Annotated in this window: 42 protein-coding genes and 1 riboswitch (2 of these 43 running past the window's edge); of the genes, 23 read left to right on the top strand and 19 right to left on the bottom strand. The window is 74.0% G+C overall.

The annotated features are described in order from the left end of the window. From C4U44_RS22340 to C4U44_RS22325, 4 genes are all read left to right on the top strand, one after another. Positions 1-1,374 carry the 3' portion of a thiamine pyrophosphate-binding protein gene (locus tag C4U44_RS22340; RefSeq protein WP_103887735.1) on the top strand. 369 nt of this gene lie to the left of the window's left edge, so the window shows 1,374 of its 1,743 coding nt (coding positions 370-1,743); its start codon lies beyond the left edge, outside the window; it ends in the stop codon at positions 1,372-1,374. Between the two features lie 13 nt (positions 1,375-1,387). Continuing rightward, positions 1,388-2,674: a formyl-CoA transferase gene (frc, locus tag C4U44_RS22335; RefSeq protein ID WP_103887734.1), complete on the top strand. Its 1,287-nt coding sequence runs from the start codon at positions 1,388-1,390 to the stop codon at positions 2,672-2,674. 1 nt (position 2,675) lies between these two features. Beyond that, positions 2,676-4,835: an acetate--CoA ligase family protein gene (locus C4U44_RS22330; RefSeq protein ID WP_103887733.1), complete on the top strand. Its 2,160-nt coding sequence runs from the start codon at positions 2,676-2,678 to the stop codon at positions 4,833-4,835. Between the two features lie 135 nt (positions 4,836-4,970). Continuing rightward, positions 4,971-6,359, top strand: coding sequence for an OFA family MFS transporter (locus C4U44_RS22325; RefSeq protein ID WP_103887732.1), 1,389 nt, complete (start codon positions 4,971-4,973; stop codon positions 6,357-6,359). Between the two features lie 96 nt (positions 6,360-6,455). Here C4U44_RS22325 and C4U44_RS22320 read toward each other — a convergent pair whose 3' ends face one another. Both C4U44_RS22320 and C4U44_RS22315 read right to left on the bottom strand, forming a co-directional pair. Next, on the bottom strand, positions 6,456-7,154 hold the full coding sequence (locus C4U44_RS22320) for a GntR family transcriptional regulator (protein ID WP_103887731.1): 699 nt from the start codon (positions 7,152-7,154) through the stop codon (positions 6,456-6,458). Positions 7,155-7,347: 193 nt separating this feature from the next. Continuing rightward, positions 7,348-8,709, bottom strand: a complete 1,362-nt coding sequence (locus tag C4U44_RS22315) for a molybdopterin molybdotransferase MoeA (RefSeq protein WP_103887730.1) — start codon at positions 8,707-8,709, stop codon at positions 7,348-7,350. A gap of 216 nt (positions 8,710-8,925) precedes the next feature. On the opposite strand from C4U44_RS22315, the gene C4U44_RS22310 reads away from it, so the two are divergent. From C4U44_RS22310 to fdhD, 5 genes are read left to right on the top strand one after another with little or no spacing between them, the layout of a single operon-like run. Then, positions 8,926-9,906, top strand: coding sequence for a 2-dehydropantoate 2-reductase (locus C4U44_RS22310; protein ID WP_103887729.1), 981 nt, complete (start codon positions 8,926-8,928; stop codon positions 9,904-9,906). Then, positions 9,903-11,861 (top strand): molybdopterin oxidoreductase family protein, encoded by a 1,959-nt coding sequence (locus tag C4U44_RS22305; protein ID WP_265737337.1) that lies wholly within the window; start codon positions 9,903-9,905, stop codon positions 11,859-11,861. Before C4U44_RS22310 ends, C4U44_RS22305 begins: the two co-directional genes overlap by 4 nt. Positions 11,862-11,867: 6 nt before the next feature. Further along, entirely contained in the window at positions 11,868-13,841 is a 1,974-nt protein-coding gene (locus C4U44_RS22300; protein ID WP_103887728.1) for an NAD(P)H-dependent oxidoreductase subunit E, read from the top strand. Then, positions 13,838-14,701 (top strand): 2Fe-2S iron-sulfur cluster-binding protein, encoded by an 864-nt coding sequence (locus C4U44_RS22295; RefSeq protein WP_103887727.1) that lies wholly within the window; start codon positions 13,838-13,840, stop codon positions 14,699-14,701. The genes C4U44_RS22300 and C4U44_RS22295 overlap by 4 nt, the downstream gene beginning before the upstream one ends. 6 nt (positions 14,702-14,707) lie before the next feature. Further along, complete coding sequence (fdhD, locus tag C4U44_RS22290; protein ID WP_103887726.1) at positions 14,708-15,556, top strand: formate dehydrogenase accessory sulfurtransferase FdhD; 849 nt, start codon at positions 14,708-14,710, stop codon at positions 15,554-15,556. 166 nt (positions 15,557-15,722) lie between these two features. Here the strand turns inward: fdhD and C4U44_RS22285 are convergent, their stop codons facing one another. From C4U44_RS22285 to C4U44_RS22255, 7 genes are all read right to left on the bottom strand, one after another. Then, entirely contained in the window at positions 15,723-17,984 is a 2,262-nt protein-coding gene (locus tag C4U44_RS22285) for an RICIN domain-containing protein (protein ID WP_407642873.1), read from the bottom strand. Positions 17,985-18,100: 116 nt separating this feature from the next. Next, complete coding sequence (locus tag C4U44_RS22280; protein ID WP_103887725.1) at positions 18,101-18,937, bottom strand: undecaprenyl-diphosphate phosphatase; 837 nt, start codon at positions 18,935-18,937, stop codon at positions 18,101-18,103. 178 nt (positions 18,938-19,115) lie between these two features. Further along, positions 19,116-20,693 carry a glycosyl hydrolase family 18 protein gene (locus C4U44_RS22275; RefSeq protein WP_103887724.1) on the bottom strand — a complete coding sequence of 526 codons (1,578 nt, stop codon included), beginning with the start codon at positions 20,691-20,693 and terminating at the stop codon, positions 19,116-19,118. Positions 20,694-20,922: 229 nt separating this feature from the next. Beyond that, positions 20,923-22,305 (bottom strand): S53 family peptidase, encoded by a 1,383-nt coding sequence (locus tag C4U44_RS22270; protein WP_103887723.1) that lies wholly within the window; start codon positions 22,303-22,305, stop codon positions 20,923-20,925. Between the two features lie 256 nt (positions 22,306-22,561). Continuing rightward, on the bottom strand, positions 22,562-23,473 hold the full coding sequence (locus C4U44_RS22265) for an ABC transporter permease (RefSeq protein ID WP_103887722.1): 912 nt from the start codon (positions 23,471-23,473) through the stop codon (positions 22,562-22,564). Then, positions 23,470-26,253, bottom strand: a complete 2,784-nt coding sequence (locus C4U44_RS22260) for an alpha/beta fold hydrolase (protein WP_103887721.1) — start codon at positions 26,251-26,253, stop codon at positions 23,470-23,472. The genes C4U44_RS22265 and C4U44_RS22260 overlap by 4 nt, the downstream gene beginning before the upstream one ends. 77 nt (positions 26,254-26,330) lie before the next feature. Next, positions 26,331-28,544 (bottom strand): HelD family protein, encoded by a 2,214-nt coding sequence (locus C4U44_RS22255; RefSeq protein ID WP_103887720.1) that lies wholly within the window; start codon positions 28,542-28,544, stop codon positions 26,331-26,333. Positions 28,545-28,749: 205 nt separating this feature from the next. Here C4U44_RS22255 and C4U44_RS22250 point away from each other — a divergent pair, with 205 nt between their 5' ends. Next, positions 28,750-29,412 (top strand): hypothetical protein, encoded by a 663-nt coding sequence (locus tag C4U44_RS22250; RefSeq protein ID WP_103887719.1) that lies wholly within the window; start codon positions 28,750-28,752, stop codon positions 29,410-29,412. 38 nt (positions 29,413-29,450) lie between these two features. Here C4U44_RS22250 and C4U44_RS22245 read toward each other — a convergent pair whose 3' ends face one another. Then, positions 29,451-30,506: an aldo/keto reductase gene (locus C4U44_RS22245; RefSeq protein ID WP_103887718.1), complete on the bottom strand. Its 1,056-nt coding sequence runs from the start codon at positions 30,504-30,506 to the stop codon at positions 29,451-29,453. A gap of 178 nt (positions 30,507-30,684) precedes the next feature. Between C4U44_RS22245 and C4U44_RS22240 the strand changes: the two genes are divergently transcribed. From C4U44_RS22240 to C4U44_RS22230, 3 genes are all read left to right on the top strand, one after another. Then, on the top strand, positions 30,685-31,326 hold the full coding sequence (locus tag C4U44_RS22240) for a TetR/AcrR family transcriptional regulator (RefSeq protein WP_103887717.1): 642 nt from the start codon (positions 30,685-30,687) through the stop codon (positions 31,324-31,326). A 127-nt stretch (positions 31,327-31,453) separates the two neighbouring features. Further along, positions 31,454-32,455, top strand: coding sequence for an aldo/keto reductase family protein (locus tag C4U44_RS22235; protein WP_103887716.1), 1,002 nt, complete (start codon positions 31,454-31,456; stop codon positions 32,453-32,455). A gap of 253 nt (positions 32,456-32,708) precedes the next feature. Beyond that, positions 32,709-33,431 carry a phosphatase PAP2 family protein gene (locus C4U44_RS22230; RefSeq protein WP_103887715.1) on the top strand — a complete coding sequence of 241 codons (723 nt, stop codon included), beginning with the start codon at positions 32,709-32,711 and terminating at the stop codon, positions 33,429-33,431. Here C4U44_RS22230 and C4U44_RS22225 read toward each other — a convergent pair. Beyond that, positions 33,421-34,728: a transglycosylase family protein gene (locus C4U44_RS22225; protein ID WP_103887714.1), complete on the bottom strand. Its 1,308-nt coding sequence runs from the start codon at positions 34,726-34,728 to the stop codon at positions 33,421-33,423. The two genes, C4U44_RS22230 and C4U44_RS22225, sit on opposite strands and share 11 nt — an antisense overlap. 162 nt (positions 34,729-34,890) lie before the next feature. On the opposite strand from C4U44_RS22225, the gene C4U44_RS22220 reads away from it, so the two are divergent. The 5 genes from C4U44_RS22220 (at position 34,891) to C4U44_RS22200 (ending at position 44,396) form a co-directional block, all read left to right on the top strand. Further along, entirely contained in the window at positions 34,891-35,883 is a 993-nt protein-coding gene (locus tag C4U44_RS22220) for an LLM class flavin-dependent oxidoreductase (RefSeq protein WP_200823349.1), read from the top strand. A gap of 196 nt (positions 35,884-36,079) precedes the next feature. Then, a complete protein-coding gene (locus C4U44_RS22215; RefSeq protein ID WP_103887712.1) occupies positions 36,080-37,384 on the top strand; it encodes a D-alanyl-D-alanine carboxypeptidase family protein in 1,305 nt (434 codons plus the stop codon). 113 nt (positions 37,385-37,497) lie between these two features. Then, a complete protein-coding gene (locus C4U44_RS22210; protein WP_103887711.1) occupies positions 37,498-39,603 on the top strand; it encodes a restriction endonuclease in 2,106 nt (701 codons plus the stop codon). 348 nt (positions 39,604-39,951) lie between these two features. Further along, complete coding sequence (gene rho, locus C4U44_RS22205) at positions 39,952-41,100, top strand: transcription termination factor Rho (RefSeq protein ID WP_103887710.1); 1,149 nt, start codon at positions 39,952-39,954, stop codon at positions 41,098-41,100. A gap of 455 nt (positions 41,101-41,555) precedes the next feature. Next, complete coding sequence (locus C4U44_RS22200; protein WP_200823348.1) at positions 41,556-44,396, top strand: helix-turn-helix transcriptional regulator; 2,841 nt, start codon at positions 41,556-41,558, stop codon at positions 44,394-44,396. Between the two features lie 120 nt (positions 44,397-44,516). Here the strand turns inward: C4U44_RS22200 and C4U44_RS22195 are convergent, their stop codons facing one another. The 3 genes from C4U44_RS22195 to C4U44_RS22185 all read right to left on the bottom strand — a co-directional run bounded on the left by C4U44_RS22195 (position 44,517) and on the right by C4U44_RS22185 (position 47,697). Next, positions 44,517-45,296, bottom strand: a complete 780-nt coding sequence (locus tag C4U44_RS22195; protein ID WP_103887708.1) for a M23 family metallopeptidase — start codon at positions 45,294-45,296, stop codon at positions 44,517-44,519. A 5-nt stretch (positions 45,297-45,301) separates the two neighbouring features. Then, positions 45,302-45,484: riboswitch (cyclic di-AMP (ydaO/yuaA leader) on the bottom strand. Between the two features lie 359 nt (positions 45,485-45,843). Beyond that, entirely contained in the window at positions 45,844-46,860 is a 1,017-nt protein-coding gene (locus C4U44_RS22190) for a GNAT family N-acetyltransferase (RefSeq protein ID WP_103887707.1), read from the bottom strand. A gap of 210 nt (positions 46,861-47,070) precedes the next feature. Next, positions 47,071-47,697, bottom strand: a complete 627-nt coding sequence (locus C4U44_RS22185) for a nucleoside/nucleotide kinase family protein (protein ID WP_103887706.1) — start codon at positions 47,695-47,697, stop codon at positions 47,071-47,073. A 316-nt stretch (positions 47,698-48,013) separates the two neighbouring features. Between C4U44_RS22185 and C4U44_RS22180 the strand changes: the two genes are divergently transcribed. Further along, the gene (locus C4U44_RS22180; RefSeq protein ID WP_103887705.1) at positions 48,014-48,208 is read left to right on the top strand and encodes a hypothetical protein; all 195 of its coding nucleotides are present in this window, start codon (positions 48,014-48,016) and stop codon (positions 48,206-48,208) included. Positions 48,209-48,409: 201 nt separating this feature from the next. Continuing rightward, positions 48,410-50,068: a hypothetical protein gene (locus C4U44_RS22175; protein WP_103887704.1), complete on the top strand. Its 1,659-nt coding sequence runs from the start codon at positions 48,410-48,412 to the stop codon at positions 50,066-50,068. Between the two features lie 91 nt (positions 50,069-50,159). Here C4U44_RS22175 and C4U44_RS22170 read toward each other — a convergent pair whose 3' ends face one another. Both C4U44_RS22170 and yczR read right to left on the bottom strand, forming a co-directional pair. Then, positions 50,160-51,431 (bottom strand): nucleotide disphospho-sugar-binding domain-containing protein, encoded by a 1,272-nt coding sequence (locus C4U44_RS22170; RefSeq protein ID WP_103887703.1) that lies wholly within the window; start codon positions 51,429-51,431, stop codon positions 50,160-50,162. Positions 51,432-51,555: 124 nt separating this feature from the next. Continuing rightward, the gene (gene yczR, locus C4U44_RS22165) at positions 51,556-53,073 is read right to left on the bottom strand and encodes a MocR-like transcription factor YczR (RefSeq protein WP_103887702.1); all 1,518 of its coding nucleotides are present in this window, start codon (positions 53,071-53,073) and stop codon (positions 51,556-51,558) included. Between the two features lie 96 nt (positions 53,074-53,169). Between yczR and yczE the strand changes: the two genes are divergently transcribed. Together yczE and C4U44_RS22155 are read left to right on the top strand one after the other, a co-directional pair. Beyond that, positions 53,170-53,868 (top strand): membrane protein YczE, encoded by a 699-nt coding sequence (yczE, locus tag C4U44_RS22160; protein WP_235032252.1) that lies wholly within the window; start codon positions 53,170-53,172, stop codon positions 53,866-53,868. Between the two features lie 256 nt (positions 53,869-54,124). Continuing rightward, on the top strand, positions 54,125-54,499 hold the full coding sequence (locus tag C4U44_RS22155) for an RNA polymerase-binding protein RbpA (RefSeq protein ID WP_031517570.1): 375 nt from the start codon (positions 54,125-54,127) through the stop codon (positions 54,497-54,499). A 261-nt stretch (positions 54,500-54,760) separates the two neighbouring features. On the opposite strand, the gene fxsA is transcribed toward C4U44_RS22155, so the two are convergent. Next, positions 54,761-55,318, bottom strand: a complete 558-nt coding sequence (gene fxsA / locus C4U44_RS22150; RefSeq protein WP_103887701.1) for an FxsA family membrane protein — start codon at positions 55,316-55,318, stop codon at positions 54,761-54,763. A 90-nt stretch (positions 55,319-55,408) separates the two neighbouring features. Here fxsA and C4U44_RS22145 point away from each other — a divergent pair, with 90 nt between their 5' ends. Further along, entirely contained in the window at positions 55,409-56,239 is an 831-nt protein-coding gene (locus C4U44_RS22145; RefSeq protein WP_235032251.1) for a DUF1345 domain-containing protein, read from the top strand. A gap of 30 nt (positions 56,240-56,269) precedes the next feature. On the opposite strand, the gene C4U44_RS22140 is transcribed toward C4U44_RS22145, so the two are convergent. Together C4U44_RS22140 and lnt are read right to left on the bottom strand one after the other, a co-directional pair. Next, on the bottom strand, positions 56,270-57,040 hold the full coding sequence (locus C4U44_RS22140) for a polyprenol monophosphomannose synthase (RefSeq protein WP_103887699.1): 771 nt from the start codon (positions 57,038-57,040) through the stop codon (positions 56,270-56,272). Then, on the bottom strand, positions 57,037-57,671 hold the 3' end of the coding sequence (gene lnt / locus C4U44_RS22135; RefSeq protein WP_407642872.1) for an apolipoprotein N-acyltransferase. The gene runs 1,051 nt beyond the window's last position; 635 of the gene's 1,686 nt are visible here — the last part of the coding sequence; its start codon lies beyond the right edge, outside the window; it ends in the stop codon at positions 57,037-57,039. Before lnt ends, C4U44_RS22140 begins: the two co-directional genes overlap by 4 nt.

Here is a 57,671-nt window from a genome sequence, read left to right as displayed (position 1 = left end):
GGCGGCCAAGGAGCCCTCAGCCAGCACAAGATGGGGTCGCTCCAGGACCTCCCGCACGTCGACATGATGGCGCCGATCACCAAGTTCGCCGCGACCGTGCCCGATACCACCCGGGTCGCCGACCTGGTGTCGATGGCGTTCCGGGAGTGCTACCACGGCGCGCCGGGACCGTCCTTCCTGGAGATCCCGCGCGACGTGCTGGACGCCAAGGTCCCCGCGGACCGGGCCCGGATCCCGGCCGCGGGACGCTACCGGGCCTCGACCCGCTCCGGCGGCGACCCCGACGACATCGAGGCCCTCGCCGACCTGCTGGTGCACGCCGAGAAACCCGCGGTGCTGCTCGGCAGCCAGGTGTGGACCAGCCGCGCGACCGACGCGGCCGTCGAGCTGGTGCGCACCCTCAACGTGCCCGCCTACATGAACGGCGCGGGGCGGGGCACCCTGCCGCCCGGCGACCCGCACCACTTCCAGCTCTCCCGCCGGCACGCCTTCACCGAGGCCGACGTGATCGTCATCGTCGGCACCCCCTTCGACTTCCGGATGGGTTACGGCAAGCGGCTCTCGCCGACCGCGAAGGTGGTCCAGATCGACCTGGACTACCGCACCGTCGGCAAGAACCGCGACATCGACCTCGGCCTGGTCGGCGACCCCGGCCGGATCCTCGCCGCGGTCACCGACGCCGCCTCGGGCCGGATCAACGGCGGTGCGGCCCGGCGCAAGGAGTGGCTGGACGAGCTGCGCGCCGTCGAGGCGAAGGCGCTGGCCAAACGGCTGCCGCAGCTGCGCTCCGACGCCTCGCCGATCCACCCCTACCGGCTGGTCAGCGAGATCAACGACTTCCTCACCGAGGACTCGATCTACATCGGCGACGGCGGCGACATCGTCACCTTCTCCGGCCAGGTCGTGCAGCCCAAGTCCCCCGGCCACTGGATGGACCCCGGCCCGCTGGGCACCCTCGGCGTCGGCATCCCGTTCGTGCTGGCCGCCAAGCAGGCCCGGCCCGACAAGGAGGTCGTCGCGCTCTTCGGCGACGGCGCCTTCAGCCTCACCGGCTGGGACTTCGAGACGCTGGTCCGCTACGACCTGCCGTTCGTCGGCGTGGTCGGCAACAACTCCTCGATGAACCAGATCCGCTACGGCCAGGCCCAGAAGTACGGCGCCGCCCGCGAGCGGGTCGGCAACACCCTCGGCGACGTGCCCTACGACCGGTTCGCCCGGATGCTCGGCGGCTACGGCGAGGAGGTCCGCGACCCCGCCGACATCGGCCCCGCGCTGCGCCGCGCCCGCGAGTCGGGCAAGCCGTCGCTGGTCAACGTATGGGTCGACCCCGACGCGTACGCCCCAGGAACGATGAACCAGACCATGTACAAGTGAGGGAGGCCCTGCCATGGCACCCACGACCCCCGGAGCATCCGCGGCACCGCACGCACCCGTCCCGGCCGCGCCCGCCGCGGCACTCGAGGGCATCCGCGTCCTCGACATGACCCACGTCCAGTCCGGCCCGTCCGCGACCCAGATCCTCGCCTGGCTCGGCGCCGACGTCGTCAAACTCGAAGCGCCCGGCGGCGACATCACCCGCCGTCAGCTGCGCGACGTACCGGACGCCGACAGCCTCTACTTCACAATGCTCAACGGCAACAAGCGCAGCATCACCCTCAACACCAAGTCCGCGCGCGGCAAGGAGCTGCTCACCGAGCTGATCCGCCGCTCCGACGTGCTGGTGGAGAACTTCGGCCCGGGCGCGGTGGACCGGATGGGCTTCACCTGGGAGCGGGTGCGCGAGATCAACCCACGGCTCGTGTACGCCTCCATCAAGGGCTTCGGCGAGGGCCCGTACACCGCCTTCAAGGCGTACGAGGTGGTGGCGCAGGCGATGGGCGGCTCGATGGCGACCACCGGCTTCGAGGACGGCCCGCCGATGGCGACCGGCGCGCAGATCGGCGACTCCGGCACCGGCATGCACCTGGTGGCGGCGGTGCTGGCCGCGCTGCTGCAGCGCACCCGTACCGGCCGCGGCCAGCGGGTGAAGGTGGCGATGCAGCACTCCGTGCTGAACCTCTGCCGGGTCAAGCTGCGCGACCAGCAGCGGCTGGCGCACGGCCCGTTGCCGGAGTACCCGAACGAGGACTTCGGGGACGAGGTGCCGCGCTCGGGGAACGCGTCGGGCGGCGGGCAGCCCGGCTGGGCGGTGCGGTGCGCGCCCGGCGGCCCCAACGACTACGTGTACGTGATCGTGCAGCCGGTCGGCTGGGCGCCGCTCACCGCGCTGATCGGCCGGCCCGAGCTGGCCGACGACCCCGACTGGGCCACCCCCGAGGCGCGGCTGCCCAAGCTCGGCAAGATGTTCCAGCTGATCGAGGAGTGGACGTCCACCCTGCCCAAGTGGCAGGTGCTGGAGGCGCTGAACGCCCACGACATCCCCTGCGGGCCGATCCTGTCCACGAAGGAGATCATCGAGGACCCCAGCCTGCGCGAGAACGGGATCGTGGTCGAGGTCGAGCACCCCCAGCGCGGCTCGTACGTCACCGTCGGCAGCCCGCTGAAGATGTCCGACTCCACCGTCCCGGTCCGCCGCTCGCCCCTGCTCGGCGAGCACAACGAGGAGATCTACGTGACCGAACTCGGCCTTTCCGCAGACGAGTTGCCGCTGCTGAAGTCGAGCGGGGTGATCTGAGATGGCGACCCCCGAGGACACCCCCGAGGCGCGGCGGGCCCGGCAGGCGGTGGCGGCGGTGCTGCGCGCGGTCCGCGCCGACGGGCGCTCGGCGCTGACCGCCCCGGAGGGCAAGCTGGTCGCCGACGCGTACGGCATCACCACGCCCGGCGAGGGGCTGGCGGAGGACGTGGACGAGGCGGTGGCGCTCGCCGACCGGTTCGGCGGCCCGGTGGTGCTGAAGATCGTCTCGCCGGACATCCTGCACAAGTCGGAGGCGGGCGGGGTCGAGGTGGGCCTGACCGGCGCCGCGGACGTGCGGGCCGCGTTCCACCGGATCGTGGCGAGCGTGCGGCGCCACGACCCCGGCGCCCGGATCGAGGGCGTGCAGGTGCAGCAGATGCTGCCGCCGGGCCAGGAGGTGATCGTCGGCGCCGTCACCGACCCGACGTTCGGCAAGGTCGTCGCTTTCGGCCTGGGCGGCGTGCTGGTAGAGGTGCTGAAGGACGTCACCTTCCGGCTCGCGCCGGTCAGTGCGGACGAGGCCGACTCGATGCTGGACTCCGTGCGGGCCGCGCAGGTGCTGCGCGGCGTGCGCGGCGCGCCCGCGGTGGACCGGCGGGCGCTGGCCGAGCAGATCCGCCGGGTGTCCCGGCTGGTCACCGACTTCCCGGAGATGGCCGAGGTGGACCTCAACCCGGTGATCGCCACGCCCGAGGGCGCGCCGGCCGCGGACATCCGGATCATCCTCGCCGAGGGCACCGCGGTGGTGCGGCCGAAGTTCTCCCGCGCGGAGATCCTCGCCTCGATGAACCGGCTGATGCGGCCGCGCTCGGTGGCGGTGATCGGCGCCTCCGAGGAGATCGGGAAGATCGGCAACTCGGTGATGCGCAACCTGGTGGACGGCGGCTTCGCCGGCGACATCCACCCGGTCAACCCGAAGGCCGACGACATCCTCGGCCGCAAGGCGTACCGCTCGGTGCTGGACGTGCCGGGGGACGTCGACGTGGCGGTGTTCGCGATCCCGGCGCGGTTCGTGGCGGCCGCGCTGCGCGAGGTCGGCCGCAAGGGCATCCCGACCGCGGTGCTCATCCCGTCGGGCTTCGCGGAGACCGGCGAGCAGGCGCTGCAGGACGAAGTCGTCGCGGTGGCCCAGGAGTTCGGCATCCGGGTACTGGGCCCGAACATCTACGGCTACTACTCGCCCTGGCAGGACCTGTGCGCGACGTTCTGCACCCCGTACGACGTGAAGGGCCCGGTGGCGCTCAGCTCGCAGTCCGGCGGGATCGGCATGGCCATCCTGGGGTTCGCCCGCACCACCGGGACCGGGGTGTCGGCGATCGTGGGCCTGGGCAACAAGTCCGACGTCGACGAGGACGACCTGCTGGTCTACTTCGGCGAGGACGAGCACACCGCGTGCATCGCGATGCATCTGGAGGACCTCAAGGACGGCCGCGCCTTCGTGGAGGCGGCCCGCGAGACGGTGAAGAAGAAGCCGATCGTGGTGCTCAAGGCGGGCCGTACCGAGGCGGGCGCCCGGGCCGCCGGCTCGCACACCGGCGCGCTGGCCGGCGACGACAAGGTGTACGACGACATCCTGCGGCAGGCCGGCGTGATCAGGGCGCCGGGGCTGAAGGACATGCTGGAGTACGCCCGGGCGCTGCCGGTGCTGCCGACCCCGCGCGGCGACAACGTGGTGATCATCACCGGGGCGGGCGGCTCGGGGGTGCTGCTGTCGGACGCGTGCGTCGACAACGGCCTGACCCTGATGGACATCCCGCCGGACCTGGACGCGGCGTTCATGCGGCACATCCCGCCCTTCGGCGCGGCCGGGAACCCGATCGACATCACCGGCGGCGAACCGCCCGCCACCTACGAGGCGACGATCCGGCTGGCGCTGCACGATCCGCGGGTGCACGCGCTGGTGCTCGGCTACTGGCACACCATCGTCACGCCGCCGATGGTGTTCGCCGAACTCACCGCGCGCGTGGTGGCGGAGGCCCGGGCGGCGGGCATCGACAAGCCCGTGGTGGCGTCCCTGGCGGGCGACACCGAGGTGGAGCGGGCCGCGGCCCACCTCTTCGCCCACGGCGTGGTCGCCTACCCGTACAGCACCGAGGAGCCGGTGGCGGCGCTCGGCGCGAAGTACCGGTGGGCGCGCGCGGCGGGGCTGCTGGACTGACCCGGTCCGCCGGGCCCGCGGCACACAGGTGACGACGGGGCCGGCCGTGCGAGCCGCGCGGCCGGTCCCGCCCCGACAGCACACAGGAGAACGTCCAGGGGGCGCTGGCCAGTCTCTTCGCGCAAGGGGAGTGAGATGACAACGACGTCTGCCACTGAATCACTACCGTACAGAGAGGTCACCGACGGCAACGGGCGGGTGTACCGGGTCGGCGAGAGCCCCCGGAGCATCCTGCGCGGTCCGCGCTCGCTGATGGTGTGGCTGCCCTGGGCCGCCATGTTCGGCATCAGCGTCGCGGAGTACGCCTACGGTTCCGCCGAGGACACCCTGTCCTCGGTGCACAGCTGGACCAGCACCAACACCTTCTGGCTGCTGGGCATATGGACGGTCTTCCAGGCCGCCGTGTCCTACCCGACCGGCCGGCTGCGGGAACTCGGGCTGCTGAGCCCGCGTCAGGCCACCATGAGCGGCGCGGTCCTGGCCGGCCTCGGATTCGTGGCGCTGAGCCACGCGCCGAACCTGGTGGTCGCCATCGGCGGCTTCGGGGTGCTCGGCGGCACCGGCGCCGGCATGGTCTACTCGACCTGCATCAACATCGTCGGCAAGTGGTTCCCGGAGCGCAAGGGCGGGGTCACCGGCTTCGTCAACGGCGGTTTCGCCTACGGTTCGGTGCCGCTGATCTTCATCTTCACCTACCACTTCGACGCCGGGAACTACCACGAGGTGCTCGACCTCGTCGGGATCTACGTGCTGCTGGTGGTCTTCGTCTGCGGGTGGTTCTTCAAGGACCCGCCGAAGAACTGGTGGCCGGCGGAGGTCGATCCGATCGCGTTCAGCCGCAACCGCGGCTCCAACCCGTCGCTGGCCAAGAACCCGCCCGCGGTCAAGCAGTACGAGACGAGGGAGGCGATCAGGACCGGCATGCTGCCGCTCATGTGGATCTCGATGCTGATGATCGCCGGCGTGTCCATCTTCGGCATCTCCTTCCAGGTGCCGTTCGCCAAGGACAACGGCTTCGGGCCGCTGGTCGCCGCGTCGTCGGCGGGCATCCTGAGCCTGGTCAACGGTGTCGGGCGGGCGGCCACCGGCTGGGTCTCCGACCGGCTCGGCCGCAAGCAGACGCTGGTGGGCGTGCTGGTGATCGAGGGGCTCGCGCAGTTCGGCGTGCTGTGGGCCGGCGAGGCGCACAGCGAGGCGTGGTTCCTGATCTTCGCCTTCGTCTCGGGCTTCGGCAGCGGCGGGTTCTTCCCGATGTTCGCGGCACTGGTCCCGGACTACTTCGGCGAGAACAACAACGCGTCGAACTACGGCGTGGTCTACAGCTCCAAGCTGGTCAGCGGTCTGGCCGGCGCGGGGCTCGGCAGTATCGTGATCAACGCCTGGGGCTACCACGGGGCGTACACGCTCGCGGGCTGCATCGGGCTCGGTTCGGCGGCGCTGGCGCTGCTGCTGCGGCAGCCGGGGCGCCGGTCGCTGAAGGACATCGAGCCCAACCCGCGGCCGATCAGCCGCGAGATGACGTGAGGCGGGCGGCCGGCCGCACGACGGCCGGCCGCACGGCACCTCCCGGAGCGGGCGCAGCCGCCCGGCTCCCCACCTCCGGGTGGGGCCCAGGCCGTGTCAGGCGCCCGCGGGCCGGTCCGTACGGTCGGCCCGGTCGTGGTACGACGCGCGGGTGTGCTCGGTGTGGGCGCGCATGACGCGGGTGGCCGCGGCCTCGTCCCCCGCGGCGACGGCCTCGATCAGCTCGCGGTGCTCGCGCCAGGACTGCATGCCCCGGCTGCGGGCGACCGGGGTGTAGTACCAGCGGACGCGCTGGTCGACCTGGGCGGCGAGTTCGGCCAGCACCGCGTTGCCCGCCTGCGCCATCACCTCCGCGTGGAAGGCCGCGTTGGCGGCGACCACCGCGTCCACGTCGTCGGCGCGGACGGCGTCCTCGCCGACCACGCACAGCTCCTTGAGCTGCTCGACGCCCTTGCGCGACACGTTGCCAGCGGCGAGGCGGGCCGCTTCCGTCTCCAGCAGCGCGCGCACGACCAGCAGCTGGTCCGCCTCGTCCTCGGTCGGCTCGTGCACGAAGGCGCCCTGGGCGGGCCGAAGATCGACCCATCCCTCGGTGCTCAGCCGCTGCAGGGCCTCGCGGACCGGCTGGCGGGAGACGCCGAGGTGGCCGGCGAGCTCGGTCTCGACCAGGTGCTGGCCGGGGCGCAGGGCGCGGGAGGTGATGAGTTCGAGTAGCGCTTCGTACACCCGCTCGCGCAGCGGTCCGGGCCGCTCCAGCTTCGGCACGGAGCCCTGCGGCAGTCCGGCGGACAGCATCGGCTTCCCCCTCTTCGGCCGCGCACCAGGCGGTCTATTGGCTATCGTCTACAGTCTACTGAGTACACCTGGCCCGCGCCCAGCATCCGCCCGGGTGACCCTCTTCACACCGCCGGCCCGCCGCCCGCTCACCGGCTCTCCACCCGACTCCCTGCCCAACTCCCCGGCCGGCACCACCGCTTCGGCCGCCGGTTCAGCGCGGCAACGGGAGCAGCTCGACGGCGGGCGCGCCGCCTGGGGGGACGACGGCGAGCGCGTCCGCGAGGGACGCGCCCCAGAGCAGGGCGGGACGGTCGTGGCCGACGGGCGTGGCCGTGCAGCCCTGCACCGTCACCGGAACCAGCCGGGTGCGCACCGCGTCGATCCGGGGCGCCGCGGTCAGGCGGGCGCGGGGATGGACGGGGACGGCACGTCCGGACAGGCCGCCGAGCAGGGGCACGAGCAGCGTCAGGGCGGCGGCCAGCGCCGCGTACGGGTTGCCCGGCAGCCCGACGACGAAGGGGCCGCCGGGCAGCCGCGCCAGCAGTTGCGGGTGCCCGGGGCGGCAGGCGACCGCGTCCACGGTGAACTCGGCGCCCAACTCCCGCAGCGCGGGCCGCAGATGGTCGGCCGGTCCGCGGGAGGAGGCGCCGCACACGACGACCACGTCCGCACCGCTCGCGCCGCGCGCCCACCCGGCGGCCCGTTCCCCGGGCCACGGCTCCCCCGGGCCCGAGCCCGAGCCCGCCCCGGACGGGCCCGCCGCGCGGGCGAGTTCGGCGACGAGGGGGCCGCGGCCGTCGGGGAGGCAGGTGAGCGGGAGCGGCCGGCCGCCGGCCCACTCGACGAGTCCGGGCAGCAGCGGTCCGAGGGCGTCGCGGACCCGGCCGGCCGGTGGCAGCCCGGCCCGGACCAGTTCGTCCCCGGTCACCACGACGGCGACCCGCGGGCAGCCGTGCACCGGCAGCACGTCGTGGCCGAGCGACGCGGCGAGGCCGAGCACCGCGGGCGTCACCAGGGCGCCGGCGGGCAGCACTTCGCACCCGGCCGGGCACTCCTCCCCCCGCCGCCGGACGTTCCGGCCGGCCGGGAGCCGCCCTCCCTCGGCGTCCGCGCGGCCGGCTCCCGGCCCGTCGCAGCCCGCGCCGCCCCGGGCGGGGCGCAGGGTGCCGCCGTCGCGGTCGGACAGCTCGTAGGGCAGGACGGCGAGGGTGCCCGGCGGGGTGGGTGCCCCGGTGGCGATCTCGACGGCCCGCCCCGGAGCGAGGGGTGCGCCGGTGCCGGGCTCGCGACCGGCCGGCACCCGGCCGACGACGGTCCACGGCGGGTCGCCGGCCACCGCGTAGCCGTCCATCGCCGCGGTGTCGAAGGCGGGGTGGGGCAGCGACGCGATCAGCGGGGCGGCCAGCGCCCGCCCGCGCGCCCGCTTCAGCGGCACCTCCCGCGCCGGCAGGGGCACGGCTGCCTCCGTCGCCGCCCGCCGCGCCTCCTCCCACGGCACCGCGGCGCCCGGCCGTGGGCGCCCGCCCGCCTCCCGCTCGTCGCGTGCGCCGTGCCGCAGCCCTGCCGTACCCATCGCGCCTCCTGGTAACGGTGGCGGCCACCGGGGCGGTCCCCAGCGAACGCCGGATCTCTGACGGTCGATCAGCTTGCTCGCACACGCGCCTGGTTCGCCGTCCGCACCACCGGATCGGCTCCTGCTGCAGACGTCTTGACCCCCCGTAAAAGAATACTGTAGACAATATTCTGTCGACCGCAAGAGAGCTCCTCACCTACGGAAACGGAGCCACCTGTGAAAGTCGCTGTTGTCGGCGCCGGAGCGATCGGCGCCTTCGTCGGGGCCTCCCTCCATCGCGCGGGCGCCGAGGTGCACCTCATCGCCCGCGGCCCCCACCTGTCCGCGCTGCGCGAGCACGGCGTCCGCGTGCTGAGCCCGCGCGGCGACTTCACCGTCCATCCGCGGGCCACCTCCGACCCCGCCGACGTCGGCCCGGTGGACTACGTGTTCCTCGGCCTGAAGGCGAACTCCTACGCCGCCAGCGGGCCGCTGGTCCATCCGCTGCTGCACGAGCGCACCGCGGTCGTCGCCGCCCAGAACGGCATCCCGTGGTGGTACTTCCACGGCCTGCCCGGACGGCACACCGGCCACCGCCTGGAGAGCGTCGACCCGGGCGGCGCCGTCTCGGCCACGCTCCCTCCCGAACGCGCCATCGGCTGCGTGGTCTACGCGGCCACCGAGATCGAAGCCCCGGGCGTCGTACGGCACTTGGAGGGGACCCGGTTCTCCATCGGCGAGCCGGACCGGACCGTCTCCCGGCGCTGCCTGGAGTTCAGCGAGGCCATGCGGGCCGGCGGGCTCAAGTGCCCGGTCGAGACCGACCTGCGCGACGACATCTGGATCAAGCTGCTCGGCAACATCTCCTTCAACCCGATCAGCGCGCTCGCCCGCGCGACCATGGCGGAGATCTGCCGGCACCCGGACACCCGCACCCTGGTCACCGCGATGATGCGCGAGACGCTCGAGGTCGCCGCCTGCCTGGGCAGCACACCGCGGATCTCCATCGAGCGGCGGCTGGCCGGCGCCGAACGGGTCGGCGAGCACAAGACCTCCACCCTCCAGGACCTGGAGCGCGGCCGGCCGCTCGAACTCGACGTGCTGCTCGCCGCCGTCGTCGAGCTCGCCGACCTGACCGGCACCGACGTCCCGACCCTGCGCGCGATCCACGCGGTCGCCGACCTGCTCAACCGCACCACGTCGAGGAGCCTGAAGTGAACGACCACCGTCGCAAGGGGCGCCGTGGCAGCGGGCCCGCCGAACCGTACACCCGCATCACCCGCCCGATGGTCCGCGGCCGGGACGGGCTGCTGCACGAGACCAGCTGGGACGTCGCGCTGGACGCCGCCGCCCGCGGCTTCGCCGCCACCCGCGACCGGTACGGCCCCGACGCCTTCGGGATGTTCTCCTGCGCCCGCTCCACCAACGAGATGAACTACGTGGCGCAGAAGTTCACCCGCGTCGTGATGGGCACCAACAACGTCGACTCCTGCAACCGCACCTGCCACGCCCCCAGCGTCGCCGGGCTGTCCGCGGTCTTCGGCTCCGGCGGTGGCACCTCGTCGTACCAGGAGGTCGAGGACACCGACCTGATCGTGATGTGGGGCTCCAACGCCCGCTTCGCGCACCCGATCTTCTTCCAGCACGTGCTCAAGGGGATCAGGAACGGCGCCCGGATGTTCGCCGTCGACCCGCGCCGCACCAGCACCGCCCAGTGGGCCGACCGCTGGCTCGGCCTCAACGTCGGGACCGACATCCCGCTGGCCCACGCGATGGCCCGCGAGATCATCCACGCCGGGCTGGTCAACCGGTCGTTCGTGGCGCGCGCCACCACCGGGTACGAGGAGTTCGCCGCCGAGGTCGAACCCTGGACGCTCGACACCGCGGAGCAGGTCACCGGGGTCCCCGCGCAGGCCGTCCGCGAACTGGCGCACGCCTACGCCACCGCCGAACGCGCCCAGTTGTGCTGGACGCTGGGCATCACCGAGCACCACAACGCGACCGACAACGTGCGCGCCCTGATCAACCTCTCGCTGCTCACCGGCCACGTGGGCCGCCACGGCTCGGGCCTCCAGCCGCTGCGCGGCCAGAACAACGTGCAGGGCGGCGGCGACATGGGCGCGATCCCCGACCGGCTGCCGGGCTTCCAGGACATCCTCGACCCCGGCGTGCGCGCCCGCTTCGAGGCGTCCTGGGACACCGTGATCCAGCCCCGGCACGGGCTGAACCTCACCCGCATGCTCGACGCGATCGAGCGCGGCACGCTCAAGGCGGTGTACTGCATCGGCGAGAACCCCGCCCAGTCCGAGGCGGACTGCGAGCACACCGTCGAACGGCTCAGGGCCCTGGACCACTTCGTGGTGCAGGACATCTTCCTCACCAGGACGGCGGAGCTGGCGGACGTGGTGCTGCCGGCCGCCGCCGCCTGGTGCGAGAGCGACGGCACCGCGACCAACAGCGAGCGGCGGGTCCAGCGGGTGCGCCGGGCGGTGCCCCCGCCCGGCGAGGCCCGCGACGACATCGCGATCCTGTGCGACCTCGCGGCGCGGCTCGGCCACCCCTGGACGTACGCCGGCGCCGAGGAGGTGTGGAACGAGCTGCGCGCGCTCTCCCCCGACCACCACGGGATGACCTACGACCGGCTCGCGGAGCACCAGGGGCTCCAGTGGCCCTGCCCGAGCACCGAGGAGGTCGGACCGACCTACCTGCACGGCAGGTTGTGGTCGGATGATCCCCGACTGCGCGGCCGGCCCGCGCCGTTCGGCCCGGTCAAGCACGACCCGCCGGTGGATCTGGTGGACGGGACCTACCCGATCCGGCTCACCACCGGCCGCCGGCTGGACTCCTACAACACCGGTGTGCAGTCCGGCGGGTTCGCCTCGCCGCTCCGGCGCGGGGAGAACATCGAGCTGTCGCCCGAGGACGCCGCCGCGCACGGCCTGGCGGCCGGCGAGGTGGTGCGGATCAGCTCGCGCCGCGGCTCCGTCACCGCGCCGGTGTGGATCGACCCGGGACTGCGGCCGGGGCTGGCGTTCATGACGATGCACTTCCCGGACGAGGTCGACACCAACCAGCTGACCATCGAGGCGACCGACCCGATCGCGGGCACCGCGGAGTACAAGGCGACCGCGATCCGCATCGACCGGATCGCCGCGCCCGCCGGGGCGAGGTGAGCCGGCGTGGACCTGCGGTTCACCGGCGCCGTGCCGACCGACGAGGAGCGCGAGGCCGTCGACGCCTGCCTGGGCCCGCCCGAGGACGGCTGGGAGGGCGGCGCCCGCACCGCCGCGGACCTGCGGTCGTCGCGCGGCGGCCACGCCGCGCGCGGCCGGCGCGACCGGCTGCTGCCCGCGCTGCACGCGGTCAACGACCGGATCGGCTGGATCAGCGAGGGCGCGCTCGACTACGTCTGCCGCCGCCTGACGGTGGCGCCCGCGGAGGGCTACGGCGTGGCCTCCTTCTACGCCATGTTCGCGCTGCGGCCGCGTCCCGCCCGCGTCCTGCACGTGTGCACCGATCTGGCCTGCGCCGCACGCGGGGCGGCCGCCCTCACGGCGTCCCTGGAGGGACTGCTCGGGCCGGCCGGCGCCACGTCGGGCGGCGTGCGCTGGCAGCCCAGCCCGTGCCTCGGCCTGTGCGAGCGCGCGCCCGCCGCCCTCGCCGTCCAGGCGGGCGTCCCGAGGGACCAGGACGGCGCGCACGCCGTAGCGCACCTTGCGGACGCGCCCCGCGCGTACGGCACCGCCGTGGTCGGACCGGCCACGGCCGGCACCGCGGAACTCGCGGCTGCCGCGCCCTGCGCGGCGCCCGGCGAACCGCCCGCCGAGAACGCCGTACCGCAGGCGGGCGGCGACGGCCTGGTGCTGCTGCGCCGGATCGGCCGGGCGGACCCGGAGAGCCTGGACGGCTACCGCGCCCTCGGCGGGTACACCGCGCTGCGCCGGGCGTTCGCGCTCGGACCCGCCGGGGTGATCCGGGAGGTGCTCGACGCCGGGCTGGTCGGCCGCGGCGGGGCGGCCTTCCCGACCGGCCGCAAGTGGGAGGCGACGGCCCGCCAGCCGGAGCGCACCCACTACCTGGTGTGCAACGCCGACGAGAGCGAGCCGGGCACCTTCAAGGACCGGGTGCTGATGGAAGGGGACCCGTACGCGCTGGTGGAGGCGATGACGATCGCGGGGTACGCGGTCGGCGCGCACCGCGGCTACCTGTACCTGCGCGGGGAGTACCCGCGCGCGCTGCGCCGGATGGAGCACGCGATCGGCCGGGCCAGGACGCGCGGGCTGCTCGGGGACGACGTCCTCGGCCAGGGCTACGCCTTCGACATCGAGATCCGTCGCGGCGCGGGCGCGTACGTGTGCGGCGAGGAGACCGCGATCTTCAACTCGATCGAGGGGATGCGCGGCGAACCCCGCAGCAAGCCGCCGTTCCCCGTCGAGCGCGGCCTGTTCGACCGACCGACCGCCGTCAACAACGTCGAGACCCTCGTCAACGTGCTGCCGATCCTGGAACGGGGCGCGGCCGCGTACGCCGCGGTGGGCACCGCGGGCTCCACCGGCACCAAGCTGTTCTGCGTGTCGGGCACGGTCCGCCGCCCGGGCGTGTACGAACTCCCCTTCGGGGCCCGGCTGCGCGACCTGGTGGAGCTGTCCGGCGGCGTACCGGAGGGCCGCCGGCTGCGGGCGGTCCTGCTCGGCGGCGCCGCGGGGGCGTTCGTACGGCCCGACGAGCTGGAGATCCCGCTGACCTTCGAGGGCACCCGGGAGGCGGGCGCGACGCTGGGCTCGGGCGTGGTGCTGCTGCTCGACGACTCGGTGGAACTGCCGCGCACGCTGCTGCGGATCGCGGAGTTCTTCCGCGACGAGTCGTGCGGCCAGTGCGTGCCCTGCCGGGTCGGCACCGTACGCCAGGAGGAGGCGCTGCACCGGCTCGCCCGACCGGCCCGGACGGAAGCGGACGCCGCGGGGGACGTCGCGCTGCTGCGCGAGGTGGGGGCGGCGATGCGGGACGCGTCGATCTGCGGGCTCGGGCAGACCGCCTGGAACGCGGTCGAGTCCGCGATCGACCGCCTCGGCGTGTACGCGGGCGACCTGCCCGCGGACGGCCTGCCCGCGGCGGGCGGGCCGGAACACCCTGTGGACGGAGGCTCCGTATGACCGCGATCCCCTTGCAACTGCCGCGTCGGCTGGTGGAGTTCACACTGGACGGCCGGCAGGTGCGGGTCCCGGAGGGCGCCACGGTGCTCGACGCGTGCCGGGCGGAAGGCACGGAAATACCCACGCTCTGCCACGGCGACACGCTCACCCCGAAGAACGCCTGCCGGGTCTGCGTGGTGGAGGTCGAGGGCGCCCGCACCCTGGCGCCCGCCTGCTCGCGCCGCGTCGACCCGGGCATGGAGGTCCGCACCGGCGGCGCCCGGGTGCGGCACAGCCGCAAGCTGGTGCTCGAACTCCTCGCCTCCTCCACGGACCTGTCGACCACGCCCCACGTCGCCGGCTGGATCCGGGAGTACGGCGCCCGGCCGGACCGGTTCGGCCCGGACGCGGCGACCCGCGCGGGCCAGGAGCCCAAGGTGGACAACGAGCTGTACGTGCGCGACTACGGCAAGTGCATCATGTGCTACAAGTGCGTGGACGCGTGCGGCGACCAGTGGCAGAACACCTTCGCGATCGCGGTCGCCGGCCGCGGCTTCGACAACACCGTCTCGGTGGAGCACGACGCCCCGCTGACGGACTCCGCCTGCGTCTACTGCGGCAACTGCATCGAGGTCTGCCCGACCGGCGCGCTCAGCTTCAAGTCCGAGTTCGACATGCGCGCGGCCGGCACCTGGGACGAGTCGGCGCAGACCCGGACCACCACGATCTGCGCGTACTGCGGGGTGGGCTGCAACCTCACGCTGCACGTCCAGGGCGACGAGATCGTCAAGGTCGGCTCGCCGCACGACAACCCGGTCACGCACGGAAACCTGTGCGTCAAGGGCCGGTTCGGCTTCCAGCACGTCCAGAACAGGGAGTAGGCAGCGATGGGACGGGTCACCGAGCGGCGCCGGGTGCTGCGGGTACGCGGCGCCACCGCCGGGCACCGGGCGGACACCCTGGTCGCCGAGGAGCCGCTGGAGATACGGCTGGGCGGCCGGCCGCTGGCCATCACCATGCGCACCCCGGGCGACGACTTCGACCTGGCGACGGGCTTCCTGGTGAGCGAGGGCGTGCTGGGCGCGGCCGGCGAGGTGGCATCGGTGGTGTACTGCGCCGGCGCCACCGCGGAGGGCTCCAACACCTACAACGTGGTGGACGTCGTGCTGGCGCCCGGGGTGCCGCTGCCGGACATCACCCTCGAACGGAACGTCTACACCACGTCCTCGTGCGGGCTGTGCGGCAAGGCCAGCCTGGACGCGGTGCGCACCACGGCCCGCTGGCCGGTGGGCGGCACGCCCGACGCTCCCCCGGTCCGGCTGGACACCGCGGTCCTCGGCGCGCTCCCCGACCGGCTGCGGGCCGCCCAGGCGGTCTTCGAGCGGACGGGGGGCCTGCACGCGGCGGCGCTGTTCACCGCGCGCGGTGAACTCCTCGACATCCGGGAGGACGTGGGGCGGCACAACGCGGTCGACAAGCTGGTCGGACGGGCGCTGCGGGACGGCCGGCTCCCGCTCGGCGACCAGGTCCTGATGGTGTCGGGCCGCGCCTCCTTCGAGCTCGCGCAGAAGGCGGTGATGGCCGGCATCCCGGTGCTGGCCGCCGTGTCGGCGCCGTCCTCGCTCGCGGTCGACCTGGCCCGGGAGACCGGGCTGACCCTGATCGGCTTCCTGCGCGGGGACTCCATGAACGTGTACGCGGGTGAGCAGCGGGTCGCCCTGCAGGCGACGGCCTGACCACCCGCTGCACGGGTGAGGGGCCGGCCGGCGGGTTGCGCCCCCTGGGCCGGCCGGCCCCTCCGCTTTTTGCCGCTCTCCCGCCTCCGGGCCCTTTCGACACCGGCGGGCCCTTCGGCTCGAGAGCTACCGAGGCGAGGTTCTTCAGCTGCCGAGGCAGGCCCGTCTAGGGATAGCTGACGAGATCCTCGACGGTGTGACCAGCGGTGACGGCACCGCCGCTGTTGTCGATGATGTGGTTGATGTTGCCGGCCCCGCCGAGGACCGTGGTGACCATGTCGTGGAACTTCACGCCCGACGTGGTGGGCGTCTCGATGGCGTGCCCCAGGACCAGGTTGGGGTGGTCGCGCAGGTAGGCGTAGATGCCGACGCCCCATGCCTCGTGCGTGGTCACGGTGTTGGCGACCTTGTAGGAGGCGTAGCCGAGATCACCGCCGCTGGTGGTCCAACTGGCCTGGTCGGGCACGTCGTAGGGTGTCTCGCTCTGGTAGAAGTACACCCGTCCGCCGTTGGCGTTCCAGGTGGTCTGGTACTTCTCGTAGTGCTCCACGGCCAGGCCGTAGATGGTGGCGTTCGCGCCGTTGACGACCAGGCCCTGCTGGGCCGGGTTGACCGACCAGCCGACGCCGTTGGAGTGGTCGCCGCGCCACAGCCACAGGTCGTCGCCGATGACGTTCGCGCTGTTGATCACCAGGGTCGTGGTGGCCTTGCCGGCGATGTCGCCGCCGACCCGGAAGAACACGTCCTGCAGCGCGGTCGGGTCGGTGGCGTGGCTCGCCGTGGACCCGGTCGGGCCGACCTGCATGAGGGTGGCCGAGTTGGTGGTGTTCGCGCTGATCAGCAGGCCGGCGATGTCGATGCCGTCGACGTCCGCGGTGGTGACCGCGGTGGCCCCGTTGTCCGGCACCAGCGTGGCCAGGCCCATCCCGAGCACGACGGTGTCGGGGCGGGTGATGTTCAGCGCGGACGACAGGTGGTAGACGCCGGGCGTGATGAGCAGGTTCTTGCCCGCCGCCAGCGCCGCGTTCATGGTGTCGGCGGTGTCACCGGACTTCACGATGTAGAACTGGTCGATCGGGATCGAGGTCCCCGCGGCGGTGCCGCCGGTCCAGTCCGGCCCCTGGGCGTTGGTCCGCAGGGCGGGGCGGAAGACCTGCCAGGCGCCGGAGGAGTCCTCGTAGAGGAACGGCTTCTCGCGGGTGACGGGCGCCTGGGCGACCGCCGTGTCGGGCGGGTTGGGGAAGGTGGTCGACGGGGCGCCGGTGTCGCCGACGAAGACCATGTTCCAGTTGCTGCCGGACCAGCCGCCCATCGCGGTGTCCTTGGTGAGGTACTGCTGCTGCGTGCCGGAGGTGATGGTGCCCGAGATCCGGGAGTCGCCCACGTAGCCGCCGCTGGACCAGTTGCTGGAGGTGCCGTGCGTGTTGTCGTACAGCAGCATGCCGCCGTGCACGTCCATCCGGCGGAAGGGGTCGGCCTGGGAGGCGGCCCACATGGTGCTGCCGGAGCTGGGGGTGACCGACATGTTCTCCGCGTCGCGCCAGAAGATCTGGGTGGCGTTGCCGTCGCTGGTGTGGCCGGACACGTGCACGCCGCCACCGGTGATGTTGACCTGGTCCGGCGACAGGCCGAGGCCGGCGACCTGGGTGTAGTACCCGACCGGGACGTCGACGTTGTAGGTGCCGGGGGCGAAGAGCAGGGCGTTGCGCTGGGTGCCGAACTCGTTGCCGACCTGCGCGCTGTACACCGAGTTGATCTTCGACTGGATGCTGGACGCCGACATCGACGGGTCGAAGACGGTGACGTTGGGCCCGAAGTCCGGGGTGCCGGCGGGCGGGCTGGTCGGCGGGGTGGTGCTGTCGCCGCCGAGGTCGAAGGACTGCGCGGCGGTGCCGTTGCAGGTGTACTGCTGCAACTGGACGCTGTCGGCGGTCGAGGCGCTGGGCACGTCGAGGCACTTGCCGCTGTTGCGGTTGACGAAGTGGTAGGACCCGCCGGACTCCGCGACGGGCAGCCACTGCTGGTTGGCGCCGCCGCCGTACAGCCACAGCTGGGTGAGGGCGCCGTCGGCGGTGGAGGTGTCGGTCTCGTCCCACACCTGGTCGGGAGCGGAGCCGACGCCGATCCGGTAGTAGCCGGAGTCGGTGGCGGTGAACTGCCAGGTCTGGGCGGCCGTTCCGTTGCAGGCGTACTGCTGGACGGCGGTGCCGTTGGCGGTGGCGGCGGCACGTGCGTCGACGCACTTGCCGCTGCCCACGTCGGTGACGGTGACCGGTGCGGTCGGGAGTGCGGCGGCGGCGCCGCTGGCGCCGCCGGCGCTGACCAGTGCGATTCCGGCGCTCGCCGGGAGCAGGAGGGCCGCCGCGAGGACGGCCGTTCGTCTGCGGTGACGCTGGGTGCGGGCGGGCTCGGTGGAAACCTGGCTCACGCGTGGCTCCTCGGTCGCGTTGTGGGGTCGCGATGCGGTCAGGACGCTAGGTCCAGACCAGCGAGGAGTCAATACACATCAAAAAATAAGTCGTGAACTATGCCGGGCGGTTGGGTTCAGGAGTTGACCGTGTTCGTCGCCAGCAGGCCGATGATCAGCACGCCGACCACGATCCGGTAGAGCACGAAGGAGTTGAACGAGTGCCGCGCCACGAACTTCAGCAGCCACGCGATGGAGGCGTAGGCGACCACGAAGGAGACCAGGGTCCCGATGGCGAGCGCGGAGGTGCTGACGCCCCCGCTGGTGGCGTCCTTGAGCTCGTACAGCCCGGCGCCGGTGAGCGCGGGCAGGCCGAGGAAGAACGACAGCCGGGTGGCGGCCATCCGGTCCAGGTCCCGGATGAGGGCGGTGGAGATCGTCGCGCCGGAACGGGAGAAGCCGGGGAAGAGCAGCGCGAGGATCTGGGAGCAGCCGACGATCATCGCGTCCTTGATCGTGACGTCCTGCTCGCCGCGCTTGAAGCGGGCCATCTGCTCCGCGGCCCACATCACCCCGCTGCCGATGATCAGCGAGAACGCCACCACCCACAGCGAGCCGAGCGGGCCGTCGATGAGCGGCTTGGCGGCGAGCCCGACGATCACGATGGGGATGGTCGAGTAGATCACCCACCAGGTGAACTTGTAGTCGTGGTTGGTGCGCTCCCGGCGATCGGTCAGACCGCGCAGCCATGCGGTCACGAACCGCGCGATGTCCTTGAAGAAGTAGACGAACACCGCGGCGATCGCGCCGACCTGGATCACCGCGGTGAAGCCGACCACGGCGTCGTCGTCGACGGGGATGTGCATCAGGCCCTCGACCAGCTTGAGATGGCCCGTGGAGGAGACCGGCAGGAACTCGGTCAGTCCTTCCACGATGCCGAGAATGGCTGCCTGGCCGACGCCGATGGCGCTCATGGGTGGTTTCCGTCCCCTGGTCTTCTGGTCTTCCGGAAGTGCGGACGGACCGGGCACGCCCGTGGCATGCCCGGCCCGCTCCGACTCGACTACATTCGCGTAGACGTCCGGACAGACTCTAGAGGATCAGCGGTCGCGGTACGACTTCGGGGCCGACCGGGGTCGGCTCCCGGCCGCCTCAGCAGGCGCCCTCGTCCTGCCACACGCCCCACTCGCCGGTGGTCCCGGGGGTCTCCCCGGTGGTCCACCACTTGGCCAGCCAGGTGTGGCCGCCGTAGGAGACGGTGTCACCGCCGACGTAGATCGCCGACGACGACCAGGGCTGGGCGGTGCAGCCGCCGCTGCTGCCCCCGGTGACGGTCAGGGTGTAGGCCGCGGTGTGGGTGGTGCTGCCGGCCTTGCCGGTGACGGTCAGGGTGTAGGTGCCGGCCTTCGCCGCCGAGGTGGTGGCGACCGACAGGGTCGCGCTGCCGCCCGCGGTGACCGAGGCCGGGCTGACCGAGGCGGTGACGCCGGCCGGGGCGCCGCTGACGCCGAGCGCGACGGACTGCGCGGAACCGGAGGACACGGCGGTCTTCACGGTGGAGGTGGCCGAGGAGCCGGCCGCCACGGAGGCGGAGGCCGGGCTCAGCGACACCGAGAAGTCGTTGGCCGGCGGCGGGGTGGTGCTGCTGCCGCCGGAGAACGGCTCGAAGGTCTGGCTGAACTGCCAGGTGCTCTGTGTGGTGCCGGAGCAGGAGTCCGAGCCGCCCTGGCCGGGACAGCCGCCGTTGTCACGCTGGAGTGCCCAGAAGGACAGGGTGTTGATGCCCTTGCCGACCGCCCAGTTGTAGACGGTGGTGGCGTTGGCGGTGGTGAAGGTCTCGGCGGCGCCGTAGTCGTCGATGCCCGGCATCTCGGTCACACCGATCATCGCCCACAGCTGCGCGTCGGTCTTCGACGGGTACAGCGTGGCGAGCTGGTCGTGCAGACCCTGCGCGGCCGTCTCGGTGTCGGTGGCCATGTTGTGCGTGGCGCCGTCGTAGTAGTCGAACGTCATGAGGTTCACGACGTCGAGCTTCACGCCGTTGGAGACCGCGTTCTGGAGCACGGACAGCCCGGAGCCGTCACCGGCGGTGCCGGTGGTCAGGCCGTGCGTGGTGGTCGGCAGGGTGTAGGAGAACTGCACGGTGCGGCCGTTGCTCGCCGCCCAGTCCTGCACCATCTTGACGGCCTTGTTGCGGCGGTCGATGCCGGCCGCGTTGGTCAGCGAGTTGTCCTCGGTGTCGAGGTCGATCCGGCTGACGTTGTAGGTGGTGATGACCTTCTCGTACGCGGCGGCGATGGAGCTGACGTTGGTGCAGCTGTCGGCGATCTCGGTACCGCCGTCGTCGGCCGCGTAGCCGCCGAAGGACGGGATGACGTCGCCGCCGCCCGCCTGGATGCTGCTGATGTCGCTGCCGAAGCTGGAGGAGGCGATCGGCAGGGAGGTGTCGCCGTTCCAGTACGGCGTGCAGGAGCCGGGCGACGGGGTCTGGATGAACGCCATCGTCAGGTACTTGTTGCCCGACGCGCCGGCCAGCCCGGACAGGCTGTCGCCGTTGTACGCCTCGAAGTACGGGGCGAAGACGTGGCTGGGAAGTGCCGTGGCGGCGGTGGCCTGGGGGGCGGCGGCGTGCGCGCCGCCGGCGCCGGTCAGCGCCAGGCCGGCCGAGGCCGCGGCGGTGACGAGGCCGGTGAGCAGGGCGCGGAGAGGTCTGCGAACGGGTCCGGTCATGGACCGCGCTCCCTTCGATGGGGGGTCCCAGCACAGGGGGCCATGCTGGTCTGGACCAATGCTGACCCATACTGTTTGGTCTGGACCACCCAACTGTCAAGAGTCTTTACAGATAACGCCGTTGGCGGCTTCCACCCCTCCGCGCGGCGGGCCACCGGACCCCGGAAACACCAAGGACCGCCGCCGCGCCCTGCCAGGAGGGCGCGGCGGCGGTCCCGCTCGGCTCGCCTCAGCCCAGCGGGCTGAGCAGCGCGAGCGCGGGGACGAACTTCGCCGCGTCCACGGTGCCGACGCCGGTGGCCATGTCGTAGCCCTTCACCGCGGTGTAGCCGGTGACGCCGTCGTAGGTGTTGTTCGTGCCGTCCTTGACGTCGACCACGCCGCCGAACTTCCCGGTGCCCTTGGCGAGCGCGTAGAGCGCGGTGTGGATGTCGCCGACGCGGTGCCCGGCGACCTGGTCGGCCAGCGCCACGATGCCCGAGAAGAGCGGGCTGGCCTCGCTGGTACCGCCGTAGACGTCCCAGCCGACCTGCGTCGGGTCGTAGCTGGAGTACACCCAGGCACCGCCGTCGACGGCCGCGGCCATCGAGATGTCCGGGGTGCCGCGCTGCGCGCCCACCACGCTCTTCACGCCGTTCTGGTACGACGGCCGGGCGAAGACGTGCGACTGGCCGCCGCCGCCCGCGCCGTTGTCGTTGTACACGCTCTCCGGCGCGGTGCGGTTGCCGGCCTGGTCCAGGTGGAGCTGGGTGCCGCCGACCGAGGTGACCAGCGGGTCGGCGGACGGCCAGGAGTTCACCCGGTACGGGTAGTTGCTGCTGCCGTCCTCGGTCGCGTCGGTCGCCCCGCCGTCGCCGGAGGAGCCGAGCACCGTCACGCCGTGCCGCGCCGCGTCCTCGAAGGCGTAGCGCAGGTTCCGGATGCTGGAGAAGTCGCCCTTGTCGAAACCGGGGAAGGTGTTCTCGGTGGCGCCGAAGCTCTGCGTGATGACGTCGCCGACCCCGCGGTCGATCAGCGCCTTCTCGCCGTCCATCATCTCCGGCAGGCCGGTGACGCCCTCGGTCTCGGCCACGCCCGTCTCCAGCAGCACGATGTGCGCGGCCGGGGCGATCGCGTGCGCCATCTCGACGTCCAGCGTGCTCTCGCCGGCCCAGCCGGTGTGGTCGGGGTTGGTCGGGTCGAAGGGCGGCACGTTGCCCCACTTGACCACCTGCACCTTGGTGCTGGGCATGCCGAACTGCTTGCTGTACACGTCGAGGTCGTGCTGGATCGTCGGCGAGCCGAAGGAGTCGACGATCACGATGGTCCGGCCCTTGCCGGTGACGCCCGCGCGGTACAGCGGGTTGAGGTCGTACGCCTGCCGGTACTGCACCGGCGTGTAGCAGTTGATGCCCCATTGGGCCTGGCACTGGGCGATGGTCAGCGGGCTGCCGGCCCCCTTGACCAGCTCGTGCCCGACGACGGCGGGCACCGGCTTGACCGCGGGGGCGGCGTGGCCGGCCGAGGCGGACGCGGCACCGGTGAGCGGAGCGGCCATCAGAGCGGCGGCGGTGAGGGCGGTGGCCCCAGCCGCCGCGACCACGGCGCGCGGCCGCGGGCGAGGTGTGCGCATGGACTCTCCTTGCGTGGAGGGCTCTCCTGGCATGGTGCGGCCGTCACGGGAACGGCTGCGGTGATCACACCGATAGATCATGCCCAGGACAAGGGAGTTCGCCGTTCGGCATCCGTCGTTTTACCCGAACGGCCGATAATTTTACGATGCCATGACCATGACACGTCGATCCGACGCGCTGTCAGCACGAACCGGTTCCCGCCCACTTCGGCGTGGATGTCGACCCAGGCAGGCGGCGACGGTCCCCCATGGGCCGTCAGGACACGATGTCCTTGGTGCGGAAGCCGCGGAACGCGAGCGCGGTGAGCACCACCGCGTACGACACCGAGAGGGAGGTGCCCTCGATCATCCCGGTCCACTCCGTGGCCGGCTGCATCGCGTCCAGCCAGGCGAACTGCCAGTGCGCGGGCAGCACGTCGCGCCACCGGTGCAGCGCGGTCACCGCGTCCAGCACGTTGCCGATGATGGTCAGCCCGACCGCGCCGCCCACCGCGCCCAGGGGCGCGTCGGTGACCGTGGACAGCCAGAACGCCAGCGCCGCGGTGACGAGCTGCCCGACGAAGATGTACCCGATCGCGATCGCCAGCCGGGCGGCGGCCCCGCCGGGCGCGATCGTGCCCCCGGTCGGCAGTTCCAGGTCCCCCCAGCCGTACGCCGCGGTGCCCGCCGCCAGCGCGATCGCCGGCAGCAGCACGAGCGCGACGGCGCTGAAGCCGAGCGCCACGGTGAGCTTCACCGCGAGCAGCCGGGCCCTCGGCACCGGCGCGGCCAGCAGGTAGCGCAGGCTCGACCAGCCCGCCTCGGAGGCGACCGTGTCCCCGCAGAAGAGCGCGACCGGCACCACCAGGACGAAGCCCGCCGACACGAACAGGCAGGTCGCCGCGAAGTTCGCCCCGGAGGAGGTGGTCGTGTCGATCAGCGTCGGCCCGTTGCCGCCGTCGCTGGGGGTGCCGCCGATGGCGAACGCGGCCATCAGCACGAACGGCAGCAGCGCCAGCAGCGCCGCCACCACGATCGTGCGGCGCCTGCGCAACTGGCGGCGGGCCTCCACCCGCAGCCGCAGCGTGCGGCCGGGCCGGTAGCCGGGCGCGGTGGCCGCCCCGGACGCCCCCGGGTCGTCGGGGAGCTCGGGCAGGTCGGGCACGGGTGCGGCGGGTGCGGTGCTCATGCCGAGCCTCCGATCAGGGTCAGGAAGGCGTCCTCCAGGCCGCGGTGCGGGCCGACGCGCGCCACCGGCACGCCGAGCCGGACCAGCTCGGCCACCAGCTCGGCCGGTGTCGCCCCACCCGCCATGACGACCAGCAGCCCGTCCTCGGCGCGCACCGCCGTCGCCACCGCGGGCAGCGCGGCCGCCGTGTCCACCAGCTCCTGCGTCAACTCGCCCGCCACGCCGACCAGTACGGTGTCCGCCGAGCCGACGATCTCCGCGACCGGGCCGGCCGTGACCAGCCGCCCGCGGTCCATGACCACCAGGTGGGTGCAGGTCTGCTCGACCTCCGCCAGCAGGTGGCTGGAGACGATCACGGTCCGGCCGGTCCCGGCGTAGCGGATCATCACCTCGCGCATCTCCCGGATCTGCGGCGGGTCGAGGCCGTTCGTGGGCTCGTCCAGGATCAGCAGGTCCGGCAGCCCGAGCATGGCCTGCGCGATCGCCAGCCGCTGCCGCATCCCCTGGGAGTACGTCCGCACCGCGCGCTGCAGCGCGTCGCCGAGACCGGCGATCCGCAACGCCTCGGCGAGGTGCGCGTCCTCCTCCGGCCGCCCGGTCGCCTGCCAGTACAGGTCAAGGTTCTGGCGGCCGGTCAGGTGCGGGAGGAAGCCCGCCCCCTCGACGAAGGCGCCGACCCGGGAGAGCACCGGCGCGCCCGGCCGCACCGCCTCCCCGAACACCCGGATCTCCCCCTCGTCCGGCCGGATCAGGCCCATCAGCATCCGCAGGGTGGTGGTCTTCCCGGCGCCGTTCGGCCCGAGCAGCCCCAGCACCTGGCCGGGCTCCACCTGGAAGGTCAGCTCCCGCACCGCGTACCGGTCCGCGGACTTCGCGTACCGCTTGCTCAGCCCGCTGATCCGCAGCGGCACCGCGGCCAGCTCCGGGTCGGCCGCGCGGGGCCGGACCCGGCGGCGGCCGGTGACCAGCAGCAGTGCGGCCACCACCACCGCGACCGGCGGCAGCACCCACGTCCACCACGGCAGCGGGCTCGCGTCGGCGCTCAGCGCGCGGTCGGTGGGAACGGTCAGCGCCGGACCGGCCAGGGCGACGGTGTACGTGGCCGGCGCGGCGGGCGTCGCGTAGCCGAGGTCGGTGCTGGCCAGGACCAGCGCCATCCGGTGCCCGGCCGCGAACTCGTGGTCGACCGCGGGGAGTGCGATGCGCACGGTGCGGCCCGACGGCGCACCGGCCACCCGTACCGGCGTGGCCAGGCCCTCCGGCAGCGTCTCCTTGCCGTTCGGGCCGACGTCGTAGAGCTTCGCGAACAGCACCGCCTGGGGCGCGGTGGTCGCGACCTTGACGGTGACGGCCGGCGCACCGGTCAGCGTGGTGGCCCGGCGCAGCGGCGCGGAGACGAACCGGGCGGACTGGCCGGGGAAGTCCACCGCCGCGCTCGCGCCGAGCTGGGCGAGCGCGGAGATCGACCCCGAACCCGGCACCGCCGAGATCGCGGGCGGCGCGCCCCCGGCGGGGTTGGTGATCCGCTGGGCCGCGCCGGTCAGCGGGACCCGCTCGGCGCCGCCGGCCAGCCCCGGGTAGCGGTCCGCGCTCGCGCCGCGCAGCACCACCGTTCCGTCGGTCGAGTTCAGGCCGCCGGTGCGGGTGACGCGGAAGCCCGGGCCGGTGCTCACGCCGGTGTCGTGCTTGAGGTAGTGGTCGAACCACGCCGTGACCCGGCCGTCCACCCGAGCGTCCTCGGTGTTGCCGCCGTCGTGGCCGCCGGCGATCCAGTCCATCGCCACCGGGGCGCCGTTCGCCGTGATCGCCTTGGCCATGGCGTCGGACTGGGCGAGCGTGAAGAGGGAGTCGGTCTGCCCCTGCACGATCAGCGCGGGCACCTTGATCCGGCTGGCGACGGCGGACGGGCTCAGCGCGGCGAGCCGGGCCCGGTCGGCCGCATCGGGCTGCCCGGTGGTGGCGATGCGCTGGTAGAGGTCGCAGATCGACGGCTCGAACCGGCCGCAGACGGGGTCGGGCGAGGCGGCCGGTGCGGCCGCGGGGCTCTCGGCGGCGGACCGCGGGCTGCCGGGCGCGCCGCCGGTCGCCGAACCGCCGCCCGCGGGTGCGGTCGTGGGTGCGCCGGTGACCGTCGGCGCGCCGCCGGCGGACGACGCGTTCTGCGCCGAGCCGCCCGAGAAGAGGATGCCGCCCCACAGCTTCTTGTACACGCCGTCGGGCAGCAGCGCGTCGGCGAGGTTCCAGTACGTCTCGCGGGGCGCGATCGCGTCGACCCGGTGGTCGTATCCCGCCGCGAGCAGCGAGATCGCCCCGCCGTAGGAGATCCCCGAGACGCCGACGCGCGGGTCGCCGGGGGCGTCGAGCTGGACGTCGGGGCGGGCCGCGAGCCAGTCGATGAGCCGGCTGACGTCCGCGACCTCGCCGTTCTCCGCGTTGAGCCCGATCCGGCCGCCGGACGCGCCGAAGCCCCGCGCGGACCAGGTCAGTACCGCGTAGCCGTGCGCGGCCAGCGCCTCGGCCTGGCCGCGCACGTCGTCCTTGCTGCCGCCGAACCCGTGGGCGAGCAGCACCGCGGGCCGGCGCCCGGTGCCGCCGTCGGTGAAGTAGGAGGTGTCCAGCCGCACTCCCCCGGCGCCGGTCAGCATGGCGTCGCTGCGGTGCACCCCCGCTCCCCCGCCGTGCCCCGCCGCCGTCCCCGTGACGACGCCGCCCACCGCCACGACGGCGAACGCCCCCACCGCCGCGAACCACTTCCTGCCGCGCGGCCACCGAAGATCCATCCTCAGATCCTAGGCGGTGCCCGGCACGTGGCAGCGTCCGCCGGGAGGGCGTCCGCCCGCGGCGCGTCCCGCGAACGTCAGCGCAGCGGCTCGGGCAGCGGCTCACGGTGCACGATGCCCAGCCGCTGGGTCGCGCGGGTCAGCGCCACGTACAGGTCGCTGGTCCCGAACCGCCCCGGCTCCACGACCAGCACGTGGTCGAACTCCAGCCCCTTCGCCTCCCGCGGGTCGAGCAGCACCACCGGACGGGTGAGATCGGGCTCCGCGCCCGCCGTGATCCCGTCGAGCCGGGCCGCGATCTCCTCGTGCAGCTCCCGCGGCGCGATCACCCCGAGCCGCCCCTCCTCCGGCGTCATCTCGGCGACGGCCCGGGCCACTTCGCCGGCGAGGTCCGCGCCGGCCGATCGCGTCCAGGGCTTCTCCCCGGTGGACCGCACCGATCCGGGCGGCTCGAACGACGGGTCCTGGGCCCGGACGACACCGGCGGCCAGCTCCATGATCTCCGCGGGCGTGCGGTAGTTGACGCCCAGCCGCACATGCGTGAAACGGTCGCCGACGTAGGGGCGGAGGATCTTCTCCCACGAACCGACGCCGCCCGCGCCCTCGGAGGTCTGCACCGGATCGCCGACCAGGGTCAGCGAGCGGGTCGGGGACCGGCGCATCAGCAGCCGCCAGGCCATCGGCGACAGTTCCTGCGCCTCATCGACGATGATGTGCCCGAACGCCCAGGTCCGGTCGGCGGCGGCCCGCTCGGCCGCGCTGCGGTGATCGTCCTCCTCCTGCCGCTCCGCCATGCGTTCGGCGTCGATGATGTCGTGGGCAGCCAGGACCTCGGACTCCTCGTCCTCGAACTCGTGGGTCTCCGATCCCCGGGAGAGCTCCAGCACGCCCTGCGCGTAGACGACCCGCTCCTGGCGCCGGGCCTCGGCCGCGGCCCGCTCCGCGCTGTCGTCGGTCCCCAGCAGTTCGGCGGCCTCGTCGAGCAGCGGCACGTCGGCCGGGGTCCACTCCCGCTCCCCGGGCGCACGGCGGACGGCCGCGGCGTCCTCGTCCGGGAGGTAGACCGGCTCGGCCAGGTAGTCCGCGAGGAACTCCTCGGGGGTGAGCAGCGGCCACAGCTCCGCCACGGCGGCGTGCACCTCGTCGCTGGCGGCGACGCTCTTGGCCAGCTGGGCGATGTCGTCGGGCCCGAGGAAGTTGGGACCGCCGTACGGGTCCGCGCCGATGCGGTCGGCGAGTTGGGTGGTGAGGGCGTCGATCAGGTGGAACGCGAAGTGCGGGCGGGCGAGGTTGTGCGGGAGCCGGCTGTCGCGGGCGGCCTGCCGCGCCTCGTAGGCGATCTCCCAGTCCAGCACGAGGTCCCCGTCGTCGTGCCGGATGATCATCGGCGCCCCGGGCTCGGGGAGCGCCTGGCGGTCGCGCACCGCGAGCGCGAGCGCCTCGGCCATCCCCGCGCCGCCCTTGACCACCGCCGCACGCGGGCTGTCGGTGCCGCGCGCGTGGACGCCCGGGAAGAGCTCCGCCTGCGTGGCGAGCATGACCCCGGTCTCCCCGAGGGCGGGCAGCACCTCCCCGATGTACCGCAGGAAGGCGGGGTTGGGGCCCACGATCAGGACCGCGCGCTTGGCCAGCAACTCGCGGTGCTCGTACAGCAGGTACGCCGCGCGGTGCAGCGCGACCGCGGTCTTGCCGGTGCCGGGGCCGCCCTCGACGACGAGGACGCCGCGGTGCGGTGCGCGGATGACGCGGTCCTGCTCCGCCTGGATGGTCCGCACGATGTCGCCCATCCGGCCGGTGCGGGCGGAGCCGAGCGCGGCGAGCAGCACGGCGTCGCCGCTCGGGTCCTCGAACCCGCTGCGCTCGCGGTCCCCGAGATCGAGGATCTCGTCGTGCAGCTCGGTCACCGTGCGGCCGTCGGTGCTGATGTGCCGGCGCCGGCGCAGGCCCATGGGCGTATGGCCGGTGGCGAGATAGAACGGGCGGGCGACCGGTGCCCGCCAGTCGATCAGCAGGGGGGTGCGGTCGGTGTCGTCCTCGCGAATTCCGATCCGGCCGATATGGTGCGCGCTGCCGTCGTGCAGATCGATACGGCCGAAGCACAGCGAGCCGTCCACCGCATTCAGGGCGGACAGCAGCCCGGACCGCTCGGCGACCAGCACGTCGCGTTCGACGCGGGCCTGCAGGCCGTTCCCCACCGGGGCCAGCGCGTCCTCGACGCCTTCCGCGGCGTCCTCGCGCAGCACGCTTACACGTTCGTAGAGCCGGTCGATGAATTCCTGCTCGCGCTGCAATTCGACGCTTTCGCGAGTTGACAAGATCGCTCCCTGTCGGATATGCTGTCGTTCATCAGCCCCTTTGTAGGGGCTTTTTCTGTGGGCACACAGAAAAACCTAATATACGCGGGGAAATCCCCGCTCCGCAATTGCGGGGCGGGGATTTTCTCGTTCGGGCCGCGGCGGGCGCTGCCTGTCGGACGTGCGGGATACGGTCGTCGGTGTGGGCAAGGGGCTGACGGCGGCGCAGCGCAGGGCGGTGACGGGGTCCGACCCGTCGACGGGCCGGGTGACGGCGCGCGGTGAGGTGTGCACCGGCCTGGCGGCCGCCGGGTTGGCGGTGCGGCACGCCCGGTCGGGGCAGTTCTACCTGACACCGGAGGGGCGGCGGGTGCGGGCGGAGCTGTCCGCGGCGGCCGCGCCCGCGCCCTCGGACTCCTCTTCCGCGCCGGACCCGGAGCGCACCGAAGTCGGTGCGGGCCGGGGGCAGTTCGTCGCGGACGACGGCTCCGGCGCGGCGCCGGCCGCGGCCGGGCGGGCCGCGGAGGTGGCCGCCGCGTGGGAGGGGCTGCGCCAGATCCGGGCCGTGCTGGGGGACGGCGCGGTGGAGGTGCCGGCCGCGTGGGAGCGCGAGCGGCCGGTGCATGCCGTGGCACTGGCACTGGAGGCCGCAGGGGTGCCGCCCCACCGCGGCGGTCCGGCGGGCTACCGGGTGGCGCCCGCCGGCCACCCGGGACTGGTCGAGGTGACCTGGTCCGCGACCGGCTCCGGTCCCGCCGCGCTCGCCCGGGTGGCCGCGCTGCTCGGCCCGCGCGGCTGGCAGGCGACCGAGCACCGCACCCGCGGCGGCGACCCGTACCTGCTGGTCTCGCCCCGCCACGCCTGAGCGCTCCGCCGGTCGGCGCGCCCGACCCTGACGACGGGTCAGGCCGCGGCGGGCGTGGGGCCGGTCATCGGCGGGTTGAGCCGCGCGAAACCCTCCTGGCGCTGGTAGGGGAAGTACGGGTAGGGCGCCGTCCTGCTGCTCGCCGCGTCGAGCCGGGCCGTCTGGTCGGGCGTGAGCGCCCAGCCGACGGCCCCGAGGTTCTGCCGCAACTGCTCCTCGTTGCGGGCGCCGATGATCACGGAGGAGACGGTCGGCCGCTGGAGCAGCCAGTTGAGGGCGATCTGCGGGACGGCCCGGCCGGTCTCCCGGGCGATCTCGTCGAGGACGTCGACCACGCGGTAGAGGTGCTCCTCCTCCACCGGCGGTCCGAAGTCGGCGGTCCTGTGCAGCCGGCTGGCGGCGGGCATCGGCTGGTCGCGGCGGATCCTGCCGGTGAGCCGCCCCCAGCCGAGCGGGCTCCAGACCACCGCCCCGATGCCCTGGTCGGCCGCCAGCGGCATCAGCTCCCACTCGTAGTCGCGGCCGACGAGGGAGTAGTAGACCTGGTGCGCGACGTAGCGCGGGCGGCCGTACTTCTCCGCGACGGCGAGGGACTTCATCACCTGCCAGCCGGAGAAGTTGGAGACCCCCACGTACCGGACCTTGCCGGCGCGCACGAGGTCGTCCAGCGTGGCCAGCACCTCCTCGATCGGCGTGGCCGCGTCGAAGGCGTGCAGCTGGAACAGGTCGATCCGGTCGGTGCCGAGCCGGCGCAGGGCGTGCTCGCACGCGGCGATCAGGCGCGACCGGGAGGAGCCGGCGTCGCCCGGTCCGTCACCCGTCGGCAGGCTGGTCTTGGTGGACACGATCACCTGGTCCCGGCGGCCCTTGATCGCCTCGCCCAGGACTTCCTCGGACGCCCCGCCGGAGTAGACGTCGGCCGTGTCGAACATCGTGATCCCGGCGTCCAGGCAGATGTCCACCAGGCGGCGCGCCTCGCGGGCGTCCGTGGTGCCCCAGGCGCCGAAGAGCGGCCCCTGTCCCCCGAAGGTGCCGGCACCGAAGCTCAGCGCGGGGACCTCGAGCCCCGACGCACCCAGTCGCCTGTATTCCATGACCGCTCCTTGGTCCGCTCGCCGCCCGTCGCCGCCGTCCGCCGGTGCCGTCCGCTTCCGTACGCCGCTGTGCCGCGGCGGCGGACGGCCCCGCCTTCTGGCTAACGGGTCTGGAGTTCCGTTAACCTGTCCCCGACGGTAGCAGCTGCGAGCGATTAACGAAACTGGGGTCCCGTTTATGAATGCGGAGCATGGCACGCCGGCGAGCGCGGAGCCGGGGACCCTCCGGCCGGGCGGGCGTACGGCGCGGGTGCGGGCGGCGGTCCTGGACGCGGCCGGGGACGCCCTGGCCGAGCAGGGCTTCGCCCACCTCGACCTCGCCGACGTTGCCCGCCGCGCCGAGGTGGGCCGGACCACCGTCTACCGCCGCTGGGGCACGGTGACCGGCCTCGTGGCCGACCTGCTCACGGACATGGCCGAGAGTTCGCTGCCGCGCAGCGAGACCGGCTCCCTGCTCGGCGACCTCACCGCCAACGCCCGGCTGGTCCAGCGCACGCTGGCCGACCCGCGGCAGGGCGCGCTGTTCCGGGCGGTGATCGCCGCCGCCACGTGCGAGCCGAGGACCGCCGAGGCCCTGCACCGCTTCTACGACGTCCGCGTCAGGGAGTGGGCGCCCTGCGTCCGGCAGGCCGTCGACCGGGGCGAGGCACCCGCGGGCACCGACGCCCACGAGGTGATCCGCGCGGTCTCCGCGCCCCTCTACTACCGCCTGCTCACCACCGCCGAGCCGCTCGACCCGGCTGCCGCGGACCGGGCCGCCGCGGCCACCGCGGCCGCCACCCGCGCCGGTGCCTACGTACGCCCCTCCCCCGCGCCGTGACGGCGCCGCGCGGACACGACCCGACAAGCGCCCGGAAGCGCCCGATCCGGCGCCTCCCACCGCCGGAACGGCGAAGAACCGGAGGCGCCCGCCACCCCTCCGAGGTGGCGCAATAGAGTCGATCACCATGGAATACCGTCACCTCGGCCGCAGCGGCCTGTTCATCAGCGAGATCGCCTACGGAAACTGGCTCACCCACGGCTCCCAGGTGGAGGAGGACGCGGCGACCGCGTGCGTGCGCGCGGCCCTCGACGCGGGCATCACCACCTTCGACACCGCCGACACCTACGCCCAGACCCGCGCGGAGTCCGTGCTCGGCCGCGCCCTAAAGGGCGAGCGCCGCGAGGGCCTGGAGATCCTCACCAAGGTCTTCTGGCCCACCGGCCCCGGCCTCAACGACCGCGGCCTTTCCCGCAAGCACATCGCGGAGTCCATCGAGGGCTCGCTGCGCCGGCTGCAGACCGACCACGTCGATGTCTACCAGGCCCACCGCTTCGACGTCTCCACCCCGCTGGAGGAGACGATGGAGGCGTTCGCGGACGTGGTGCACTCCGGCAAGGCGCACTACATCGGCGTCTCGGAGTGGACCTCGGACCAGATCCGCCGCGGCCACGCGCTCGCCCGCGAGCTGCGGATCCCGATGGTCTCCAACCAGCCCCAGTACTCGGCGCTGTGGCGGATCATCGAGGGCGAGGTCGTGCCCACCTGCGAGGAACTGGGCATGGGCCAGGTGGTGTTCTCGCCGATCGCGCAGGGCGTGCTGACCGGCAAGTACAAGCCGGGCCAGCTCCCGCCGGAGGGCTCGCGGGCCACCGACGGCAAGGGCGGCTCCGACATGATCAGCCGCTGGATGCGGGACGAGCTGCTGGAGCGGGTGCAGCAGCTCGTCCCGCTGGCCGCCGAGGCCGGCCTGTCCCTGGCGCAGCTCGCCGTCGCCTGGGTGCTCCAGAACCCCAACGTGGCGGCGGCGATCATCGGCGCCTCGCGCCCCGACCAGGTCGCGGAGAACGCGAAGGCGGCGGGCGTGAAGCTGGACGCCGACCTGATGGCGAAGATCGAGGAGATCCTCGCGCCGGTCGCGATCACCGACCCGCGCAAGGTCCACGAGAACGTCCCCGCCCGCCGGTAGTCCGGGCCCCGGCCCGCGACGACGGGTCCGGTCCGGCGGGTACGGCGGCGGCCGTACCCGCCGGACCCCGTCGGGGCCCCGCAGGATCGGTCCGAGCGGGTCCGAGCCGGCCGGGCCCCGTCGGACCCGATCCGAGCCGTCCCGCCGCCGTACCCGCCCGTTGCCGGAGCGCCGGGCGCGGCGAACCCGCCGCGCCCCGGTACGCCGCGTAGGGTGACCACCTTTCTGCAGACGTCCGAAGGCGGACCTCCCGATGCCCCGATCGCCGCTCGGCCCGCATCACCCGCTCCCGTACACCCGCCGCACGCTGGGCTGGGCCGCCGGACTGGCCCTGGCGTTCGCGGTGCTGGCCGCGGTGGTGCTGACGCGGCACGGCACCCCGTACCCGGTGGACACCGGCCCGCACCGCTGGTCGGTCCGGCACCGGCCGCACGGGTGGGCGACGGCCGCCCGCGGGGTGACGCACGCCGGCACCGGGCCGTACCCCTACCTCGCGGCGGCGCTCGGCGGCTGGCTGGCCGGCAGCCGGGGGCGGTGGACGGCGGCCCGTGCCGGGGTGCCGCTCGCGCTGCTGGCGGTCGTGGGCCTGCTGGCCGAACAGCTGGTGCGCCTCGCGCTGTCGACGGCGCTGCACCGCGCCAGGCCCCCGGCCGCCGACTGGGCGGTGTCGGTGTCGGGGTACTCCTTCCCCTCCGGGCACACCTCGTCGAGCGCGATGGCCGCCGGCCTGCTGGCCTGGGGCGTGCTGAGGGCCTGGCCGGGAGCGGTCGGCCGCACGCTCGCGGTGCTGTGCGCGGTGGCCGCGGTCGCGGTGGGCTGCTCCCGGGTGTACCTGGGCGTGCACTGGCCGACGGACGTGCTCGGCGGCTGGCTGTACGCGGGCTGCTGCCTGCTCCTGCTGCTGCCGCCGCTGGACGGGTACGCCCGCCGGCTGGACGGCAGCGCCCCCGACCGCGGGAGCGGGGTCAGACCTTGACGCCGTGCGACCGCAGGAACGTCAGCGGGTCGATGTCGTCGCCGTAGTCCGGGCCGGTGCGCATCTCGAAGTGCAGGTGCGGCCCGGTCGCATTGCCGGTCGACCCGGAACGGGCTATTCGCTGGCCCTCGTTGACGTGCTGGCCGACCTTCACCGAGATCTGCGACAGGTGCCCGTACTGGCTGTACTCGCCGTTCGCGTGCTTGATCACCACCTGGTAGCCGTACGACCCGCCCCACCCGGCGGTGACCACGGTGCCCGAGGCCACCGCGTGCACCGCCGTGCCGGTGCCGACGAGGAAGTCCACACCGGTGTGGTAGCCGCTGGCCCAACTGCTGCCGCCGACGTGGTAGCCGGTGCCGATCGCGGCGTGCACCGGCAGCGTCCAGCCGGTGGACTTCTTGGCGGCGGGCTCGGGGTGGGTCTTCTTCGGTGCCGGTTTCGCGGCGGGTTTCGCGGCCGGCTTGTGCGCCGGCGCGGTGGCCGGCTTCGCGGCCGTCTTCTCGGAGGTCTTCTTCGGGGTCTTCTTCGGCGCGGCCTTCGCGGGGGCGGCGGTGGGCGTGGCAAGGGCCAGCCGCTGGCCGGGCAGGATCAGGTCGGGGTCGTCGCCGACCACCGTGCGGTTCTCCGCGTACAGCGCCGGCCAGCCGCCCTTGACCTGGTGGTCCGCCGCGATGCCGGACAGCGTGTCGCCGTGCACGACGGTGTAACGGCCCTTGCCGGCAGCCGTCTTGGTGTCCGCCTTCTTGGCGGCGGGCTTCGTCGCGTCCGCCTTCTTGGCGGCCGGCTTCTTGACCTCGGGCTTCTTGGCGTCGGACGCGGCGGCCGGGTGAACCGGGTGCGCGCTCTGCTTCGTGTGCGTCGTGGCGGTCTTCTTCGTGCCGGTCGACACGGGCACGGCGTGCGAGGCGGTGGCCGGTTCGCGGGTCAGCCCGGCCCGTACCGAGCAGACCGGCCAGGCGCGCGGCCCCTGGCTGTCCAGCACCTTCTCGGCGACCGCGATCTGCTCGCTCCTGGTGGCGAGGTCGGCGCGCGGGGCGTAGGCGGCGCCGCCGTACGCCCGCCAGGTGCTGGCCGCGAACTGCAGGCCGCCGTAGTAGCCGTTGCCGGTGTTGGTCTTCCAGTTGCCGGAGGACTCGCACTTGGCGACCTTGTCCCACACCCCGGAGGTCGCGGCCTGCGCGCTGCTCATGCCGATCAGCGGCAGGGCGAGTCCGGCACCGCTCGCGGTGACGGTCAGCGACGCCTGGGAGACCCGGCTCGGACGGTAACGGCGGTGGCGTCCGCGTAAGGCCATGACGCGCGTCCTTTCCCTGGGCTTCCGGCGCCCGGGCGGGTCCGGGCGGGGCAAAGAGGCGGGCCAAATGTAGGCCCGCCCCGGCACGGCCACAAGAGTGCCCGCATCAGCACAGGTGGGACTAGGCGGCGCATCCGGGGCGTTGTACGACAGGTGACCTCCTTGCTGCGCGACACGCCGTTCTCGGTCCTGGACCGGTCCCGTACCCGCGAGGGCGAGGACCCGCCGCGGGCGCTGCGGGCGACGGTGGACCTGGCGCGGCAGGCGGAGGCACTGGGCTACCACCGGTTCTGGGTCTCGGAGCACCACAGCGTGCCCGGGGTGGCAGGCTCGGCGCCCACGGTGCTGGCGGCCGCCGTGGCCTCGGCGACCTCGCGGATCAGGGTCGGCACCGGCGGAGTGATGCTGCCCAACCACCGCACGATGGTGGTCGCGGAGCAGTTCGGGGTGCTGGAGTCGCTCTTCCCCGGGCGGATCGACATGGGTCTGGGCAGGTCGGTCGGCTTCACCGGTGGCGTGCGCAAGGCGCTCGGCCACGGCAAGGAGGCCGCGGACGGCTTCGACCAGCAGATCCGGGAGCTGCTCGGCTGGTTCGACGGCAGCCAGCGCGCGTATCCGCAGGTGCACGCGTGGCCCGCCGAGGGACTGCGCCCGGCACCCTTCCTGCTCGCCACCGGCAGCGGCGCCGACCTGGCCGCCGCGCACGGCCTCCCGCTGGTGATCGGCGGGATTCGCGGCGAGGACGCGATGCTGCGCGCGGTGGACCGCTACCGTGCCGCGTTCCGCCCCTCGGCGTGGGCCGCGGCGCCGTACGTGGTGCTGTCCGGCACCGTGGCGGTCGCCGCCACCGGGGAGGAGGCGCGCCGGTTGCTGGTGCCCGAGGCACGGGCGACGGCGTACTCCCGTACCCACGGCGTCTTTCCCCCGCTCGTGCCGTCCACCTCGGTCGACCCGGGCGCGCTGTCCGGCCCGGAGCGGGACCGCTTCGACGAGGCGATGACCGGGCACGTGCACGGCACACCCGAGGACGTGGCGAAGTCGCTGGAGTCGCTGCTGTCACGTAGCGCGGCGGACGAGTTCCTGGTGACCACCAGTACCTACGACCGGGCCGAACTGCTGGAGTCCTACCGGCTGCTGGCGGATCTGCGGCGCTGACCTGCGCCCGGACCGGCGGGGGGCGTTCGCCGGCCCGGCCGGGGGTGGGCAATCTGCGGCGGCCGGCGCGAGCCGCCCGGCGGGCATCTGACGGTACGTCCGGTTGGCGGCGGGGCATCACCCTCTGGCACCCGGGCCTCACCGGTATGGGGGGCGCTATCGCGCCGGAGTTGTTGATCATTCTTACGGTGACCACATGAACGCCATCCGTCCCCTGCGCTCCACCCGCCGCTTCCCCGTGCCCGTCGCGCTGCCCGCCGCGGCGCTGGCCGCCGCCTGCTGCCTGAGCGCGCTGACCGCCGTGCCGGTGGCCGCCGCGACGGCCACCGCGACGCCCACCGCGACCGCGTCGGACAGCGGTCAGGACTCGTCGGGCTCCTCCACCGGCACCTCCCAGGCTGCGGCGGACCGGACCCTGCTCGCCGAGCCGGGCGTGCATGTGCTGCCCCGCGCCGACACGCCCGATCTGCCGTCGGGACTGTCCGCGCTGTCCTGGACGGTCTCCGACGCCCGGACCGGACAGGTGCTGGCCGCCAAGGACGCGCACCGCCAACTGCCGCCCGCCTCCACCCTCAAGACGCTCTTCGCCGACACGGTGCTGCCGCGCTTCCCCAGCGGCCTCAAGCACACGGTGAAGGACTCCGACCTGGCCGGACTGGGCGAGGGAAGCAGCATGGTCGGGGTGCAGACCGGCCAGACGTACACCGTCGCCGACCTGTGGCGCGGCGTCTTCCTCGCCTCCGGCAACGACGCCGTGCACGTGCTGGCCAATATGAACGGTTCGGTCGCCAAGACCGTCGCCGACATGCAGGCGAAGGCCCGGATGCTGGGCGCGATGGACACCCACGTGGTCACCCCGGACGGCTACGACGAACCGGGGCAGGTCTCCTCGGCGTACGACCTGGCGGTGTTCGCGCGCGCCGGGCTGAACAACCCGGACTTCGCGCGCTATGCCTCGACGAAGGACTCGCAGTTCCCCGGCGGCCTCGACGAGCACGGGTCGTACGTCGCGTCCTTCGGCATCGAGAACACCAACCGGCTGCTGACCGGCGAGAAGGGCGTCACCGCGTACCCGGGCCTGGTCGGGGTGAAGAACGGCTACACCACGAACGCGGGCAACACGCTGGTCGCCGCAGCCCGCAGGAACGGGCGGACCATCCTCGTCTCGGTGATGAACCCGCAGTCCGGCGAGACCAACGCGGTCTACACGGAGGCGACGAAGCTGCTCGACTGGGGCTTCTCGGCGGTGGACCGCACCACGTCGGTGGGCACGCTCAACGCGGCGGCCCCCGCCCGGCGGGCCGACGCGGGCACCGCGCCGCAGTCCGCGCGGAGCGCGACGGCCACCCCGCAGCCGCCGGAGGAGGCGCACACCGCCCCGGTGTCGTCGGGTTCCTCGGTGGCCTCGCCGGCGGCCTGGGCGGTCGGTGGCGCGCTGGTGCTGCTGGCCGGGGCGTCGGTGGTCGTCCTGCGGCGGCGGGGCGCGGCGAAGAGCCGCTGAAAGCCCTGGCCAAGGGGTACGCTCAGTGACCGGGCGGTCGGGCCGGGCGGTGGGCGCGGGCCGGTGCCCGCGGGTGCGCTGACGCACGCCACCGGAGGGGGAGCTGTAGCCGCATGAGCCGTCGTTCGACCGGATCGGTGTCCACGTGGGCCGAGATCCAGCGCCAGCAGCAACGGCAGACGGAGGCTCAGCACCGGGCCAGGGAGCAGCAGCGGCGAGACGCCGAGCGGCAGCAGCGGGCCGCCGAGCGCGCGCTGGCCCGCTCGCAGAAGGAGCAGCAGGCCGCGTACCGGCGCCGCCGCGAGGAGGACGCCCGCCGGCGGACCGAGGAACTGGAGCGCCGCGGCGAGGAGTTGGCGGGGCTGCTGCGCGCGGGCTGCGCGGCACCGGTCTTCTCGCCCGAGTCGCTGATGCTGCCCGAGCAGCTGGAGCCCTTCGCCCCGGGCCCGCTCGCGGTACCGGTGGTGATGCCGCGGCTGGAGGAGTACGCCCCGGCGCACCGCTCGGCGTGGAGCCTGGGCCGCCAGGACCGCCAGGTCCGGGAGCGCTACGAGCACGACCTGGGGGTGGCGCGGGCCGCGGAGGGGCAGCGGCAGCGCCAACTCGCCGACTACCAGGAGCGCTACGGGCGCTGGGCGGACCAGCGGCTGGCCGAGATACGCCGGCACAACGCGGAGGTGGGTGACTCGCTGGCCCGGCTGCGCGGCGGCGAACCGGACGCGGTCGAGGAGTACATGACGGGGGCGCTGTACGCGTCGCGGGCATGGCCGGAGGGGCTGCCGCGGCAGGTCTCGGCGACATTCGAGGCGCCCGAGCGGCAGTTGGTGCTGAACTGGGAGCTGCCGCCCTTCTCGGTGGTGCCCGAGGCCGCGCTGGTGCGGTACATGCCGGGCGCGGACCGGGACAAGGAGGTGGCGCGCCCGATCACCGAACGGCGGGCGGACTACCGGGACCTGCTCGCGCAGTGCCTGCTGCTGGTGCTGCGCGAGTTGTTCGGCGCCGACACCTTCGGACTGCTCGGCTCGGTGGCGCTCAACGGCTTCGTCGACGACACCGATCCCGCGACGGGGCACCGCACTCCGGTGTTCCTGGCGACCGCGAGGGTGTCGCGGGAGGACTTCACCGCGGTGAACCTCGCGCAGGTGAACCCGGTGGACTGCCTGGTCGACGGCCTGGGCGGGGAGTTGTCGGCGCGCCCGGACCGGCGGACCGCGGTGGTGCCGGTGCGGCAGCCGGGCGAGGCCGGCCGCGTGGTGGTCACGCACGGCGGCGGCGAGGAGCCGGACCTGCTGACGATGGACCCGCTGGAGTTCGAGGAACTGGTCGCGGAGCTGTTCCGGGCGATGGGCATGAGCGCGGTCACCACCGTGCGGTCCGGCGACGGCGGGGTGGACGTGGACGCGCTGGACCCGGACCCGATCCGCGGCGGCAAGATCGTGGTGCAGGTCAAGCGGTACCGCAACACCGTCACGCCCAGCGCCGTGCGCGACCTGTACGGGACCGTGCAGTCGCTCGGCGCCAACAAGGGCGTGCTGATCACCACGTCGGGCTTCGGCCCGACGTCGTACGCCTTCGCCAACGGCAAGCCGATGACCCTGGTGTCGGGCACCGACCTGGTGGAACTGCTGCACCAGCACGGCCTGGCGGGCCGGTTGGGTGGCGCCCCGGCCGCCGCGCCTGCCGCCGGGTCCCCAACGGCGGGCCAGGGCAGCGGGATCGACGACGAGCCGGACGCGAGCGTGCTCGGCATGTGGTGGGCCGGCGAGGTGGCCCTGGACGTGTGCGCGCTGGTCTGCGAGGGCGGCCGGGTGCTCGGCGACGACCACTTCGTCTTCTACAACAACCCGCGCACCCCCGACGGCAGCGTGCGGATGATGCCCGGCCTGGGCGGCGACAAGGCGGCGATCTGGGTGAGTTTCGACCGGCTGCCGGCCGCCGCGGACCGGGTGGTCCTGGTCGCCGCGATCGACCCCGAGGTGAATCCGGACGCCGACCTGGCCGGCTTCACCGACGCCCGGATACGCCTGACCGACCCGGAGGGCAGCGAGGCCGACCGGCTGGACGTCTCCGACGGGCGGCCGGGTGAGACCGCCCTCGTCCTCGGCTCCTTCCGCCGGCGTCCCGGCGGGGACTGGAACTTCGTGCCCGGCGGCAAGGGCTACCCCGGGGCCACCGGCCTGGTCGACCTGGTGCAGGAGCACGGCATCGAGGTGGAGTAGCACCGGCGGCGGGCCGGGACTCGGCATGCGTGTGCTACAGTGCCCACAGGGACATAAAAGTCCGCGCCCTTCTGTAGGCGCCTTGTCCCGCATCTGCCCTCGGTTCTCCGTCCGAGTGACCTGATCCGAGCCAGTTCGTTCCTCTTGTGGCGTCCGTCCTTCCGTCGGCGCCTGTCTCCACGGCGGGGCTGTTTCCCACCATCGACCGGTCACCGGCCGATCCGCCTCGCCGGCCATCTCGCGGCACCCGGAGCGTGAATTCCTTCCGCTCGGGCCGCATCTCCCGTACGCCTCCGGCGGCGTAGCGCCGCCGCGCTGAACCCTCCGTCCGCGAAAGGACGACCATCCATGACCGACATTCTCGAACGCCCGCTGGACCGGCAGGAGTTGCCGCAGCGGGTGACCGGCGTGCTCGACACCGAGCGCGGCGGTCAGGCCCGGCTGCGCGGCCCCGGCCTGATCCCCTCCCCCGACGACCCGGCCGTGCCGCAGGCACTGGTCCGCCGGGCCGGGCTGCGCAGGGGCGACCTGGTGGAGGGCGCCGCCGGCCGGCCCGGCACCCTCGCCGACGTCCATCTCGTCAACGGGCGGCCGCCGGGCGAACGGCGCCCCGCCTTCGCCGACCTGACCCCGCTGCACCCCAAGGAGCGGCTGCGGTTGGAGAGTTCGGCGCTCAAGGGCTCGTCGGCCGCCGCCGGACGGCTCATCGACCTGATGGCGCCGATCGGCAAGGGCCAGCGCGGCCTGATCGTCGCCCCGCCCAAGGCCGGCAAGACCGTGGTCCTGCAGGCCGTCGCCGCGGCGATCGCCGCCAACCACCCCGAGGCGCACCTGATGGTGCTGCTCGTCGACGAGCGCCCCGAGGAGGTCACCGAGATGCGGGCGAGCGTGCGCGGCGAGGTGATCTCCTCGACGTTCGACCAGCCCGCGCGGCAGCACGTCGCCGTCGCCGAGCTCGCCGTCGAGCGGGCGAAGCGGATGGTCGAGCAGGGCCGCGACGTGGTGATCCTGCTGGACTCCCTCACCCGGCTGTGCCGCGCCCACAACACCAGCGGGGCCGGCAGCGGCCGCACCCTGTCCGGCGGTGTCGACGCCGCCGCCCTGCTCGGCCCCAAGCGGCTGTTCGGCGCGGCCCGGCTGGCCGAGGAGGGCGGCTCCCTGACGATCCTGGCGACCGCCCTGGTCGACACCGGCTCGCGCGCCGACGACTTCTACTACGAGGAGCTCAAGAGCACCGGCAACATGGAGCTCCACCTGGACCGCTCCCTCGCCGAGCGCCGGGTCTTCCCCGCGATCGACATCAGCACCTCGGGCACCCGCCGCGAGGAACTGCTCGTCCCTGCCGAGGAGTTGACCGTCCGCCACGGGCTGCGCCGGGCACTGGTCTCGCGCGACCCGCACGGGGCGACGGAGGTGCTGCTCGCCCGGCTGCGCGAGACCGCCACCAACGCGGAGTTCCTGCGCGGCGCCCGTGCGACCCTGCCGATCGCCGCGTGACGGCCTGCGCGGTACGAGGGCGTCCGCAGCGGAAGAACGGCTGACCCGAGGCCGGGAAGGCACCGCCGGACCGCGCGCCCGGTGCGGGTCGGCAGCAGTGCCGGGCTCCCGTGGCAGGCACGGTGGAGCCACACCGCCCCAGGGGGACGCGGGGATACCTCCCCAAGGGCCCGGGCCGCCGCAGCGCGCACCCCGCAGCCGCACCCACCAGAGGGCCCGCGAGGCCCATCGCCCAGAAGCCAGGACAGCCTCAGCACACGAGGCGCGCGAATAGCCTCCCAAGGGCCCGGGCCGCCGCAGCGCGCACGCAGGAGCCGCACCGACCAAGAGGCGCGCGAGGCCACCTCCCCCGCGACGCCCCACGGGGAGAACGCTGCGGGCGGCCGGCGGCAGGTGGTCCCGGAACCGCCGGCACACGGCACCACAGGGGCCCGGCGTCGGTTAGCGTGCACCGCATGCTGCATGGACGGGAAGCCGAGGCGGGCACGGTCGAGGCGCTGCTGGCCGGCGCGCGGGCGGGCCGCAGCGGGGTGCTGGTGGTCCGCGGGCCGGCCGGGATCGGCAAGACCGCGCTGCTCGCGCACGCGCTCGGGCAGGCGAACGCGCCGGCCCCCGCGGGCATGACCGTGGTACGCGGCTCCGGAGTCGAGTTCGAAGCCGAACTCCCGTACGCCGGGCTGGAGTTGCTGCTGCGCAGGGCGATGGGGGCGATCGGGTCGGTGCCGGAGCCGCAACAGCGAGCGCTGCGTGCGGCGTTCGGGCTGTCGGCGGGCACCCCCGGCGAGCCGATGTTCGTGGGGCTCGCGGTGCTGTCGCTGCTGTCGGGTCACGCGGGCGACGGGCCGCTGCTGTGCGTCGTGGACGACGCCCAGTGGCTGGACCGGGCGTCCGCCGACGCACTGGCCTTCGCCGCCCGGCGGCTGGACGCGGAGGGCGTGGTGATGCTCTTCGCGGCCCGTGACGGCGAGGGGTCGTTCGCCGCGCGGGGCCTGCCGGAGGTGCGGCTGGGCGGGCTGGACGAGGCGGCGGCCGGCGCTCTGCTGGCCGAGCGGGGCGCGGCCCTGGGCCCCGCCGTACGCCGCCGGGTGCTGGCCGAGGCGCAGGGCAACCCGCTGGCGCTGCTGGAACTGCCGCTCACCCTGGACCCGGGCGGCGCGGCGGGCACGGGCGGTCCCGGCCCGGTCGCCGACGTGCTGCCGCTGACCAGCAGGCTGGAGGCCGCCTTCCACGGCCGGGTCGGCGACCTGCCGCCCGGCACCCGGACGCTGCTGCTGATCGCCGCCGCGGACCACACGGGCGACCCCGACATCCTCCTGGCGGCCGCCACCGCGCTCGGCGTCGGTGTGGACGACCTGCCACCCGCGCAGGACGCCGGGATCGTGCTGGTCGACGAGGAGGACCGGCTGCGGTTCCGCCACCCCTTGATGCGCGCCGCGATCCACCAGCGGGCGGCGCTGCCGGAGCGGCTGGCAGCGCACCGGGCCCTGGCGGAGGCGTGCGACCCGGTGCACGACCCCGACCACCGCGCCTGGCACCTGGCGATGGCCGCGACCGGCCCGGACGAGGAGGTGGCCGCCGCCCTGGAGGCGACCGCCCACCGGGCCCGCGAGCGCAGCGGGCACTCCGCCGCCTCGGTCGCCTACGAGCGCGCGGCCCGGCTGAGCACCGACGCCGCCGCGCGCGCCGGGCGGCTCCTGCTCGCGGCAGAGGCCGCCTCGGAGGCCGGCGAGCTGCCCCGGGCCAGGGACTTCGCCGAGCAGGCCGCCCGCGCCGCGGGCCCGGTGCTGCCGCCCGGCTCCGCCGCCGAGGCGGTGGTGCGCGCCCGGGCGCTGTACGTACGGGCGCTCGCGGACTTCTGGCAGGGCGCGTTCCCCGGCGCGCACCGGATGCTGCTGGAGGGCGCCGGCGCGGCGGCCGCGGCCGACCCCGAGCGGGCCGGGCGGATGCTGGTGCAGGCGGTGCACACCGCCTGGTACCTGGGCGCGGACGAGGTCGACGCGACCGTACGGCGGCTGGCGGCACTGGAGTTGCCCCCGGGCACCCCGATCCGCCACGTCGCGGGCTTCCTGACCGGAGCGCTGGCCCACCCGGACACGGAAGCGGACACCGGCACCGACACGGATACTGACGCCGACGCCGACGCCGACTCAGCGTCCCCGCCCGCCACCGTTCCGGAGGCCGCCGCCGCGGTGCGGGCCGCCGCCGGGGGCCGGACCGACCCGCGGGAGACGGTGATGCTGTGCGCGGCGGGTCTGGTACGCGGGCAGGACGCGGAGTCGTACGAACTGGCCGCCGCGCTCGCCGCGGAGTGCCGGGACAGCGGCGGGGTGGGGCGGCTGGCGACGGTGCTGTTCTTCCGCGCCGAGGTGGAGATCTTCGAGTCGCGGCTCGACGACGCCCTGGCCACCGCGGCCGAGGGACTGCGGATCTCCCGGGACACCCAGCAGGCCCAGTGGGTCAGCCAGTTGAGCGGCGCGCTGGCGCAGGTGGCGGCGCTGCGCGGCGAGGAGGAGGTCTGTCGCGGCCGGGTCGCCGAGGCGCTGGCCGCCGCGCCGGGTGCTCCGGTCGCGCCGGGCGCCGCGTGGGCGTACTGGTCGCAGGGGCTGCTCGAACTCGGCCTGGGCCGCGCCCGATCGGCCCTGGAACGGCTGGAGTTGCTCGCCGACCCGTCACTGCGGCACCAGATCTCCGCGACCCGCAGCGTGCCCGACCTGGTGGAGGCGGCGGTACGCGTGGGCCAACCCGCGCGCGCCGCCGAGCCGTTCGCGCGGTTCGAGCGGTGGGCGCGGCGCGCCGGGCAGGGCTGGGCGGACGCCGTGGTGGCCCGCTGCCGGGCCCTGCTGGCTCCCGACGCGCAGGCGGAGGCGTACTTCACCGCCGCGCTGGCCGGGCACGACCCGCACCGGCGCGCGCTGGAGACGGCCCGCACCGAGCTGCTGTACGGGGAGTGGCTGCGGCGGGCCCGGCGCAGGAGCGAGGCGGCCGGCCATCTGCGCGCCGCGCTGGAGGTGTTCGAGCGGCTCGGCGCGCGTCCGTGGGCCGATCGGGCCCGCGGTGAACTCGGCGCGTCCGGTGCGCCTGTGACGGTCCCTCAGGAGACGAGGTCGCTCGCCGAGCAGGCCGGGCTGACCCCGCAGGAGTCGCAGATCGTCCGGCTGGCCGCCGAGGGCCTGTCGAACAAGGACATCGCCGCCCGGCTGTTCCTCAGCCCGCGGACGGTCGGGTACCACCTGTACAAGGCGTATCCGAAGCTGGGCGTCGTCTCCCGCGGTGAACTGGCGTCCCTGGTCGGGTGAGTACGGCTGCAGTCGGGTGGGTAGGTGCGGCGCGTCCGGCCCGAACGCGCGGGCGTGCCCGCCAGGTCGAGTGGACCGGACGGGCACGCCGGGCGCCCGCGGGCGCCCCTGTCACGGGTGTCAGATGGTGACGCCGTGCCCGGCCATGTAGGCGACCGGGTCGATGTCCGAGCCGTAGGACGGCGTGGTGCGCACCTCGAAGTGGAGGTGCGGGCCGGTCACGTTGCCGGTCGCGCCCGAGATGCCGATCTCCTGGCCCTCGGTGACGGACTGGCCGGCACTGACCAGGGTCTGCGACAGGTGCCCGTACAGGGTGTACTTGCCGTCGGCGTGCCGGACGATCACGTCGTTGCCGTACGCGCCGTCCGCCCCGGCCGAGACGACCGTGCCGGCGGCCACGACGTGCACCGGGGTGCCGGTGCCGACCAGGAAGTCGACGCCGGTGTGCGAGCCGCTGGACCACAGCGAGCCCGACGCCTTGTAACCGGTCCCGATGGCCGCGTCGCCGACCGGCTTCATCCAGCCCGTCGACGCGGTGGTCGCGGCGGCGGGCTTCGCCTTCACCACGGCCTTCGCGGGGGCGCCGAGGGTCAGCACGGTGCCCGGGTGGATCAGGCCGGGGTTCGCGCCGATGACGGACTTGTTGTCCTGGTAGAGCTGCTTCCAGCCGCCCTTGACGTGGTGCGCGGTCGCGATCTTGGCGAGCGTGTCGCCCTTGACGACCTTGTAGGTGGTCGAGGCCACGGTCGTGCTCGCGGCCGGAGTGGCCGCGCCGGCGTGGGTCGCGGCGACCAGCGGCACGACGAGGGCGGCGCCGCCGGCGGCGGCCGCGGTGTACAGGCGGGTCAGGCCGCGGGTGTTGCGGGTCCGGGTCCTGCGATGCCGGTTGTGTGCGGGCATGGGGGATGTCCTCTCCTACGCCTGCGAGGTGAGCTGTCGGGTTCGGGCAGGAGATGCCCGGCCGCGGTCGGCGGCTTCACCCCGAGCCGCCCGGGTGTGCGAGCGCCGGTCGTACGGCGGTTCGCTCCGGGCGGCGACTTACCTGGGTCCCCCGCTCCTGCCATGCGGATGTTCGGGTGATCCGCACAGCGGGCGGTGGCAGGACTCGGCGGTCCGCCCGGCGGATGGGGAGCGGACTCGCGCCCGCAGAAGCGGAACGTAGGGGAAGCCCTCCCGCGCGGGCAAACGGCGCCCTTCCGCGACCCGGGTGCGGCGGTCACCGAATGTGGCCGCGCCCGCGCGGGTCCGTCATCGGGCCCTCACCTGGCGTGCGCCGCCCACCACGGGCCATGACGAATCGCCCGCAACGGCGACGGTGCGTACACCGGGCGACCCCGAACCGTACGGATCGGGTGATCTCGCTCACGGTCGTCCCCTTCGTCCCGCTCTGCCCCGTTATCGCCGTACGCGGCGACCGCGTCCCCGCCGCGGCCGACCCGGACCGGGCTCAGTACGTGCCGGGGGCACCCGTGAGGCGGGCGTCGAGCGTGCGGGAGAGCCGGTAGGCGACCGGGCGGAACCCGATCGCGGGGAAGTGCCCGGCCGCGAGCGGCGAGGCGGACGGCCAGCGCGCCGACATGTAGCGGTGCCCGCCGTCGTACGCCCACGCCAGGGCGGTGGCGAGGAGCACCCGGCTGATCCCCTCGCCCCGGAACGCGGGTTCGACGTACGCCTCGACGAGTTCGGCGCAGGACGCGGGGACGACGGGGTCGGGCTCGGCGGGCACCAGGAGCACCATGCCGATCTCCTCGCCGCGGCGGGAGGCGATCCACGCGCCGCACCGGGTGTCGGCGAGCGCGCCCGCGTAGTGCACGCGCAGCGCCGCGAGCGCTCCCTCCGGCTGCGGCTGGAACGTCGCGCTGCCGCGCTGCCGCCGCGCCGACTCGGCCGCCATCCGGCCGATCTGCGGCAGGTCGCCGGGCCCGGCCCGGCGGATGGCCAGGCCCTCCACCCCGCGCGGCTGCCGCCCGCGGGCCTTGACCGCCATCAGGCCGTGCACCCGCTCCCGGCCGAAGCCGAGGTCCGACCAGGGCGTGGTGCCGACCTCGCCGGCCGGCACGTCGACGTAGTGCACCAGCCGGCGGTCGGCGACGAGCCGTTCGGCGACGCGTACGTACAGCGCCCGCAGCACCTCGCTCTCCCGGCCGGAGGGCAGCGCGTGGCCGCCGTGCGGGACGAGCGCGGAGCGCGGGTGGCTGCGCAGGGCGGCGGGGTCGTCGGGGGCGATGTTCAGCGGGACGGCCGCGAGGTGACCGATCAGACCGCCTTCGCCGTCGAGGGCGCGGACGGCCTCGATCCCGGGGAGCTGATGGAGCTTGCCGAGCAGTTCCTCGCCGCGCACCGGACCGTCGGCGAGCCAGGACCGCTGCGAAGGAGGGCGCCGGGCCCGGGCGAACCAGCGGTCGTACCGCTGGACGGCGAGGGGTATGTGCTCAGGGGTCAGCGGCGCGGTGGCGACAGTCATGGTGCTCGTGGACGCTAGCGGTGGGCGCCGCCCCAGGGCAAGGCGGGCCCGGCGGGGGACGGGGACAGGTCGGGACGGGTGCCGCCAAGCACCCGAAACCCGCGCTCGGGCGCGGGTGTTCGGCCCGCCGCGGGCCCGCGGGCGGCACCCCGCGGCCGATGCCCCGCGCGCGTCGCCCTACGTCCCGGCGGGCCCGCAGCGCTTCTCCCGTCACCCGGTCCACGCGGGGTGCGCCGGGTCGTCCGCGCGGACCAGGATGTCCGCGGCCTCCTCGGGCAGCGCCTCCCGGGCGTAGCGGTCGTAGGCGGGCAGGGTCCACCGCTCGTCGGGCGGGGTGCGCCGGGCCAGGGCGGCCGGGGACAGCCGCAGGTGGACGGTGAGGTCGAGCGGCAGTCCCTGCCCCAGCAGCAGCGGGCCGTCGAGCAACAGCACGCCGCCGGGGGGGAGTTCGACGTAGTCGGCCCGGGTGGAGCGGTCGGTGGCCGGATCGCGCAGCGAGGGCAGGGCGCGGCCGGTGCCGCCGGGTCCCAGCGGGTCGAGCACCTCGCGGCGCAGCGCCCCGGTGTCCAGCCAGAGCTGGTAGTAGGCGTCGACGTCCTCGTGGCCGTACTCCAGGCGGAGCGAGGCGGGGCGCCAGAAGCCGTCGGCGCTGACCCGCAGGACGGGCCGGCCGAGGGCGGGCAGCGCGGCGGCGACGGCGTCGGCGAGGTCGGCCGGGCGCGCGGCGGGGGCGCCGTCCACGGCGACCCGCCACCAGGGGCCGGGCGGCCGGCCGCCGGCGATCCGGCCGGCGAGTGCCTCGGCGAGCTTGGGCCAGGAGATGGGGGTCGGCTGCACCCCGCCATCCTGCCGGACCGGTCCCGGGCGTCACCCCGGCGGCTCGCGGTCACCCGATCGGACGAGGTGACTGCGCCACCGGCGCGGGCCGGCCGCACCGCGGGGCAGGGGCGGCCCCTTCCCGCGAAGGGGCCGGAGGGAGCGGCATATCCACGCGGCATCCGCAGCCAGGCCCACCGCGCGGGGCGCACCGGCTCACCCACGTGGTGGAAATCGTCTACAAATCACCCATTTGCCACCGCGCGCGATCTATTACTTTTTGTGAGCCTGGAAGAACTCACGGTGACCGTCCCCATCACCTCAGGAGAAGAGCCCCATGATCCTGTCCATCTCCGGCGTCGTGCTTCTCGGCGTCATCTGCTTCCTGTTCTTCCGCAAGGACGGCCTGAAGGTGTCCCACGGAGTGGTCTGCGCCCTCTTCGGGTTCTACCTCGCGGGCACCGCCATCGCCCCCAGCATCACGGCGGGCGGAGCGAGCCTGGCCAGCCTGATCGGCGGGCTCAAGATCTAGCGCCGTCCTCCGACGGCCACTCCTGCCCCTCCCCCCACCGCGGGCCCGGCAGCGGTCGATCCGCTCCCGGGCCCGCACCCCGTTCCCCGCACCGCTCCCGCTGCACCCCAGCCGCGTTCCCGGCGGCTCTCCGCGCGTGTCCCCCCGCGCATCGGCGTCCGACCGCGCCGTCCCCCACCCGAACCACCCATGGAGCAACCCGTGGCCAGGCGTCCCCTCCCCAGCATCCTCAGCACCCGACCGGCGCTCGTCCGCAGCCGTGATCTGGCGCGTACCGCGGCCGACGGCGCCAGCGACGTGCTGCACCCCGTCATCACCATCGCCCGAGGCATGCGCAGGCAGGCGTCCTGGGCCGGCGGGTGGTGGGGCCGCACCCCCAAGGACCGGCGCGGGCCGGCCCTGCTGCTGGCCGCCGCGGCCGTCGTGATCGTGGCGATGATGCCGTACGGGCCGATCATCGGCGTCATCGCGCTGATCGCGTCGGCCGCGTGGATGGGCCGGGACCGCACCGCACCCGCGCCGACCGGCCCGAGCGAGGCGGAAGGCGTGCGCCTCCAGTCGCTGTACGAGGCGCTGGTGCCGTACCTGTCGGACGCGGGCGACCCGGCGCCGCTGTACGCCCACGACGGCGGCTGGGACCGGGCGTTCGACTCGTACGCGTTCGAGGACGGCCGGCTGGTGCGGCTGCACCTGCGCTACCCGGCCTACTTCACCGACGGCGAGGCGGACTCCCGTGCGCGGGTGGAGCAGTTGCTGCACGCGAAGGCCGGCCGCGGCCGCGAGTACCGCTTCGACTGGAACGAGGAGGAGAACCACCTCACCCTCACCGCCCTGCCGCCGCTGCCGACCGACATCGTCGCGCAGCGGTTCGTCACCTCCCCGGGCGAGACGGTGCTCGGCTTCACCGACACCGACACGGTGCAGCGGACGGTGCCGGTCGCGGTGCCGGCGGACGACGACGACCCGGCAAGCGCCGGCCAGGAGCCGGCCACCCGGGACGCGCCGCCGGTGGTGTGGCGTACCGGTGCCCGCTCCACCGAGCCCCACCTGCTGGCGCTCGGCCAGCCCGGCACCGGCACGACGAGCCTGCTGCGGTCGATCGCGCTCCAGGCGCTGGTGCACGGCGACGTGGTGGTCGTGGACGGCAGCGGCACCGGGGAGTACGCGTGCCTGACCGGGCGGCCTGGCGTGCTCGCCGTCGAGGACGGCCTGCTCGGGGCGTCGGCGACGCTGGAGTGGGCCGCGCACGAGACCGAGCGGCGGCTGATCGCGGTGAACCGGGCCCGGCAGGCCGGGAACCCGGTCGCCGAGGACGTGCGGCGGCCGCTGTGGATCGTCGTCGACCGGCCGACCGCGCTCACCCAACTCGCCCTCGCCGAGGGCCGGCCCGACCCGCAGGCGCTGCTCGACGTACCGCTGCGGCACGGCCGCACCGCGAACGTCGCGGTCGCGGTGGCCGACCAGCTCGACGCGACCGAGGCGCTGGCGCCGGTGGTGATCTCCCAGACCCGGGCCCGGGTGGTGCTCGGGCCGCTGGCCCCCGAGCACGTGCAGGCCGTCCTCGGGGCGCCGCAGCGCACCACGCCCGCCGGGGAGGTGCCCCCCGGCCGCGGCTACGCCCGGCTCGGCACCGGTCCCGTGCTGCGGCTCCAGGTGCCCGCCACGCCCGACCCGTTCGACGAGGAGACGCCGGCGGCCCAGCGCGCGGCGGTGCTCGCCCTGCTGCCGTCGAACGGCGGCCCCGCGCCCGACGCCGCGCCGGCCGCCGCCGAGCCGGCGCCGGCCGAGTCCACGCCGGAGACGGTCACCCTGCGCAAGGACGCGGTGGTCCGCACCGTGGCCGACCTCGAACTCGGCTGATCCCACGGGCGACCGGCCGCTCCGGGCGCCCTGATCCGCCGACCGCCCCGTGCCCGGTTCCCGCGGGCACGGGGCGGCGGCCCGCCCGGGCTCAGCCGTGGACGAGTTCCTCGATCTCGGCGACGGCGTCGTGCGCGGCGTGCACTTGGGCGAGCCGCTGGACGTTCTCGCGTATCCCGGCGTCCTTCAGGAGCAGCCGGGTGGCGTCGGCCACGGCCTCCGGGGTGGGCGGCGCTGTCCGCAGGTCGATGCCGAGGCCGTGGTGGGCGACCCGGGCGGCGTTCGCGGGCTTGTCCTCGGTGAGACCGGCGGCGATGACCGGCACACCCGCGGCGAGCGCCTGATGGATGCCGCCGGCGCCCCCGTTGGTGATGTATACGTCCGCCCTCGGCAGCAGGACGTCGAACGGGACGAAGTCCGCGACCCGCGCGTTGGCCGGCAGCGGGACCGTCAGCGCCTCCACCTCGCGGCCCAGCGCGGCCACCACCGTGACGTCGAGGTCGGCGAGGCCGGCCAGTGCCGGCTCGACGAGCTGGGAGAGGTCCCGGTTGGCCATGGTCCCCTGGGTCACCACGACGACGGGACGCGAGCCGTCCAGATCCGACCACCACGCCGGCGGCCGCCAGTCCGCGTCGCGCTGCGGGGTCAGGTTCCCGACCAGCCGCAACGACTCCGGGGCGTCGCTGCGTTCGAACTCGAAGCCGGGCACGGTCAGCGCGGCGGTCGCGTCGGGCACGGTGATGATCCCGTCGACGAACGGCGGGAACGTCTCCGTCGCGCCCATCTCCCGCAGCACCTCGTTCAGCCGGTCCTGGGTCGGCTGCATCGCCTGCATGAAGCCCGCGTTGGCCGCGCGGTTGGCCGCCTTCCGGTCCTCCCCCGGACCGACCGGCACCGGCCCGAAGAAGGTCGTGTCGTCGCTGCTCAGAGCGAGCGGCACCGCCGAGACCGCGACCCAGCGGCGCGGCCGCCGCCCGGGAACGCCCAGCGCGGTGGGCACGGCGCCGAGGAACAGCGCGTTGCAGACCAGGTACTGGTCGGGGTCCTCGGCCAGCAGGTCCTGGAGGGCCGCGTGCTGCTCCGGCATCGGGTCGACGAAAGCGTGCACCCAGTCGAAGTTGAGCTGCTCGGGCCCCGGCGCCAGTTCCGCGCGTCCCGGCCGGTCGCCGAAGAGCCGGTCGTCGAAGTCCGCGTCGCCGGGCAGCGGCGAGAAGGCCAGCCCCCTGCCCTCGACCGCGGCACGAAAACGGCTGCCGGTGAGCACGGTGATGTCGTGGCCGCGACCCGCGAGCCCGCGGGCGAGTTCCAGCAGGGGAGCCAGCTCGCCGGTGATGGGCGGCGCCGCCACGATGATCTTTGACATGTAAACCTTCCGTGGATCCGAGGAGTTACCCGATCTCACCGAAGTACACGCCGGGACACGCGCCGCGGGTTCTCCCGACACGCGGGAAGTTCGATCTTGCAACTCCCCACGGCCGCAAGGCCGTTCAGGCCACGAACAGCCCCGTCGGCTCCCCGTCGGGCGCCGCGCCGGACCGCACCAGCTCCGCCGCCTGCGCGAGCCGCGCCGCGGCCTCCTCGGCGGCGGCCCCGCTGACCGTGAACGGTATCCGCACGTACGACTCGAAGGCCCCGTCGACCCCGAACCGGGGCCCGGCCGGCACCCGGACGCCGAGCCGCTCCCCCGTGACGGCCAGGCGGGACCCGGAGACGTCACCGGTCCGCACCCACATCGTCATCCCACCGCGCGGCACGCTGAAGTCCCAGCCGGGCGTGTGCGCGCGCAGCGCCGCCGCGAGGTCGTCCCGGCACTCCCGGGCGCGGGCCCGGCGGGAGGCGAGCGCCTGCTCCCAGCCGCCGCCGCGCATCAGCCAGGCGACCGCGAGCTGGTCGACGACGGGCGAGGCGAGGTCGAGGTAGGCGCGGGCGGAGACGAGCCGGCGCACCACGTCGGGCGTGGAACGCACCCAGCCGATCCGCAGCCCCGCCCACACGCTCTTGCTGGCCGAGCCGACGGTCATCACGGTGCCGCCCCGGTCGAACGCCGCCAGCGGCCGCGTCCCCGACTCCTCGCCGTCGAGCACCAGTTCGGCCATGGTCTCGTCCGCCACCACCGTCGCACCCGCCACCCGGGCCGCCTCGACCAGCTCGCGCCGCTCGTCGTCGCCGACCAGCGTGCCGGTCGGGTTGTGGAAGTCCGGCATCACGTAGACCATCCGGGGCGCGGCGTCCCGCAGCACCCGCCGCCACAGGTCCATGTCCCAGCCGCCCAGCTTCTCCCGCAGCACCACCGGCACCAGCCGGGAGCCGGTCTCGCGGAAGAGCTCCAGCACGTTGGCGTAGCTGGGGGACTCCACCGCGACGCGCTCGCCGTAGCCGACCAGGCGGCGGGCGGTCGCCGCGATCGCCCCCATGGCGCCGGTGGTCACCATGATCTGCTCGGGCATGGTCGGCACCCCGCGGGCGGTGTAGCGGTCCGCGATGGCCTCCCGCAGCACCGGCAGCCCGGCGGGGAAGTCGCCGTGGGTCGCGGCGTACGCGGGCAGCTCGGCCAGGGCGCCCTGCATGGCCTGGCTCAGCCACGGCTCGGGCGCGGGCAGCGCGGCGGTGCCGAGGTCGATCACGGAGCCCGCGGCGTCCGGCGGGAGTGGTTCGAGGCTGCGGGAGGGCAGGATGTGCCCCTCGGGGATCGCGGTCCAGCTTCCGGCCCCGCGCCGGGACCGCGCGAAGCCCTCGGCCCGCAGCGCCTCGTACGCGGCCGCGACGGTGGTCCGGCTCACTCCGAGGGCCAGCGCGAGTTCGCGCTCGGCAGGCAGCCGCGCGGCCACCTGCAGCCGCCCTTCCAGCACCAGCAGCCGCACCCCGTCGGCCAGGCTGCGGTAGGCGGGCAGCTTCCGCCCGCTGGCGCTGCCACCGTTCCGGCCCGCGCCACCGCCGCCTCCCGGTCCGGGGGCGAGCAGCCGGGCCAGGTGCGCCGCGCTGACCGTTGCGGTCCACTGAGGCATCGAAGTCAGTCCACCCTTTCCGGATTGGCCGTGGAACAAAGCCGCTGACAGGCCACAGAATCGCATGTGCATCCGTTCGACCGCCAGGGGGGCACCGTGCGCCGTCCGATCATCCACCGCCTCGTCCGTCTGTACGCCGGGCTCGCGCTGTACGGCGCGAGCGACGCGCTGCTGATCCGCGCCTCGCTCGGCCTGGACCCGTGGGACGTCTTCCACCAGGGCCTGTCGCGGCTGAGCGGGATCAGCATCGGCACGGTCTCCATTGTCGTCGGTGCGGTCGTCCTGCTGCTGTGGTGGCCGCTGCGGCAGCGCCCGGCCCTCGGCACCGTGTCCAACGTCGTGCTCGTCGGCCTGTCGATCGACGCCACGATGGCCCTGGTGCCGTACGAGCCCGCGCTCGCGCTGCGGGCGCCGCTGATGGTGGCCGCGGTACTGCTGAACGGCGTGGCGACCGGCCTGTACATCTCGGCCCGTTTCGGCCCCGGCCCCCGCGACGGTCTGATGACCGGGCTGCACCGCAGGACCGGCCGTTCGCTGCGGCTGATCCGCACCGCCATCGAGCTGACCGTGCTGGCGGCCGGCTTCGCCCTCGGCGGCGGGGTCGGGATCGGCACGGTGCTGTACGCGGTGTCCATCGGCCCGCTCGCCCAGTTCTTCCTGCTGCGCGTGTTCGGCTCCCCCACCGACGCACCCGCCACCCGACCTGCGCCGATCACGGCCGGTACGGCCGCTACGGCCCCATCCGGGAGCATTCGCCGGGAAGCGCCGGAACACCAGGTGGTGGACACGATTTAGTCCTGAGGGGTGCGGGCGGGTAGTGTACGCGGTTGGCCCAGCGACCTGACCGCTACTGCACGCAAAAGATACGACGACAGTGGGTGACATATCCCGCTGAGTGTGACAAAAGGGACGTTGCTGGGTACAAACAGGGGCGACACGACGGGCGACGCATATCCCGCAACGGGAATCTTCACCGCCGACCGGACGTTGACCGGATGACGACGACAGCGACACCTGTCCTGTGGGCGACCAAGCCCGGGAGGCACGATTCATGAGTGAGCGAGCTCTCCGCGGCACGCGACTCGGGGCCACCAGCTACGAGACCGACCGCGGCATCGATCTGGCCCCGCGCCAGACCGTTGAGTACGCATGCCGGAACGGCCATCGATTTGAGATGCCGTTCTCGGTTGAGGCCGAGATTCCGCCGGAGTGGGAGTGCCGCGCCTGCGGCCAGACCGCGCTTCTGGTGGACGGAGAAGGTCCCGAGGAGAAGACCACCAAGCCCGCGCGCACACACTGGGACATGCTCATGGAGCGGCGCACGCTCGAAGAGCTGGAGGAAGTGCTGGCCGAACGGCTCGCCGTCCTCCGTTCCGGGGCGATGAACATCGCGGTGCATCCGCGCGACAACCGCAAGACCGCTTAGATTCTGGATCGGGTCCGTGGCCGCGGGCCCCGAAAACCCCCGCCCGGCCGGAGCGCAGCCTCCGCGCCGGGCGCTCCTATGGGCGCGCCCTGACCCTCCGGGATGCCCCTGTCCGCCGGTTCCGGGACCACCTGCCGGTGGCGGGTTGCGCGGGTAGTTCTCCCCCAGCCTGGCGGCTGGGGGAGAACTACCCGACAAGCCGCCGCGGACCGCAAGGTCCCGTCACGGGCAGAACGGGGCACTCCGGAGGGTCCCGCGAACCTAGTCGTGGTGGATGACCTCGCCCTGGACGACCTTGTCCGAGGGGGAACCGGGGGCACTCGGACCACCGGGGCCGCCGTAACCGCCGGGTCCACCCGGCCCCGGCGGGAACCCGCCCGGCCCCAACCCACCCGCGGGGATCCCGAGGGCGCGGTCCACCCGGCGCCCGATGAACCCCCGGGTCGGGGGAAAGAGCAGCACCAGCGCGACCGCGTCGGAGATGAACCCGGGGATGATCAGCAGCAGCCCGCCGAGCATGGCCAGGCCGGTGCGGCCACCGCCTTGCGGCGCGGCGGGCTGGGTGCCCTGCTGCTGGGCGCTCACGGCCGCCGTGAGGTTGCGCCAGGCGCTGCGCCCGGCCCGCTTCACCGCGATGGCGCCCAGCACGAATCCGGCCAGGATGCACAGCAGCACGACGAAGCCGTTGGTCGCCCCGGCCACCACCGTCAGCAGCCAGATCTCCAGCACCGCCCACACCGCGACCGCGATCGTCAGCACGGTGCGGGCCCGCGAGCGGCGTCGCCGTGGCCGGACCGGAGGCGGTGTCATCGTCGTCATATCTCAAGTGTGCCAAAGTCCGGGTAAAGCCCGGATCCGGGCTCCCTCAGCGGTGGACCGCTCCCCCCGCGGCCCGCGACGATGTCCGGCGTGACGCACCAGGAGACCCCCGCACCCGTACCGCGCGACGAGCCGCAGGACGAGCCGCACACGGAACCGCCCCGCCACTCCCCCGAGGGCGACACCCTCGCCGCCCGTCTCGGCCGCATCGAGGCGCTGCTGGCCCCGGCCCGCGCCCGACTGGGTGCGGCCGAGCAGGAGGTCGCCCCGGCATGGCGCCGGGCCACCCGGGGCGAACCGCGCTGGGCGGCGACCCTCTCGGTGCTCGTGGTGATGGCGATCCAACTCGCGCTGCCGGCGCGGCTGGCGGGCCACCCCCAGGTGCTGATGCCCGCCGTGGAGGCGGCCCTGCTCGGCTGCCTGATCGCGCTCAACCCGCACCGCATCGAGCACCGCTCGCGCGCGTACCGGACGCTCAGCCTGGTGCTGACCCTGGCGATCGGCGGCGCCAACCTGTACTCCGTGATCCGGCTGGTGCGCGGGTTGGTCGAGGGCACCGACCGCACCGCGGCCGGGGAACTGCTGCTCACCGGCGGGGCGATCTGGCTGATCAACATCGTGATCTTCGCGCTGGTCTACTGGGAGCTGGACCGAGGCGGCCCGGCGGCCCGCGCGCACGGCGAGCGGGACGTACCGGACTTCCTCTTCCCCCAGTTGCAGTCCCCCGAGCTGGCGCCCCCGGACTGGGAGCCGGCCTACCTGGACTACTTCTACCTGTCCTTCACCAACTCCACCGCGTTCAGCCCGACCGACGTGCTGCCCGTGACGCGGAACGCGAAGCTGTGCATGCTCGGGCAGTCCGCGGTGTCGCTGATCACCGTGGTGCTGGTGGTGGCGCGCGCGGTCAACATCCTCAACTGACCGCCCGCCGCGGGCCGGACGGCACCGCCGCTACGGCAGCGGGCGGCGCCCGGAGAGCTTGCCCGCGCGGGAGCGGACGCCCCACGCGGTGACCCGCCACAGCGCCTCGACGACGATGTTGCGGCTCATCTTGCTGTCGCCCCGCTCGCGCTCGACGAAGGTGATCGGCACCTCCACCACGTGGCAGCCGGCCTTGACCGCGCGCCAGGCGAGGTCGACCTGGAAGCAGTACCCGGCCGAGGCGATGTCGCCCAGGCCCAGGCTCTCCAGGGTCTGCCGGCGGAAGGCCCGGTAGCCGCCGGTGACATCGCGGATCGGAACGTCGAGCATGAGCCGCGAGTAGGTGCTGCCACCCCGGGAGAGGACCTCGCGGTGCTTGGGCCAGTTGACCACCCGGCCGCCGGGGATCCAGCGCGAACCGAGCACCAGGTCCGCGCTCTTCAACGCCGTGAGCAGCCGCGGCAGTTCCTCCGGCTGGTGGGACCCGTCGGCGTCCATCTCGACGAGCACGCCGTAGTCGTGGTCGATGCCCCAGCGGAACCCGGCCAGGTAGGCGGCGCCCAGCCCCTCCTTGCCCTTGCGGTGCATCACGTGCACCTGCGGGTCGTCGGCGGCCAGTTCGTCGGCGAGCTTGCCGGTTCCGTCCGGGCTGTTGTCGTCGGCGATCAGGATGTCCGCCTCAGGCACCGACGCCCGGACCCGCTTGACGATCGGCCGGACGTTCTCCGCCTCGTTGTAGGTCGGGATGATGACCAGGACCTTGCCGAGGGGGTCGAAGCTCCGCTGCTCGTCCTCGTTCACTGCTGGTTCTGCCCTTTCGCCATGCGGGTGCGATCCATTCTGCCGATCGCGGTGGCGGCCGCGCAGGACAGGAGACCCACCATAGCGAGTGCCCACTCGGGTGCCGCACCAACTCGGTCCGCGAGGGTCTTCTCGTCGCGCAGCGGGATGTCGGCACTGATGACCTGTTGGGTGAACTCTTTGCTGCGCTTCTCGATCGTCCCGTCCGGCTCGACGACCGCGCTGATCCCGCTGGTGGCGGCGGTGACCACGGCCCGGCCGTGCTCGACCGCGCGCAGCTTGGACATCGCCAGCTGCTGGTCGGGCTGGCCGGTGCGGCCGTAGGTGGCGTTGTTGGTCTGCACGACGATGGCGCGGGCACCGGAGTTCACCGTGTCGCGCACGATGCCGTCGTAGGCGACCTCGAAACAGATCACGTCGCCGAGCCGGGCCGGGCCGATCTGCATCACGCCGGTGCTCTTGCCCGGGTAGAAGTCCTTCGGGATCTCGTTGAGCATCGGGATGACCTTGGTCAGCTCCTTGCGGAACGGCACGTACTCGCCGAACGGCACCGGGTGCTGCTTGGTGTAGTGCGCGCCGGGGCCGGTGACCGGGTCCCAGACGATGCCCTCGTTCTGCACGTGCGATGCGT

The sequence above is a fragment of the Actinacidiphila yanglinensis genome, assembly GCF_900107965.1.
In the GTDB taxonomy this organism is placed as follows: domain Bacteria; phylum Actinomycetota; class Actinomycetes; order Streptomycetales; family Streptomycetaceae; genus Actinacidiphila; species Actinacidiphila yanglinensis.
This window is presented reverse-complemented; position numbering and strand designations above follow the sequence as displayed.

What these genes read in the sequence shown, in the direction of transcription:
- C4U44_RS22260 (WP_103887721.1), bottom strand. Translation starts at nt 26,253, where the DNA reads ATGGATCTTCGGTGGCCGCGCGGCAGGAAGTGGTTCGCGGCGGTGGGG.
- C4U44_RS22315 (WP_103887730.1), bottom strand. Translation starts at nt 8,709, where the DNA reads ATGGGTACGGCAGGGCTGCGGCACGGCGCACGCGACGAGCGGGAGGCG.
- C4U44_RS22325 (WP_103887732.1), top strand. Translation starts at nt 4,971, where the DNA reads ATGACAACGACGTCTGCCACTGAATCACTACCGTACAGAGAGGTCACC.
- frc (WP_103887734.1), top strand. Translation starts at nt 1,388, where the DNA reads ATGGCACCCACGACCCCCGGAGCATCCGCGGCACCGCACGCACCCGTC.
- C4U44_RS22225 (WP_103887714.1), bottom strand. Translation starts at nt 34,728, where the DNA reads ATGGCCTTACGCGGACGCCACCGCCGTTACCGTCCGAGCCGGGTCTCC.
- C4U44_RS22280 (WP_103887725.1), bottom strand. Translation starts at nt 18,937, where the DNA reads ATGAGCGCCATCGGCGTCGGCCAGGCAGCCATTCTCGGCATCGTGGAA.
- C4U44_RS22275 (WP_103887724.1), bottom strand. Translation starts at nt 20,693, where the DNA reads ATGACCGGACCCGTTCGCAGACCTCTCCGCGCCCTGCTCACCGGCCTC.
- C4U44_RS22170 (WP_103887703.1), bottom strand. Translation starts at nt 51,431, where the DNA reads ATGTCAAAGATCATCGTGGCGGCGCCGCCCATCACCGGCGAGCTGGCT.
- C4U44_RS22195 (WP_103887708.1), bottom strand. Translation starts at nt 45,296, where the DNA reads ATGCCCGCACACAACCGGCATCGCAGGACCCGGACCCGCAACACCCGC.
- fdhD (WP_103887726.1), top strand. Translation starts at nt 14,708, where the DNA reads ATGGGACGGGTCACCGAGCGGCGCCGGGTGCTGCGGGTACGCGGCGCC.
- C4U44_RS22210 (WP_103887711.1), top strand. Translation starts at nt 37,498, where the DNA reads ATGAGCCGTCGTTCGACCGGATCGGTGTCCACGTGGGCCGAGATCCAG.
- C4U44_RS22235 (WP_103887716.1), top strand. Translation starts at nt 31,454, where the DNA reads ATGGAATACCGTCACCTCGGCCGCAGCGGCCTGTTCATCAGCGAGATC.
- C4U44_RS22190 (WP_103887707.1), bottom strand. Translation starts at nt 46,860, where the DNA reads ATGACTGTCGCCACCGCGCCGCTGACCCCTGAGCACATACCCCTCGCC.
- C4U44_RS22155 (WP_031517570.1), top strand. Translation starts at nt 54,125, where the DNA reads ATGAGTGAGCGAGCTCTCCGCGGCACGCGACTCGGGGCCACCAGCTAC.
- C4U44_RS22180 (WP_103887705.1), top strand. Translation starts at nt 48,014, where the DNA reads ATGATCCTGTCCATCTCCGGCGTCGTGCTTCTCGGCGTCATCTGCTTC.
- C4U44_RS22270 (WP_103887723.1), bottom strand. Translation starts at nt 22,305, where the DNA reads ATGCGCACACCTCGCCCGCGGCCGCGCGCCGTGGTCGCGGCGGCTGGG.
- C4U44_RS22215 (WP_103887712.1), top strand. Translation starts at nt 36,080, where the DNA reads ATGAACGCCATCCGTCCCCTGCGCTCCACCCGCCGCTTCCCCGTGCCC.
- C4U44_RS22200 (WP_200823348.1), top strand. Translation starts at nt 41,556, where the DNA reads ATGCTGCATGGACGGGAAGCCGAGGCGGGCACGGTCGAGGCGCTGCTG.
- C4U44_RS22240 (WP_103887717.1), top strand. Translation starts at nt 30,685, where the DNA reads ATGAATGCGGAGCATGGCACGCCGGCGAGCGCGGAGCCGGGGACCCTC.
- C4U44_RS22230 (WP_103887715.1), top strand. Translation starts at nt 32,709, where the DNA reads ATGCCCCGATCGCCGCTCGGCCCGCATCACCCGCTCCCGTACACCCGC.
- C4U44_RS22245 (WP_103887718.1), bottom strand. Translation starts at nt 30,506, where the DNA reads ATGGAATACAGGCGACTGGGTGCGTCGGGGCTCGAGGTCCCCGCGCTG.
- C4U44_RS22295 (WP_103887727.1), top strand. Translation starts at nt 13,838, where the DNA reads ATGACCGCGATCCCCTTGCAACTGCCGCGTCGGCTGGTGGAGTTCACA.
- C4U44_RS22265 (WP_103887722.1), bottom strand. Translation starts at nt 23,473, where the DNA reads ATGAGCACCGCACCCGCCGCACCCGTGCCCGACCTGCCCGAGCTCCCC.
- fxsA (WP_103887701.1), bottom strand. Translation starts at nt 55,318, where the DNA reads ATGACGACGATGACACCGCCTCCGGTCCGGCCACGGCGACGCCGCTCG.
- rho (WP_103887710.1), top strand. Translation starts at nt 39,952, where the DNA reads ATGACCGACATTCTCGAACGCCCGCTGGACCGGCAGGAGTTGCCGCAG.
- C4U44_RS22320 (WP_103887731.1), bottom strand. Translation starts at nt 7,154, where the DNA reads ATGCTGTCCGCCGGACTGCCGCAGGGCTCCGTGCCGAAGCTGGAGCGG.
- yczR (WP_103887702.1), bottom strand. Translation starts at nt 53,073, where the DNA reads ATGCCTCAGTGGACCGCAACGGTCAGCGCGGCGCACCTGGCCCGGCTG.
- C4U44_RS22330 (WP_103887733.1), top strand. Translation starts at nt 2,676, where the DNA reads ATGGCGACCCCCGAGGACACCCCCGAGGCGCGGCGGGCCCGGCAGGCG.